Source organism: Pseudoxanthomonas mexicana (assembly GCF_001556105.1).
GTDB classification, from domain to species: Bacteria; Pseudomonadota; Gammaproteobacteria; order Xanthomonadales; family Xanthomonadaceae; genus Pseudoxanthomonas_A; species Pseudoxanthomonas_A mexicana_A.
This window is the reverse complement of sequence record NZ_LSIF01000025.1, coordinates 1-55,131: the sequence shown is the minus strand read 5'-3', so window position 1 is coordinate 55,131 and position 55,131 is coordinate 1. Positions and strand designations below refer to the sequence as shown.

General features: G+C 61.0%; 60 protein-coding genes and 2 pseudogenes (1 of these 62 only partly in view). 35 read left to right on the top strand and 27 right to left on the bottom strand.

Features of this window, described 5'->3' with window-relative positions:
- Positions 1-217, bottom strand: the 5' portion of a protein-coding gene (locus AX730_RS03225; RefSeq protein WP_062351849.1) for a hypothetical protein. 50 nt of this gene lie to the left of the window's left edge; only the first 217 of its 267 coding nucleotides appear in the window; it begins with the start codon at positions 215-217; its stop codon lies beyond the left edge, outside the window.
- A 46-nt stretch (positions 218-263) separates the two neighbouring features.
- Between AX730_RS03225 and AX730_RS03220 the strand changes: the two genes are divergently transcribed.
- The gene (locus tag AX730_RS03220) at positions 264-1,289 is read left to right on the top strand and encodes a magnesium transporter CorA family protein (protein WP_083537687.1); all 1,026 of its coding nucleotides are present in this window, start codon (positions 264-266) and stop codon (positions 1,287-1,289) included.
- On the opposite strand, the gene AX730_RS03215 is transcribed toward AX730_RS03220, so the two are convergent.
- Positions 1,290-1,466 (bottom strand): hypothetical protein, encoded by a 177-nt coding sequence (locus tag AX730_RS03215; RefSeq protein ID WP_232310167.1) that lies wholly within the window; start codon positions 1,464-1,466, stop codon positions 1,290-1,292.
- Between the two features lie 138 nt (positions 1,467-1,604).
- Between AX730_RS03215 and AX730_RS03210 the strand changes: the two genes are divergently transcribed.
- Together AX730_RS03210 and xth are read left to right on the top strand one after the other, a co-directional pair.
- Positions 1,605-2,498, top strand: a complete 894-nt coding sequence (locus AX730_RS03210; protein WP_062351840.1) for an SDR family oxidoreductase — start codon at positions 1,605-1,607, stop codon at positions 2,496-2,498.
- A gap of 23 nt (positions 2,499-2,521) precedes the next feature.
- Positions 2,522-3,307: pseudogene (gene xth / locus AX730_RS03205) on the top strand (exodeoxyribonuclease III); the annotation flags it as partial.
- Positions 3,308-3,324: 17 nt separating this feature from the next.
- Here xth and AX730_RS03200 read toward each other — a convergent pair.
- Both AX730_RS03200 and AX730_RS03195 read right to left on the bottom strand, forming a co-directional pair.
- Complete coding sequence (locus tag AX730_RS03200) at positions 3,325-3,879, bottom strand: cysteine hydrolase family protein (protein WP_062351834.1); 555 nt, start codon at positions 3,877-3,879, stop codon at positions 3,325-3,327.
- A gap of 10 nt (positions 3,880-3,889) precedes the next feature.
- Positions 3,890-4,549, bottom strand: coding sequence for a DUF6766 family protein (locus tag AX730_RS03195; protein ID WP_062351831.1), 660 nt, complete (start codon positions 4,547-4,549; stop codon positions 3,890-3,892).
- Between the two features lie 124 nt (positions 4,550-4,673).
- Between AX730_RS03195 and AX730_RS03190 the strand changes: the two genes are divergently transcribed.
- Positions 4,674-5,282: a DUF892 family protein gene (locus AX730_RS03190; protein ID WP_062351828.1), complete on the top strand. Its 609-nt coding sequence runs from the start codon at positions 4,674-4,676 to the stop codon at positions 5,280-5,282.
- 59 nt (positions 5,283-5,341) lie between these two features.
- Here the strand turns inward: AX730_RS03190 and AX730_RS19320 are convergent, their stop codons facing one another.
- Positions 5,342-5,794: a hypothetical protein gene (locus tag AX730_RS19320; RefSeq protein ID WP_232310172.1), complete on the bottom strand. Its 453-nt coding sequence runs from the start codon at positions 5,792-5,794 to the stop codon at positions 5,342-5,344.
- Between AX730_RS19320 and AX730_RS03185 the strand changes: the two genes are divergently transcribed.
- A complete protein-coding gene (locus AX730_RS03185; RefSeq protein ID WP_332307599.1) occupies positions 5,700-7,763 on the top strand; it encodes a catalase in 2,064 nt (687 codons plus the stop codon). The genes AX730_RS19320 and AX730_RS03185 overlap by 95 nt on opposite strands.
- A gap of 40 nt (positions 7,764-7,803) precedes the next feature.
- Here the strand turns inward: AX730_RS03185 and AX730_RS03180 are convergent, their stop codons facing one another.
- The 4 genes from AX730_RS03180 to AX730_RS03165 form a co-directional block, all read right to left on the bottom strand.
- Positions 7,804-8,604, bottom strand: a complete 801-nt coding sequence (locus AX730_RS03180; RefSeq protein WP_062351823.1) for a hypothetical protein — start codon at positions 8,602-8,604, stop codon at positions 7,804-7,806.
- A gap of 4 nt (positions 8,605-8,608) precedes the next feature.
- Positions 8,609-9,130, bottom strand: a complete 522-nt coding sequence (locus AX730_RS03175; protein WP_062351820.1) for a hemerythrin domain-containing protein — start codon at positions 9,128-9,130, stop codon at positions 8,609-8,611.
- Between the two features lie 240 nt (positions 9,131-9,370).
- Complete coding sequence (locus tag AX730_RS03170) at positions 9,371-10,120, bottom strand: hypothetical protein (protein WP_062351817.1); 750 nt, start codon at positions 10,118-10,120, stop codon at positions 9,371-9,373.
- Positions 10,121-10,257: 137 nt separating this feature from the next.
- Positions 10,258-10,542, bottom strand: coding sequence for a BON domain-containing protein (locus tag AX730_RS03165; protein ID WP_407071469.1), 285 nt, complete (start codon positions 10,540-10,542; stop codon positions 10,258-10,260).
- Positions 10,543-10,795: 253 nt separating this feature from the next.
- Between AX730_RS03165 and AX730_RS03160 the strand changes: the two genes are divergently transcribed.
- Positions 10,796-11,791: an SDR family oxidoreductase gene (locus AX730_RS03160; protein ID WP_062351811.1), complete on the top strand. Its 996-nt coding sequence runs from the start codon at positions 10,796-10,798 to the stop codon at positions 11,789-11,791.
- A gap of 822 nt (positions 11,792-12,613) precedes the next feature.
- Positions 12,614-12,979, top strand: a complete 366-nt coding sequence (locus AX730_RS03150) for a hypothetical protein (protein WP_062351805.1) — start codon at positions 12,614-12,616, stop codon at positions 12,977-12,979.
- Here AX730_RS03150 and AX730_RS03145 read toward each other — a convergent pair.
- Together AX730_RS03145 and AX730_RS03140 are read right to left on the bottom strand one after the other, a co-directional pair.
- Positions 12,967-14,076, bottom strand: a complete 1,110-nt coding sequence (locus AX730_RS03145) for a catalase family protein (protein WP_062351802.1) — start codon at positions 14,074-14,076, stop codon at positions 12,967-12,969. The genes AX730_RS03150 and AX730_RS03145 overlap by 13 nt on opposite strands.
- A 12-nt stretch (positions 14,077-14,088) precedes the next feature.
- Positions 14,089-14,346, bottom strand: coding sequence for a hypothetical protein (locus AX730_RS03140; RefSeq protein WP_062351799.1), 258 nt, complete (start codon positions 14,344-14,346; stop codon positions 14,089-14,091).
- Between the two features lie 208 nt (positions 14,347-14,554).
- Here AX730_RS03140 and ku point away from each other — a divergent pair, with 208 nt between their 5' ends.
- Positions 14,555-15,460, top strand: a complete 906-nt coding sequence (ku, locus tag AX730_RS03135) for a non-homologous end joining protein Ku (protein WP_062351796.1) — start codon at positions 14,555-14,557, stop codon at positions 15,458-15,460.
- Between the two features lie 316 nt (positions 15,461-15,776).
- Positions 15,777-17,114, top strand: a complete 1,338-nt coding sequence (locus tag AX730_RS03130; protein WP_062351793.1) for an ISL3 family transposase — start codon at positions 15,777-15,779, stop codon at positions 17,112-17,114.
- A 94-nt stretch (positions 17,115-17,208) separates the two neighbouring features.
- On the opposite strand, the pseudogene merA reads toward AX730_RS03130, so the two are convergent.
- The 3 genes and pseudogenes from merA to merT form a co-directional block, all read right to left on the bottom strand.
- Positions 17,209-18,869: pseudogene (gene merA / locus AX730_RS03125) on the bottom strand (mercury(II) reductase).
- 40 nt (positions 18,870-18,909) lie between these two features.
- The gene (gene merP, locus AX730_RS03120; protein ID WP_028839823.1) at positions 18,910-19,188 is read right to left on the bottom strand and encodes a mercury resistance system periplasmic binding protein MerP; all 279 of its coding nucleotides are present in this window, start codon (positions 19,186-19,188) and stop codon (positions 18,910-18,912) included.
- A gap of 11 nt (positions 19,189-19,199) precedes the next feature.
- The gene (gene merT, locus AX730_RS03115) at positions 19,200-19,550 is read right to left on the bottom strand and encodes a mercuric ion transporter MerT (RefSeq protein ID WP_046621378.1); all 351 of its coding nucleotides are present in this window, start codon (positions 19,548-19,550) and stop codon (positions 19,200-19,202) included.
- 71 nt (positions 19,551-19,621) lie between these two features.
- On the opposite strand from merT, the gene merR reads away from it, so the two are divergent.
- Positions 19,622-20,083 (top strand): Hg(II)-responsive transcriptional regulator, encoded by a 462-nt coding sequence (gene merR, locus AX730_RS03110; protein WP_062351790.1) that lies wholly within the window; start codon positions 19,622-19,624, stop codon positions 20,081-20,083.
- Between the two features lie 242 nt (positions 20,084-20,325).
- On the opposite strand, the gene AX730_RS03105 is transcribed toward merR, so the two are convergent.
- The 3 genes from AX730_RS03105 to AX730_RS03095 all read right to left on the bottom strand — a co-directional run bounded on the left by AX730_RS03105 (position 20,326) and on the right by AX730_RS03095 (position 22,785).
- Positions 20,326-21,069, bottom strand: coding sequence for a response regulator transcription factor (locus tag AX730_RS03105; protein ID WP_062351788.1), 744 nt, complete (start codon positions 21,067-21,069; stop codon positions 20,326-20,328).
- Between the two features lie 70 nt (positions 21,070-21,139).
- Positions 21,140-22,024, bottom strand: a complete 885-nt coding sequence (locus AX730_RS03100; protein ID WP_062351786.1) for an NAD(P)H-hydrate dehydratase — start codon at positions 22,022-22,024, stop codon at positions 21,140-21,142.
- Positions 22,021-22,785, bottom strand: a complete 765-nt coding sequence (locus AX730_RS03095; protein WP_062351785.1) for a histidine phosphatase family protein — start codon at positions 22,783-22,785, stop codon at positions 22,021-22,023. The genes AX730_RS03100 and AX730_RS03095 overlap by 4 nt, the downstream gene beginning before the upstream one ends.
- Positions 22,786-22,893: 108 nt before the next feature.
- On the opposite strand from AX730_RS03095, the gene AX730_RS03090 reads away from it, so the two are divergent.
- The 6 genes from AX730_RS03090 (at position 22,894) to AX730_RS19110 (ending at position 30,010) form a co-directional block, all read left to right on the top strand.
- Positions 22,894-23,226, top strand: coding sequence for a hypothetical protein (locus AX730_RS03090; protein ID WP_062351782.1), 333 nt, complete (start codon positions 22,894-22,896; stop codon positions 23,224-23,226).
- Between the two features lie 85 nt (positions 23,227-23,311).
- A complete protein-coding gene (locus AX730_RS18770; RefSeq protein ID WP_157074076.1) occupies positions 23,312-23,617 on the top strand; it encodes a hypothetical protein in 306 nt (101 codons plus the stop codon).
- 86 nt (positions 23,618-23,703) lie between these two features.
- Positions 23,704-25,350, top strand: coding sequence for a GMC oxidoreductase (locus AX730_RS18340; RefSeq protein ID WP_083537686.1), 1,647 nt, complete (start codon positions 23,704-23,706; stop codon positions 25,348-25,350).
- Positions 25,351-25,511: 161 nt separating this feature from the next.
- Positions 25,512-28,313, top strand: coding sequence for a PAS domain-containing hybrid sensor histidine kinase/response regulator (locus tag AX730_RS03080; protein ID WP_232310166.1), 2,802 nt, complete (start codon positions 25,512-25,514; stop codon positions 28,311-28,313).
- Positions 28,314-28,385: 72 nt separating this feature from the next.
- Positions 28,386-29,342, top strand: a complete 957-nt coding sequence (locus tag AX730_RS03075; protein WP_062351776.1) for a L,D-transpeptidase family protein — start codon at positions 28,386-28,388, stop codon at positions 29,340-29,342.
- A gap of 2 nt (positions 29,343-29,344) precedes the next feature.
- On the top strand, positions 29,345-30,010 hold the full coding sequence (locus tag AX730_RS19110) for a M23 family metallopeptidase (protein WP_083537685.1): 666 nt from the start codon (positions 29,345-29,347) through the stop codon (positions 30,008-30,010).
- Here AX730_RS19110 and AX730_RS18760 read toward each other — a convergent pair.
- Complete coding sequence (locus tag AX730_RS18760) at positions 29,970-30,230, bottom strand: hypothetical protein (protein WP_157074075.1); 261 nt, start codon at positions 30,228-30,230, stop codon at positions 29,970-29,972. The genes AX730_RS19110 and AX730_RS18760 overlap by 41 nt on opposite strands.
- A gap of 119 nt (positions 30,231-30,349) precedes the next feature.
- Between AX730_RS18760 and AX730_RS19460 the strand changes: the two genes are divergently transcribed.
- Both AX730_RS19460 and AX730_RS19535 read left to right on the top strand, forming a co-directional pair.
- Complete coding sequence (locus AX730_RS19460; RefSeq protein WP_269746979.1) at positions 30,350-30,679, top strand: NapC/NirT family cytochrome c; 330 nt, start codon at positions 30,350-30,352, stop codon at positions 30,677-30,679.
- Between the two features lie 16 nt (positions 30,680-30,695).
- Positions 30,696-30,884, top strand: coding sequence for a NapC/NirT family cytochrome c (locus tag AX730_RS19535; RefSeq protein WP_407071467.1), 189 nt, complete (start codon positions 30,696-30,698; stop codon positions 30,882-30,884).
- Between the two features lie 122 nt (positions 30,885-31,006).
- Here AX730_RS19535 and AX730_RS03060 read toward each other — a convergent pair whose 3' ends face one another.
- On the bottom strand, positions 31,007-31,405 hold the full coding sequence (locus AX730_RS03060; protein ID WP_062351773.1) for a SirB2 family protein: 399 nt from the start codon (positions 31,403-31,405) through the stop codon (positions 31,007-31,009).
- A 116-nt stretch (positions 31,406-31,521) separates the two neighbouring features.
- Between AX730_RS03060 and AX730_RS03055 the strand changes: the two genes are divergently transcribed.
- The 3 genes from AX730_RS03055 (at position 31,522) to AX730_RS19530 (ending at position 34,679) form a co-directional block, all read left to right on the top strand.
- Positions 31,522-33,846: a nitric-oxide reductase large subunit gene (locus AX730_RS03055; protein WP_062351770.1), complete on the top strand. Its 2,325-nt coding sequence runs from the start codon at positions 31,522-31,524 to the stop codon at positions 33,844-33,846.
- Positions 33,847-33,959: 113 nt separating this feature from the next.
- A complete protein-coding gene (locus AX730_RS03050; RefSeq protein WP_062352020.1) occupies positions 33,960-34,313 on the top strand; it encodes a hypothetical protein in 354 nt (117 codons plus the stop codon).
- Between the two features lie 12 nt (positions 34,314-34,325).
- Positions 34,326-34,679, top strand: coding sequence for a helix-turn-helix transcriptional regulator (locus tag AX730_RS19530; protein WP_083537683.1), 354 nt, complete (start codon positions 34,326-34,328; stop codon positions 34,677-34,679).
- 293 nt (positions 34,680-34,972) lie between these two features.
- On the opposite strand, the gene AX730_RS03045 is transcribed toward AX730_RS19530, so the two are convergent.
- From AX730_RS03045 to AX730_RS03035, 5 genes are all read right to left on the bottom strand, one after another.
- On the bottom strand, positions 34,973-35,656 hold the full coding sequence (locus AX730_RS03045) for a YoaK family protein (RefSeq protein ID WP_062351768.1): 684 nt from the start codon (positions 35,654-35,656) through the stop codon (positions 34,973-34,975).
- Between the two features lie 14 nt (positions 35,657-35,670).
- Positions 35,671-36,009 carry a hypothetical protein gene (locus tag AX730_RS18755; RefSeq protein ID WP_157074074.1) on the bottom strand — a complete coding sequence of 113 codons (339 nt, stop codon included), beginning with the start codon at positions 36,007-36,009 and terminating at the stop codon, positions 35,671-35,673.
- Between the two features lie 88 nt (positions 36,010-36,097).
- Complete coding sequence (locus AX730_RS18330) at positions 36,098-36,703, bottom strand: DNA-3-methyladenine glycosylase (RefSeq protein WP_083537682.1); 606 nt, start codon at positions 36,701-36,703, stop codon at positions 36,098-36,100.
- Positions 36,703-36,996: a hypothetical protein gene (locus tag AX730_RS18325; RefSeq protein ID WP_157074073.1), complete on the bottom strand. Its 294-nt coding sequence runs from the start codon at positions 36,994-36,996 to the stop codon at positions 36,703-36,705. Before AX730_RS18325 ends, AX730_RS18330 begins: the two co-directional genes overlap by 1 nt.
- A 223-nt stretch (positions 36,997-37,219) precedes the next feature.
- The gene (locus AX730_RS03035) at positions 37,220-37,753 is read right to left on the bottom strand and encodes a hypothetical protein (RefSeq protein WP_062351764.1); all 534 of its coding nucleotides are present in this window, start codon (positions 37,751-37,753) and stop codon (positions 37,220-37,222) included.
- Positions 37,754-38,540: 787 nt separating this feature from the next.
- Between AX730_RS03035 and AX730_RS18320 the strand changes: the two genes are divergently transcribed.
- From AX730_RS18320 to AX730_RS03020, 3 genes are all read left to right on the top strand, one after another.
- The gene (locus AX730_RS18320) at positions 38,541-39,236 is read left to right on the top strand and encodes a Crp/Fnr family transcriptional regulator (RefSeq protein ID WP_198147000.1); all 696 of its coding nucleotides are present in this window, start codon (positions 38,541-38,543) and stop codon (positions 39,234-39,236) included.
- 386 nt (positions 39,237-39,622) lie between these two features.
- A complete protein-coding gene (locus tag AX730_RS03025) occupies positions 39,623-40,018 on the top strand; it encodes an H-NS histone family protein (RefSeq protein ID WP_062351759.1) in 396 nt (131 codons plus the stop codon).
- Positions 40,019-40,089: 71 nt separating this feature from the next.
- Positions 40,090-40,314, top strand: a complete 225-nt coding sequence (locus AX730_RS03020) for a hypothetical protein (protein WP_062351756.1) — start codon at positions 40,090-40,092, stop codon at positions 40,312-40,314.
- Here the strand turns inward: AX730_RS03020 and AX730_RS03015 are convergent.
- Complete coding sequence (locus AX730_RS03015) at positions 40,311-41,111, bottom strand: hypothetical protein (protein WP_232310165.1); 801 nt, start codon at positions 41,109-41,111, stop codon at positions 40,311-40,313. The two genes, AX730_RS03020 and AX730_RS03015, sit on opposite strands and share 4 nt — an antisense overlap.
- A 135-nt stretch (positions 41,112-41,246) precedes the next feature.
- Between AX730_RS03015 and AX730_RS03010 the strand changes: the two genes are divergently transcribed.
- Positions 41,247-41,588: a helix-turn-helix domain-containing protein gene (locus AX730_RS03010; protein ID WP_062351751.1), complete on the top strand. Its 342-nt coding sequence runs from the start codon at positions 41,247-41,249 to the stop codon at positions 41,586-41,588.
- Positions 41,589-41,612: 24 nt separating this feature from the next.
- Here AX730_RS03010 and AX730_RS03005 read toward each other — a convergent pair whose 3' ends face one another.
- Positions 41,613-42,695: a site-specific integrase gene (locus AX730_RS03005; protein WP_062351748.1), complete on the bottom strand. Its 1,083-nt coding sequence runs from the start codon at positions 42,693-42,695 to the stop codon at positions 41,613-41,615.
- A 105-nt stretch (positions 42,696-42,800) separates the two neighbouring features.
- Between AX730_RS03005 and AX730_RS03000 the strand changes: the two genes are divergently transcribed.
- The 6 genes from AX730_RS03000 to AX730_RS02975 all read left to right on the top strand — a co-directional run bounded on the left by AX730_RS03000 (position 42,801) and on the right by AX730_RS02975 (position 48,552).
- A complete protein-coding gene (locus tag AX730_RS03000; RefSeq protein ID WP_062351746.1) occupies positions 42,801-43,757 on the top strand; it encodes a DNA-binding protein in 957 nt (318 codons plus the stop codon).
- Between the two features lie 80 nt (positions 43,758-43,837).
- Complete coding sequence (locus AX730_RS02995; protein ID WP_157074072.1) at positions 43,838-44,206, top strand: hypothetical protein; 369 nt, start codon at positions 43,838-43,840, stop codon at positions 44,204-44,206.
- A gap of 49 nt (positions 44,207-44,255) precedes the next feature.
- Positions 44,256-44,540 carry a hypothetical protein gene (locus tag AX730_RS02990; protein WP_062351743.1) on the top strand — a complete coding sequence of 95 codons (285 nt, stop codon included), beginning with the start codon at positions 44,256-44,258 and terminating at the stop codon, positions 44,538-44,540.
- Between the two features lie 100 nt (positions 44,541-44,640).
- A complete protein-coding gene (locus tag AX730_RS02985) occupies positions 44,641-45,201 on the top strand; it encodes a (2Fe-2S)-binding protein (RefSeq protein WP_062351740.1) in 561 nt (186 codons plus the stop codon).
- Positions 45,198-46,259: an FAD binding domain-containing protein gene (locus AX730_RS02980; RefSeq protein ID WP_062351738.1), complete on the top strand. Its 1,062-nt coding sequence runs from the start codon at positions 45,198-45,200 to the stop codon at positions 46,257-46,259. Before AX730_RS02985 ends, AX730_RS02980 begins: the two co-directional genes overlap by 4 nt.
- Entirely contained in the window at positions 46,252-48,552 is a 2,301-nt protein-coding gene (locus tag AX730_RS02975; protein WP_232310164.1) for a xanthine dehydrogenase family protein molybdopterin-binding subunit, read from the top strand. Before AX730_RS02980 ends, AX730_RS02975 begins: the two co-directional genes overlap by 8 nt.
- Before the next feature lie 248 nt (positions 48,553-48,800).
- On the opposite strand, the gene AX730_RS02970 is transcribed toward AX730_RS02975, so the two are convergent.
- Positions 48,801-49,133: a response regulator gene (locus AX730_RS02970; RefSeq protein ID WP_269746981.1), complete on the bottom strand. Its 333-nt coding sequence runs from the start codon at positions 49,131-49,133 to the stop codon at positions 48,801-48,803.
- A 187-nt stretch (positions 49,134-49,320) separates the two neighbouring features.
- On the opposite strand from AX730_RS02970, the gene AX730_RS02965 reads away from it, so the two are divergent.
- Genes AX730_RS02965 through AX730_RS02950 form a run of 4 tightly spaced genes read left to right on the top strand, consistent with a single transcriptional unit; the run spans position 49,321 to position 54,990 of the window.
- The gene (locus AX730_RS02965) at positions 49,321-52,437 is read left to right on the top strand and encodes a response regulator (RefSeq protein WP_062351732.1); all 3,117 of its coding nucleotides are present in this window, start codon (positions 49,321-49,323) and stop codon (positions 52,435-52,437) included.
- On the top strand, positions 52,434-53,258 hold the full coding sequence (locus AX730_RS02960) for a CheR family methyltransferase (protein ID WP_062352014.1): 825 nt from the start codon (positions 52,434-52,436) through the stop codon (positions 53,256-53,258). Before AX730_RS02965 ends, AX730_RS02960 begins: the two co-directional genes overlap by 4 nt.
- Positions 53,255-53,845: a chemotaxis protein CheB gene (locus AX730_RS02955; protein WP_062351730.1), complete on the top strand. Its 591-nt coding sequence runs from the start codon at positions 53,255-53,257 to the stop codon at positions 53,843-53,845. Before AX730_RS02960 ends, AX730_RS02955 begins: the two co-directional genes overlap by 4 nt.
- Positions 53,842-54,990, top strand: a complete 1,149-nt coding sequence (locus tag AX730_RS02950) for a hybrid sensor histidine kinase/response regulator (protein ID WP_062351728.1) — start codon at positions 53,842-53,844, stop codon at positions 54,988-54,990. Before AX730_RS02955 ends, AX730_RS02950 begins: the two co-directional genes overlap by 4 nt.
- Positions 54,991-55,131 lie beyond the last annotated feature (141 nt).

Below are 55,131 nucleotides of genomic sequence, written 5' to 3'. Positions count from 1 at the left end.
GAGCCGTCAGCAGAATGAGGGAGTTGGTGGTGATGAAGACCCAGTTGTCCACGAGCCAGCTATAGACGATGAAACCGATGGAGGCCGCACTCTGACCGAGAAACAGCCAGCGCGAGACACCTTCGGCATCCTCGTCCTGCGCTTGCTTGTGGATCTGCTTGATCAAGGTGGCCAACAAGATGGCCGAGGCCACCCATCCAATGACATCCGGCGACATTCCCGCTCCTCCCTTTTAGCCTCGCCAACACCGTAAGACACCGACGATGAAATCCACATCATCCGCCTCACCTTCCGCATCACCCGATCACGCCGCCCCTGAACCCGTACGCGCCCTGCTCTTTGATGCGGTCGCGGGCAATCGTGAGGTCGAACGACTGGACCAGGTACTGGGCTTGTCCCCCGCCCAGGAGCAACTGTTGTGGATCGATTTGCAGGATCCGGATGAGGCCGTGTTGCAGACCATTGCCCGGCAGTACTCATTACCTGAAGCGGCTATTGCCGGCTATCTGGGTACACAAACCAATCCGGCCCTGGAAAACTGCGGCCGGTGCTTCTGGCTGCGCGTGGTGGCCGTGGCCGATGGGCCCAACGATGAGTACAGCGGCACCGTGCTGACGATCATTGCTGGAGCCAACATGGTCCTGACCTTGCATCGCACGCCGGTGGAGTTTTTGGAGAGCTTCAAGGAAGGCAAGCGTTGCCGCGGCGGGATGGGCACACTCGGCTCAGGCAGCTTCGTGGCCGCCCTGTTGGACTGGCACTTGGGAACCTACTTTGAAGCGGTCTCCCGCTTTGAACTGGCGGTCGAGCGACTGGAGGTGGACATCCTGTCCACCAACCCGCGCGATTGCGTGCCTGAGTTGCGCACGCTGCGTAAGGGCGCTTCGCGCCTGCGCAGGATGCTGGCCCCGCATCGGATCGTTTTTACGGCGCTGCCACGTCCGGACTTTCGGCCTGAGGAAGACGAGCAGACCGATCGGCACTTCCGCGCCTTGGATGCTCACTACGAGCGGGCGATGGACATGGTGGAGAACGCGCGCGATCTGGTGGTCGGTAGCTTTGAGCTGTTTAGCAGCCAAACCGCGCTGGTCGCCAATGAGACGATGAAGATTCTGACCTTCGTGACGGTGGTCATCGGCGTGCTTGCGGTGATCGGCGGCATCTTGGGCATGAACTTCGAGGCCCCGTTCTTCAAGACGGGCGTGCTGGGCTTTACGGTGGCCGTTGTGTTGATGCTGGTCCTGGCCGCAGGGTCCATCCTGCTGGGCCGACGCCGCCGCTGGTTCTGATCAGTCCGGCGCTTTGGCCGGTACGAAGGGCGATACCGGATCGCTGGCCGGGAAGGTTTCCTCCAGTGCCTGATCGTGGTTCTGGCTCTCATGTTGCTTGCGCTGGCTGCGCTGGTCCTTGGACTTCTGGCAATCGACGTCTTCGCCCGGCACGGGCGTATCTTTACGGTCACGCATGGCAGCCTCCATTGGCTAGGTGAGCGTATTGAATGCCCGCCTGCGTGTGCGCCATGTCTATATGGCGGGACAGTGTGTTCACGACCGGATGACGAGGGCTCAGGTGCACTGGCACTTCCCCCTGATGCCGGAGCCGACATGTCCCATACCTTGAAGCCACTGAATGAGCAGGTCATGGTGATCACCGGCGCCAGCAGCGGTATTGGCTTGGCCACGGCGATCGCCGCCGCTGAGCAGTGTGCCAAGGTCGCCCTGATCGCCCGTAGCAAGGAAACGCTCAATGAGATCGTCATGAGCATCGAGGGCGAGGGCGGTCAAGCGCTGGCCTTGCCGCTGGATGTCGCCGATCAGGCGTCCGTGCTCAACGCAGCGGACGTGGTGGTGGCCCGCTTTGGTCGCATTGATACTTGGGTCAACAACGCCGGCGTGGCCATCTACGGCCGCATCGAGGACATCGCCGATGCCGATAACCGGCGCTTGTTCGAGACCAACTTCTGGGGCCTGGTGTACGGCAGTTTGGCGGCCCTGCCGTACCTGAAGCAAAGCGGCGGAGCGCTGATCAACGTGGGCAGCGAGGTCTCCGATGCCGTCGTGCCTCTGCAGGGTATGTACAGCACCAGCAAGCACGCCGTGAAAGGCTTCACCGATGCGCTGCGGGTGGAGACCGCGTTGGTTGAAGAAGCACCGGTGTCCATCACACTGATTCAGCCCACTGCGGTAAACACCCCGTATCCAGAGCACGCCCGCAACTACATGGACAAGGAACCCAAGTTGCCCTCGCCGCAGATCGATCCGCACCGCGTGGCCGAAGCCATTCTGGAGGCGGCCACCGACGGCGGGCGCGACGTCAAGGTCGGCGCGATGTCCAAGATGAATACGCTGATGGCCAACCTGATGCCACGCTTGGCCGATCGCATGAGTGCCATGCAGGCCAAGCGGCAGCAGAAGGACGAGCCGCCCCGCAATCCGGAAGGCACATTGTTCGAAGCCGGGCACTCGGGGCGAATTTACGGCACCCCGCCGAGCAAGTGAGCCGACGCGCTCGGGGTATTGCCATGGCTACCAAGAAATTGCTGAAGATCGCCACGTTCAACGTCAACGGTATTTCCAGTCGGTTGCCGCATCTGCTGGCGTGGCTGGACAAGGAAAAGCCCGACATTGTCGGCCTGCAGGAGCTCAAGGCCCTGGACGGTGCCTTCCCGGAGAGTGCGATTCGCGATGCCGGCTATGGCTGCATCTGGCAGGGTCAACGCTCCTGGAACGGGGTCGCGCTCTTGGCCCGCGGGCAGGACCCGGTGGAGAGCCGGCGGGGTTTGCCTTGGGACACGAAGGATGTGCAGAGCCGCTATATCGAGGCGGCCATTCACGGCATTGTCGTCGGCTGCCTGTATCTGCCCAACGGCAATCCGCAGCCGGGCTCGAAGTTCGACTACAAACTCAAGTGGATGGGGCGGCTCTATCGACATGCCAAGACGCTGGTGGATCTACCGCATCCGGTCGCGTTGATTGGCGATTTCAATGTCGTGCCGACCGATGAGGACATCTACGATCCCAAGGGATGGCGGCGCGATGCCTTGCTGCAGCCGGAGTCGCGTCAGGAGTATGCCCGCCTGTTAGGACAAGGCTGGACCGATAGCCTGCTGAAGATGCATGGACCGGGCAGCGGTATCTACACCTTCTGGGACTACTTTCGACGGCACGCCGAGCGCGATCGCGGTCTGCGCATTGACCACTTGCTACTTAACCCGGTCTTGGCCAAGCGCTTGAAAAAGGCAGGGGTGGACCGGTGGGTCCGATTGCAGGACAAGGCCAGCGACCACGCGCCGACTTGGATTCAAGTCTCCCGATAGGTGTGACTCTATTGGGCCAGCAGACTACGGATCAGCGTTTTGGTCGGCCGCGTATCGATCTGCATGGCATCTTCCATCAACGCCAGTGCCCGCGTTGATCGGGCGGTGCTCTTGGCAGCGACGCCATCCCGCGGCACGTGCAGGGTGTAGCCGCGCATGTGAGCGTCTTGCACGGTGGCTAGCACGCAGGAGTCGGTGGCTACGCCCGCGATCACCAGGGTCTTGGCGCCCAGATCGGCAAGAATGGCGGGAAGAACCGTACACAGGAACGCCGAGTGCCGGGGTTTGAGCACGTAGTAATCGCTCGAATGCGGCTCCAGCGCCGTGGCGATCTGGCCGGGCGCATCCGGAAGCTGACGACAACTGGCTACCAGATCGGAAAACTCGCAGTTCCAGTCCATGAAGTTGTCATTGACGAACAGCACCGGCCAATCGTGGGCGTGAAACGAGGCGCGCAGCGCCTGAATCGACGCGGTGGCCTTGAGGGCGTGGCGCGCCAGCGCCGCCCCACCATCGAAGTCGAACCGATTGATCATGTCGATGATCAGCAGGGCAGGGCGCATGGAAGCGTGCCTAGGTGCCGGTCTGACGGTGAGGCGCGCTAACCGGCTTGGACTGCGGGGAATCCTTCTGGCGCAGGAAAATGGTCAGCAGCACTAACGAGGCCACGGCCAAGAATTCGCTCTGCCAGTTCTGAAACGACTCGAACCAGAACTGTGCACTGGCCAGGTGATCCCACACCCTCAGCGGCAGTTCGCCCTCTAGCTGGCGCTGCACATTCTCATGGCGCCAGCTGCCCTCCAGATGCAGCACGAAGGACAGCAGGAATAACCCGCCAAACGCAATGGCGAGCGAGTGCTCGTACAGCTTGAGCCATAGTCCTCCCGCACGCACGGGCCATGGGAGTGCCCCCGACTCAATGCGTTCATTTTCCTGATTTGGATCGAGCGGGCGCGATTCAGCGGAGCCCTTTTGCCGAAGCGACACGCTTAGCAATACGTACATGCCCATCTGCAGGAATTCGCTCTCCCAGTTCTCGAAGGTCGCCGAGACAAAGTGACCACTGCCCAGATAGGCCAGCAACGAAATCTCGGCGCCGCCAGCTTGGGTGAGCTCCTGGTTGTAGACCACATGGCCGGTCAGGATCTGACCAAGCCAGGTGGCCAGCATGAAAAGCAGCACCAAGATCGATAGACCGTTCCTCTGAAAGAACGTGGTGTGTGTGGCGACCATAAGCCCTCCGGGGACCGGAGGTTGCTCTCGGGTCGGTCCACAAAAAGTGAAGGGAAACTTTTCACAATGTGTTGGCATCACTCGCGTAAATATTTCTGATCATCCCCAGCTAATGGAGTCAGCAATGGCAAGCAAGGGTTACGACAAAGCCGGTGTCAAAGAACTGCTTCTACAGGCATTAGAGACCGAACGCGGCGGTATCAAGATTTACACGGCCGCCATCCAGGCCGCCGTCAACGACGACCTGCGCAAGGAGTGGCAGGAGTACCTGGAAGAGACCCAGCATCACGAAGAAGTATTGACCAAGGTCTTCGCCGATCTGGGCATGGACACCGAAGAGATGAGCCCCGGTCGCGAAGTCTGCGCTCATAACGGCGCTGCCCTGGTGACTGCGATCGAAATGGCCCAAGCCAACGCGGATGCCGCAGCCGCCGAACTGGTGGCCTGCGAGTGCGTGGTGCTGGCTGAGACCAAGGATCACTCCAATTGGGAGTTGATCGGCAAGGTGGCCGAATCGGCCGATGACAAGGTGGCCCAAGTCCTCAAGGCGGCCTACGACGAGGTCGAGGAAGACGAAGACCACCACCTCTATCACACCAAAGGTTGGTGTCGTGAGCTGTGGATCCAGAGCCTAGGCATGCCGGCCGTGCTGCCGCCTCCGGAAGAGGTCAAGAAGGTCGAAACGGCCATTGGCGCAGTCCGGGCCGAGCAGGCGCGCGAAGACATGCTGTAACGCAAAGCCCGCCGATTGGCGGGCTTTTCTATTCCCACTTTGACCTGACCCCGCTGGGATCAGGTCGCATCATCAGGAAATGCACTCATGGCCACCTCACGCAAGCCTACGCCAAAATCCAAGAAAGACGTCGCCGGCGCCTCGGCTGCGCGCAACTCCGACAGTGCCGCCTCCCGCGCCCCGGCCTTGGGATCGCCCGACATGGCCGCTGAACAGGCGGCCGAGGTGGAAGCCACTGCGGCGGAAATGCCCTTCAACGAAAACAAGGCCGCAGAGCACGGCCGGGCAGGCGCGATCGATCCTCCCGAAGGCACACAGGTCATCCCGCCGTCTGCCTTGGCCACGGCCAGCACGCTGGCCGAAACCAATACCTCGGACAAGGTGGGCTCGCGCGCGGCCGAAGGTGCCAATCCCACGGTGGGGTCGCTGGATCGGGTGCGTGTGGACAGCAGCGGCCAACGCCTGACCACGAACCTGGGCGTACCGGTGGCGGACAACCAGAACTCGCTCAAGGCCGGCTTGCGTGGGCCTGCGCTGCTCAAGGATTTCATCCTGCGCGAGAAGATCACCCACTTCGACCACGAGCGCATTCCCGAACGCATCGTGCATGCGCGCGGATCGGCGGCACACGGGTTCTTCGAGTGCTACAAAAAGCAGACTAAGCTCACCCGTGCCGCCCCGTTCCAGGAAGCGGGCAAGATCACCCCGGTGTTCGTCCGCTTCTCCACCGTGGCCGGTGAGCGCGGAAGTAAGGACACCGCCCGCGACGTGCGCGGCTTTGCGGTCAAGTTCTACACCGATGAAGGCAATTGGGACCTGGTGGGCAACAACATGCCGGTGTTCTTCATCCAGGATGCGATGAAGTTCCCGGATCTGGTCCATGCGGTCAAACCCGAGCCGCATCACGCCATGCCGCAAGCTGCCTCGGCCCACGATACGTTCTGGGACTTCGTGTCCCTGATGCCTGAATCCACCCACATGCTGATGTGGCTGATGTCCGATAGGGCCATCCCGCGCAGCTATCGGATGATGCAGGGCTTTGGCGTTCATACCTTCCGCTTCGTCAACGAGCAGGGTCAGTCGTCCTTCGTCAAGTTCCATTGGACACCGCTGCAAGGCACGCACGCCCTGCTGTGGGACGAAGCGGTGAAGATTTCGGGTGCCGATCCGGATTTCCATCGGCGCGATCTGTGGGAAGCCATCGAGGCCGGTGCCTATCCGGAATGGGAACTGGGTGTGCAGGTGTTTTCCGAAGAACAAGCCGAGCGCTTCTCCTTCGACGTACTCGACTCGACCAAACTGATCCCCGAAGAACTGGTGCCGATCCAGCCCTTGGGCCGGATGGTGCTTAACCGCAATCCGGACAACTTCTTCGCCGAGACCGAGCAGGTCGCCTTCTGCACGGCGCACGTGATTCCCGGTATCGACTTCACCAACGATCCGCTGCTGGCCGGACGCATCCACTCGTACGTGGATACGCAGATCTCGCGCCTGGGCGGTCCGAACTTTCATGAGATCCCGATCAACGCGCCCATCGCCCCGGTTCACAACAACCAGCGTGACGGCATGCATCGCCAGGCCATCCACCGCGGCCGGGTGGCCTATGAGCCGAACTCCCTGGGCGGTGGATGTCCGTTCCAGGCCGGTGCGGCGGGCTTTGTGTCGTTCCCCGAGCCGGTGGAGCAGGACGAGGTGCGGGGCAAGCCGGAAAAATTCGCCGAGCACTTCAACCAGGCGGCCCTGTTCTTCAACAGCCAAAGCCCGGTGGAGCAGGCGCATATCGCCGCCGCCTTCCGCTTTGAGCTCTCCAAGCTGACGGTGCCGGCCATCCGGCAGCGTGTGGTCTCCATGCTGCGTAACGCGTCCGAAGAGCTCGCCGCACAGGTCGCCGAAGGCCTGGGCATGCCGCTGCCTGAGGCGATGCCACGGGCGCTGCCCAAGCCGCCGAAAGCCGAGGTCACCAGCTCACAGCCGCTGTCCATATTTGCCCGTCCGGGCAACGCCGGCGTGTCCACGCGCAAGGTTGCCATCTTTGTGGGCGATGGCGTGGATGGTGACCAAGTCGCTGCGGCGCAGCAGGCACTGCTGGCCGCCGGCGCCGTGGGCCGATTGGTCGGGCATCGGGTAGGTCTGTACACGGCCAAGGATGGCAGCGAGCTCGATGCTGACGCCTCCTTTGAGAACGAGCCCTCGGTCCTGTTTGACGGGGTGATCATTCCGGATGGGGAGGGCACGGCCAAAGCGTGGGCCCGGGACGGGCGGGCGGCCGAGTTCGTCAAGGATCAGTTCCGCCACCTGAAGACCATCGCGGCGTTAGGCGAAGCCGTGGCCTTTGTGGAAGGCGCTGGCATCCTCAACGATGAGCAGGATCCTGGCCTGTTGCTGCAGAGTGAGCCGAAGGACGATGTCATCGACCAGTTCCTGAAGGCGTTGGCCCAGCACAAGCATTTCGGCCGGGAAACCGATCCTCCGATGGTCTGATCCGAACGGTGGCTCATCCAACTGGGGTGAGCCACCGGTTTCAACGATCCGGTTCAAAGCCCAGTTCGGTAATGAAGACGCCTTGGGCGTGGGCCGGCTTTCGATGAAACGGCCCGCTGCAGGCAGAGCGGCATGCGCGCAACGCCTCCAGCATCGTGGCCGGATTACGCAACGCCGGTACCACCAACAACGTGGCGTGCACCGTGCCTTGGCGTGCATCATCGGCGCGCCAGCCGGCTAGGCGCGTGCGCCGGATGATCGGGGCCGGGCCCTGTGCCAGAGCGCGTAGCGTATAGGGCCAGATTGCCGTGTTCTCGTGGGGCGGGGTGCAATGGCCTTGGCGGGGATCGCGGCTCCAGTAGTGCAGTGCAAAGCGCTGGTGTAGCCAGGCCACGAAGATTGCCGAGGCTTGGAACAGGCGGTGGCCCGAGATCTGCACGGCCTCCCACTCTGCGCGCAGCGTCCAGCCCCTTGCCGGGCGTATCGCATTCAAGACTTCAAGCAGGCGGGCGCGTTGCCGAAACTCGGCTGCGCGGCAACAGGCATGCACTCCGGCCATGTCGTGGAAGGCGGCCGAAGTGGCCAGTTCGCTACTCACCAAGGTCTGGTGCATGGTGACCAGCTCATTGACGTGGAACTGTTCAATCCTGCGCAGCACCTCCGCCTCGTCGGCCTGCAGCAGTTCGGGCGAGGGCGAGTGGGCGACCAGATGAACCAACAGGGCCAGGCATTCGAGCAGGCCCAGAAAATCCCCGGTTTCCAGATAGTAAGACGCCCCCAGAAGCGGGGGCGTTAGATCGTCCTCGGGAGGATCTCCGTCAAGAACGTACAGCTGTTCCACGGAACTAGGGGATGATCTTCTTGATCACCGCTTTCAGGCCGGTCTTGACCTCGGCATGGGTCATGACGGCCTTTGAGGCAGGCGAGGCCTTCCACTGTTCGTACTGCACATCCAGCTCGGCGCGTTCCTTGGCAGAGAACAGCTTGCGCGCCATCTTGAACATGGTCGTCTCTTCCTCGGTCGCGTGGTGGTCGACCATCTCGCCCAGCACCTTAGCCGCACCGGCAAAGCGCGGTGTTTCCACATCACTGGCCTTGACCTCGGGCAGCACGGTCAACTCCACAGCCTGGTGTTCGATGACGGCTTCGGCATGGGTTTTCAGGCCATCGCGATCGGCACGTTCCTTGAAAGCCGGATAGAAGTGCAGCTCTTCCCACTTGGCATGGGGAATGAGCGCGGCCTCGATGTCCTTGAGCAGCTCGGTGCGCTTCTTCTTCGCCCGATCGGTGGTGGAATTGATTTCCTGAAACAGCCCGCGAAGGGCGTCATGTTCTGCTTGCAGGGTGACCAGAATATCGCGTTGCATGGCTCTGTCCGTTGGGAGTGGCTAGGGACAGTTCCGCACGTTGGCCGTCAATGCAAAGTGATGGGCTAGCGGCCCACTCATTCGCCCACCACAATGGCTTCACTGGCAGTGCAAGAAGGGTATATCCAGCATTCGCTGGTGTGCTCACCCTGGCGCCAGCTGGTACAGAGGCGCAGACACCCAGCAGGCTTGAATGCTCCGCCGCCTCCTTACCAAGACGGCGAAGCAATCCCCGAAGGGTCAGGTGTTGCGCTGACGGTCCAAGTTGAAGGCGTCCGCGACCGCGGCCTTGGCACGCTCCCAAGTCAGGCGCGAGGAGCCCTTGAATCGATCCCATCCCCGTTCAAGGTCTGAAGCCAACTCATCATCCCAATCACGGTCAGCGTACTGGTTGCGGGCGTAGGTACCGTAGCGATAAGCCGGACGGAAATCGTCGAACTCATCGCCGGCCTGGCGATAGTCCGAACTCTCAAAGCGCTTGGCGTGCACGTCATCGCTGCGGCCATAGGCGCTGTAGGTGCGATCAGCGCGCTCCCAGGCATCTTTGGCCGCCGGTCGAGCACGTTCCCAATCCAGACTGGAGTCGCCGCGTTGGTTGTCCCAGTCCGACTGCAGGCGACGCTCGGTGTCTTCCCAGGTATCGTTGGGATGGTCACCACGGGCGACGGCACCGGCCTGATAGACGCCGGCGTAATCGCGCTGGAAATCGTGCTCGGCGGAATAGTAAGGGCGCAGCGGCGCCTCTTTGCTCCAGTATTCCACCTCGGCTGTGGGGTCCAGTCGTTCTGCCACGCTCTTGCCGGCGGCAGCGCCGGCTACCGTGCCCGCAGCGGCACCGATCAAGGTGCCAATCGGGCCAAACACCGTACCGGCCAGTGCACCAGCAGCCATGCCGCCGGCCACACCGCCGACCCCTACCCCTACAGGATGGGCGCCCGGAGCACCGGTAATGGGATCTCGATTTGCATCTGGGGAAGTATCACGTGTCATCGGAACGTCCTCGGTTCATCGCGGGCACGCATATCGTGCCTGCTGGGGGAAAAGATTCTTTGCGGCCCTAAAGCACTTTCCGCATTGTTCGCTACAGGTTGGTTGGCCGAGCAAAGCGGACAAAGCGAGCAGGGGGATTACCGGGTGGTGACTTTCAAGCCTGCAGCATCGACGTTCTTCACGCCTTTGATGCCACGGGCCACCTTGATGGCTTTGTCCTTCTCGGCTTGTGTGGCCACGGTGCCGGACAAGCTCACCACACCGTTGACGGTATCGACCTTGACTTCGGTGCCGGGGACATTCGAGCTGGCCAGCAGGTCAGCTTTGACTTTGGTGGTAATCCAGGTGTCATCCACAGGCTGGTGAGACTCATGCTGCGCCGCCTGCGTTTTCGGCTTGTTGTCCTTTTGCTCACCTGCCATACCCAAGGCAGGCAGGGACAGCATGAGTGCGCTGAGGGCCGCGAGTGTCATCGAGCGTTTCATCGGCAGTTCTCCTAAAAAAGATCATACGAACGAGGTGGTAAACAGCGATCTGAACCTCACGTCCCGACCGTGTGAGCTCATGCTGACCTTGCGAACGTCGAATGGCCGTGAAGCTTGGTGGCGTGATTCGTTGCCGGTTTCGTAACGATTTCCGACATAGCCTGTGTGCAGGTTTTCAGAAGGAACCGCTATGTCACCCATCAAGTCCTCGACTCGAGCACGCAAAGGGGCCAAAGCCACGGTTGAACGGCAGCGCGCCATCCAAGCCGAGGCGTTAGCCAAAGCCGCCAAAGCCCCCAAGGCGAAAAAGAAGGCGGTTCAGGCTGGCACCCGTAAGCAGCCCAAGCCGCCAATGACCCGGCAGCATCTGGACAAGCCGGGCATGGAGTCTGACCTGCAGCTGCAGCCTAAATTCCTGGCCCCTGACTACATTGGCAGTGGCAAGCTCCAAGGATTGTCGGCATTGATCACGGGAGGTGACTCAGGCATCGGGCGGGCTGTGGCGATCTTGTTCGCGCGCGAGGGAGCCGACGTAGCGATTGTCTACCTGAGCGAACACGAAGATGCCGAAGTCACGGCCGAGCACGTGCAAGCCCAGGGGCAGCGCTGCGTGCTTGTTCCCGGCGATGTAAGAGATCCGAAATTCTGCGAGGAGGCCGTCGCAGCGATGGTCAAATCCTTTGGCAGGCTCGACATACTGGTGAACAACGCGGCATTCCAGCAGCACGCGTTACGGCTGGAGGATATTTCGCCGGGACAACTTGCCGAAACACTGGAGACCAACATCGGCGGGTACTTCAACATGGCACGCGCTGCATTGCCGCACATGAAGCAGGGCGGCAGCATCATCAACTCGGGATCCGAAACCGGACTGCTGGGCAGTAAGCACCTGTTGGACTATTCGGCTACCAAAGGCGCTATCCACGCCTTCACCAAGTCCCTGGCTAGCAATCTTCTGCCGCGCGGTATCCGCGTCAACGCGGTGGCGCCTGGTCCAGTATGGACGCCGCTCAATCCTGCCGATAAAACGGCAAAAGATGTCGCCACCTTTGGGCAGGACAGTGACATGGGTCGCCCCGCCCAGCCGGAAGAAGTGTCCCCGGCTTACGTGTTCCTGGCATCATCCATCACCGCCTCCTACATCAATGGCATCATCTTGCCCGTGATGGGCGGCCCCGGCGGATAGTCGGGTAACCGGCAGCAAGTCTGGGTTTTATCTGTCTTTGCGCGTAAGTGAATCCAGGCATCAACGCTGCGACGATGATAGAACCTGCACGCGCCTTAAAGAGCGGGAGAACCTTGCGGTATGTGGTCTAAGCCTCACGGCCAATTACGTCGGCATTTGGCTTGAGCTAAGACGCCCTCGAAGCGTTCCAACTCCCGCTCATCCGAACTTGCGCGCGAATACCGCTCTGGGTCATCCAGGACATCCAGCACCACCGCCTGCGCGCTGCCGTCCTCGGACACGCTCAGGACAGACTCATAGACGCAAGCGCCCGAGTCCGTGCGCCAGCAACGCAGCACGCTGCCCTCCAGCCAAACGGCCCAACGCTCATTCATCTCCGAGGGCCAGATGGCGCCGTCTCTCAAACGAGAGAGCTCAACCGGGTCAAACACATGCCCGCAGCGAATAGGCCACCGGGCGCCCGTCAATGGTGCCAAGTCCTTCCTCCATCCCATAGTCTCTTCCTCTTCCCCACATCGAAGTGCGTCCATCGCCGTCCCACTGCCGACGATTCCCCTAACCCGCAGACGATAGTCGGCGTATCTGCAACCACACCCATAGTCGCGTAAAGGCGCTTTGCACCCATTCACTAGAGCGTACCGCGCTAGGCGCGTAGGTGCCATCATGCAAAGCGGTGACCTCGCATAATCAACACGTTGTATCGCGCCGTCTCTCACGCCGATGGTGCGAGAGATTGCGTTGGCGCGGTCTCTCACATTACATTTTGACGCGGTCTTGACCGCCCAGCGTTTCCACTGATCGCAGTCGACGAGGATGCCAGGAATGGGACGCTTCGATACCGAGCGCTATACCGAGTTTCTCTCGGTGCTCTTGCCCAAGTCAGGCGTCGCCCAGTGCATGCATTACCCGGGCATGACGCCGATCCCGGAGGGCTATGACAATTTTGCCCACGCGCATGCAGGGCAACTCGAGCTCCTATGGCAAGATGTTTGTCCTGCATATGCGTTGGCGTTAGTGGCACTCGGTAGCTACACGCTTCCACGCGATGATGCGGAGATGGAAGTCCTGTGGGATGAGTTGGGCGGAGATTCGACCTTGCTTTGGCCGCAGGTGCGTCCCATCATCGAGCGTGCGTGGATCTGGCTACAAGCCCATGCAATGCAGGCAAGAAGTCATCAGCTCTCCTGAGGTCGCGTTCCAGCCTGCAGTGAGGTAGGCTCGGAGATCGGGCAGCGGTTGAAGGTACTGCGAAATTCACGCGAACTGGCCATCACCTCGCGCCTTGCCCGGTTCACGCCACCGAGCGGTCGATGCTCCGTTACCGCATTCCAGGGACTGAAGGCCAAACGACGTTCCTGTTCCTCCGCCTCGGGCGACCAGGCAGGCTGCGGCGGAACGATCAGGCTGGCCACCGTCTGCCAAGGACTGTCTTGCTCAGACCAAACCGCGGCCGCATCCTCAATCGGCATGCGGTCCACATCCCGGCATAGCTGTACCCGGAAATCCCACAGCAGATCGTATATCCCGGCGCTGACCACCTCGTCGATCGCGGTGCGCTGTGCATCGTTGGTGCCCTCAATGGGTGAATCGCGCAGCTGCTGCAAGGCTGCCGCTCGCGGAGCCAGCGAGAACTTCGCGATGTATCGGCCATAGAGGAAAGGAACCTGTGAGAAATAGGTCTCCCCCAATGGATGATGCTGGGGCTCACCCCCCAGTCCTTTGAGCTTGCCGCTTTCCACGCCCAGCCATTCCAGGGCTGCTTCTGTTCCGCGAAGGGTCGTAGAGATGACTTCTTTGGTACGCGGCATCTTCTCGGTGGTGGACGCCAACAGCTTCACCGCCCCGAGAAATTTGGCCGGGCTAGGGGCGGAAAAAGTCGGTCCATTGACCATCAGAAAATCCTGGGAACTCCCTGGCAGGCTTTCTGGCAGGCGCTGGCCCGCCACGTCAAGCACCTTGATAGCCAACGCGCGCGGCGTGGACACCGTATCGGGCAGCTGTTCGGCCGGGGGCGAGGAAAACCGTACGATGGCCTGGTACAGACCGGGATGAGCAAAGATGCCTTGCGCCAGTTCCTCAGGCAGATCTGCGTGGACTCGAAAGGCAGCCCTGAGCAACGCTTGGCCTTTGGCATGCACAGCACGGTGCGCGGTGCCTTCCTGTTGGGCGACCGTCTGGGCCATGCCCAAGAACGTCTCCTTCAACGCGGCAATGGCCTGCGCCTCATCTTCTGGGCGCTGTTCCATGGCGGGTTGATAGGCGATCGGCGGTCCAAGAGCGGCCATGTGCGTACCTGATCAGTTTGTGGCAGGGGTAATGCGATCTTGGTTGGCAACGTGCATGCGGGCGATGATGCGCGCTATCAGCGCCAAGCGTTGACGCACCCAGCTATCGGCCCAGCGTTTTGCTTCATCGAGGGAGGAGTAGATGGTGTGCTGCGGAACGACATACGCGGCTGGAAGCGCAATGCGCGCCTCCCATTGCGTGCCCGAGGCCTCGATCTGGACAATGGGCACCGACGCGAAGAGCAGTGTGCTCTTACCGGGGTTATCCACCCACCAGAAGTCGGCCGGAAGTCCAGACGGGGCAGAAGGTCGGCTTGCAGTAGACGAGGAGGGCATGGCAGTCGGACAGTGCCTTGATTTCCCCACCTTAATCCTTGCTTGTGTAAACGCAGTGAACCGGCGCACGTGTGGGTGCTGACGCTACCTTCACAGCCACACTTCTTAGATGCACCGGACTCCCAAATTTTGCGGTGCGCTCATGGCACGTCCCATCTGGACAGGCTCCCTCTCCTTTGGCCTGCTCAACGTTCCGGTATCGCTGATGTCCGGCGAGCGACGCACCGACCTGAGCTTTCGCATGCTCGACTCGCGGGACAAGAAGCCGATTCGCTTTGAGCGGGTCAATGCCGACACCGGTGAGGAAGTGCCGTGGAAGGACATCATCAAGGCCTTCGAATACGACAAGGGTAGCTATGTGGTCATCGACAAGGAAGATATTGCCGCGGCCGCACCGGAGACCCACGAATCGGTGGACGTTGAAGCCTTCGTCGATGCCTCAAGCATCAACCTGCGGTTCTTTGAGAAGCCTTACATTCTGGTGCCGGGCAAGAAGGCGGAGAAAGGGTATGTACTCTTGCGGGAAACGCTGAAGAACACCGGCAAGGTGGGTATCGCTCGCGTGGTCATTCGGACCCGGGAGTACATCTGCGCGGTGATGCCCGATGCCGAAGCACTGGTGCTGATCCTGCTGCGTTACCCACAGGAACTTGTCGATTTTGATGAGTACAAGCTACCTACCGGCTCGCCTGCCGATTTTCGTGTGGCGCCAAAAGAACTGGAAATGGCCGAACAGTTGATCAACTCCATGACCGCTCAGTGGACCCCGGGTGACTATCACGACGAGTTCCGGGAGCGCCTATCGGCCATCATCAAAAAGCGGATCAAATCGGCAGGGGCGACAACGAAGTTTGAAGAGCCCGAGCATCGCGAGGATGCGGCGACCAATGTGGTGGACTTCATGTCCTTGCTGCAGCAGAGCCTGGATACCAAAAAACGTACGCCTGCGAAGGCGGTGGGCAAGACGCCGGCGGCCAAGGAAAAGAAGACTCGCAAACCCACCAAGGCGGCAAAGAAAGCGCCTGCGCGCAAGAAGTCCAGCGGCTAATGCACCGGTGCGAATGATCCGCTTTCATGCTGGTGCCCATTGGCGATCCGATCCACAATTCCGGCCCCTCCTTCATACCGGCCACGACAAGACCGATATGCGTATCGGAGGCACTTGCCTGGAGGACGTGACAGGATCAGCGCCGCTAATCAGCGGCGTTCTGCTGTAAAAAAAAGGGTATCCGGAATCTGGTGTGGGTTTCAGGGTTTATGGCTGTTGTAGCTCTCATTTCAAAAGACGGATTCTAGTGTTGGAACCGAGAACGAGCATGCTAAGCTAGAAACCGGATTTCAGTGTGGGCTCGCCCAGGTGTTGAGTGACCGATTTTCTGCAGTTGCGTAGCCTCAATACACTTGAAGTCGTAGGCGATGACGAGCGCTATGTCGTCAAGGCTGAAGGCGTTGCGCCAGTGGCAACCTGCCCGCTGTGCAAGGTCGGACGTTTGCACGGTCACGGCTCACAAGAGCAGTCGTTTCAGGATACGCCGACGCACGGCAAGCCGGTCGTGGTGTTCATCCAGCGCAGGCGATATCGCTGCATCTCGTGCAATAAGACGCTCTTCGAGCCTGTCGCCGATCTCGACAGCAAGCGTCAAGCCACGGCCCGCCTGGTGCGTTATATCCGTAAAGAGAGCTTCACCAAGACCTTCGCGGCGCTGGCGCGCGAAGTGGACTTGGACGAGAAGACGGTCCGCCACGTCTTTGACGACTTCATCGAGGAGTTCGAGGCCAAGGTCCGGTTCCGGACGCCCCGCATCCTGGGGATCGACGAGCTCAAGATCATCGGCCAGTACCGGGCGATGATCACCAACATCGAACGCAAGACGGTATTCGACCTCCGGCCGAGCCGGGCCAAGGCCGACCTGTTGCCCTATTTCCGCAACCTGCGGGACAAGGACACCATCGAGTGGGTGGCGATGGACATGTACCACGTTTACAAGCAGGTGGTGCGTGCCACGCTGCCGCAGGCGCGGATTGTGGTCGATCGTTTCCATATCCAGCGGATGGCCAATGACGCGCTGGAGAAGCTGCGCAAGCGCATTCGCAAGGATCTGCCGGCTCGGCAGCGCCTCAAGCTCAAGGATGAGCGCTTCCTGTTGCTCAAGCGGCAGCACGATCTGAAGGGCGCAGACATGACACGGGCCCTGGAATGGTTCCGCCAGTTTCCCCAGCTCGGGGAGGCGCACGCCCTCAAGGAAGGCTTCTTGTCGATCTGGGATCACAAGAGCCGTCCGGAGGCTGAAGCGGCATGCGCGACGTGGTTAGGCAACATTCCACCGGAGCTGGCGGCCACGTTCAAGGATCTGACCACCGCCGTGCACAACTGGCACGACGAAATCTTCTCTTACTTCGAACAACCCATTACCAATGCCTATACTGAATCCGTCAACCGACTGGCCAAAGACATGAACCGCATGGGCAGGGGCTACAGCTTCGAGGTGATTCGGGCGCGGATGCTCTACAACGAGAAGGCGCGCAAGGACGGGGCCGTAGTCGAGACCGTAGATGTCGATGATGACCAGGTATCAACGAACTTCGAGTTCCAGCGAATGACGATGGCATCGATCCGCAAGAAGCAGGTCAGACGCGTGGTCGAATATGGACCTTACATTCCGACGTTGGTGCGGCTGCTCGAAGAGGGGTATTTCGAGTAAACCTTGACCCATCGCACAAGCCCCGAAGCTTCAACCTGGGTGTTTGGCTCAACGGATGAAGCTGAGCATTTGGGCCTGAACGCTCAGCACAGCACTACCCCGCGCAGCAGGACAGTTGCTTCACATCCTTGGTGAAAGTCTGCGCTGCGAGCTTCAGTCCCTCGACCATGGTCAGGTAAGGGAACAACTGGTCGGCCAGCTCCTGCACCGTCATCCGTGCCCGGATGGCGAGCGCGGCCGTCTGAATCAGTTCGCCCGCCTCGGGGGTCACCGCCTGCACACCGAGCAACCGGCCAGTGCCGGCTTCCGCGACCAGCTTGATGAAGCCACGTGTGTCGAAGTTGACGAGCGCCCGGGGCACGTTGTCGAGTGTCAGCGTGCGGCTGTCGGTCTCGATGCCGGCATGGTGTGCTTCGGCTTCGCTATAGCCCACGGTGGCGACCTGGGGATCGGTGAACACGACCGCCGGCATCGCCGTCAGGTCCAGCGCCGTGTCGCCGCCGGTCATGTTGACCGCGGCGCGGGTACCGGCCGCCGCTGCGACGTAGACGAACTGCGGCTGGTCGGTGCAGTCGCCCGCGGCGTAGATGTGCGGTGTGCCGGTGCGCATCCCATTGTCGATGATGATGGCGCCCTGCGCGTTGACCGCGACACCTGCCGCGTCGAGATCCAAGGCGCGGGTGTTCGGTGTGCGGCCGGTGGCGACCAGCAGTCGGTCAGCGCGCAGTTCGCCGCGCCCGGTCGTGAGCACGAATGCTCCGCTTGCAAAGGCCACCTCACTGGCCTGCGTGTGCTCCAGCACTTCGATGCCTTCGTTGCGGAACGCGGCCGTGACGGCTTCACCTATAGTGGGATCTTCGCGGAAGAACAGCGTGTTGCGCGCCAGGAGAGTCACCTTGCTGCCGAGTCGGGCAAAGGCCTGCGCGAGTTCGACCGCCACCACCGACGAACCGATCACCGCCAGCCGCTCGGGAATACGGTCGCTGACCAGCGCCTCGGTGGAGGTCCAGTAGGGGTGCCCTGCAAGCCGGGGATCGGCGGAATCGCCGGGCTGGCGCCGGTGGCGATCAGGCAGCGGTCGAAGGCGACTGCGCATTCGCCGCCTTCTGCCAGTTGCACGTTCAGATGGCGGTCGTCCAGGAAGCGGGCGTCGCCGCGTAGCACGGTGATGGCGGGAGTGCTGGCCAGAATACCTTCGTACTTGGCGTGACGCAGTTCGTCGACGCGCTCCTGCTGCTGCGCCAGCAAACGCTCGCGCAGGATCGCCGGCGAAGCGGCCGCAATGCCGTCGTCGAACGGACTCTCGCGCCGTACATGGGCGATATGCGCGGCACGGATCATGATCTTGGACGGTACGCAGCCGACATTGACGCAGGTACCGCCGAGGGTGCCTCGCTCGATCAAGGTGACGCGCGCTCCTTGCTCGACGGCTTTCAGCGCCGCCGCCATCGCCGCGCCGCCACTGCCAATCACAGCGACGTGCAATGCCGGCTCTGCATCTCCGCGCTTCGGCTCGCCGTTTAACCCGCCCAGCGTCTTGTTCAACAGGTCCGCAGGCTTGCTCGGCATGTCGGCAGCCTGCGCCCGGTAACCGAGTGCAGACACGGCGGCGACCAGCGGTGCCATCTCCAAATCGGCGCCCGCATCAGCCGTGATTTCAGCCCGCCGTTGCGGATAGGACACCGCTGCCGAACGCACACCGGGCACCTTCTCCAAAGCTTGCCGGACGTGCTCGGAGCACGCCCCGCAGGTCATGCCATCGACGTGCAGTGTGATCGCCTCGGTCATGGGACGATCACTTCTTGACCGTGGAAGGGTAGCCTGCGTTCTCGGTGGCTTTGGTCAAGGCGGCTGGCGTCGTCTTGGTGTCGTCGTAAGTCACCACCGCTTCCTTGGGCTCCCAGGTCACCTTGGCTTCAACGACGCCTTCGACCTTGGACAACGCCTTCTTGACCGTGATCGGACAGGTGGCGCAGGTCATGCCCGGTACCGACAGCGTGACGGTTTTGGTGGCGGCCCAAGCTGGAGCGCTCAGGGCTACAGTCAAAGCGAACAGTGCGACAAATTTCTTCATGACAGTCTCCTTCAGTAGAACAGGGGCATGACGTAGGGGAACGCGAGGGCGATCAGTACCAGGGCGGACACGATCCAGAAAATCACCTTGTAGGCTGTTCGCACCTGGGGCACGGCACACACGTCGTCCGGTGCACAGGCGCGGGCGGGCCGGAAGATGCGGCGCCAGGCGAAGAACAGCGCGACGAGCGCGGCGCCGATGAAGATCGGCCGATACGGTTCGAGCGCGGTTAGGTTGCCGATCCAGGCGCCAGAGAAGCCTAGCGTGATCAGCACCAGCGGGCCGAGGCAGCAGGTCGAGGCAAGGATGGCGGCCAAGCCGCCGGCAGCCAGTGCACCGCGGCCGTTGCTAGGTTTTGCCATGAGGGTCTCCTTCCGGGACTTTGCGTGATGCGCTAACGTTACTTCCGTAGCCAAGTACGGAGTCAAGCGCCATGATGAACATCCCGGAAACCCTGACCATCGGGGCCTTCGCCAAAGCAGCCGGGGTCAACGTGGAGACCATCCGGTTCTATCAGCGCAAGGGCTTGCTGCTGGAGCCGGATCGGCCCATCGGCGGCATCCGCCGCTATGGGCCGACGGACGTGGACCGGGTGAAGTTCGTGAAGTCCGCTCAGCGCTTGGGCTTCAATCTGGACGAGGTTGCGCAATTGCTCAAGCTGGAGGACGGCACCCATTGCCACGAGTCCGCCGACCTCGCGGCAGCGCGGCTGGCGGATGTGCGCCTGCGGCTGGCCGATCTCCAGCGCATGGAGTTGGCGCTATCCCAATTGGTCAAGGCATGCAGGTCGAGCCAAGGCAAGGTGACCTGCCCACTGATTGCTTCCTTGCACCGACATGCGCCAGCAGGAAAAACCCACACTGAAGGCTTGAAACGGACGAGCCTGCGAAACTAGAAACCTACAAGCAAGAACAGTCAGACAAGCAAGTGCTTTAGCTGTCGTCCCACACTAAAATCCGGATACCCAAAAAAAAAGGGAGCCCCTGTCTGGTGTCATCGGGGCACGAGGCGCTGGCGTCGCTTCTGCGATGCAAGATTTGTTCCGCGAGCCCAGGCCCGAATATCGGGGGGTCAACTTAAGGGGCGACCGGCGTACTGAGGCCGCCTGGCGGAAGCGAGTGGGAGAATGGAGCCCGACTATGCGCTGGTGGCAGTCCTGGCTTCAGATACCTCGTCATTGTCTTGATCAGGACCGTCCAGATCCGCCAGTCGGTAGCCAGCCTGCTTGACCGTTTGCAACAGCGCCGGACTGAAGTCCCGGTCGATGGCACGGCGCAGGTTGTAGAGATGGCTGCGAAGCACATCCGAATCGGGCAGCTCATCCCCCCAGATCTCGCGTTCGATTTCTCGCCGGCTGACCACACGCGGTGATTCGCGCATCAGGATCTGCAACAGCTTCATGCCTACAGACGCGATGGCGATCGGTTTGCCCGCGCGGCGCACCTGTTGACTCATCGGATCCAGGGTCAGGTCCGCCACCTGCAGCACCTGGCCGCACAGTTCCTTGCGGTTGCGCCGGATCACGGCCTTTAATCGCGCCTCCAACTCCTGGGCGGAGAATGGCTTGGTCAGGTAGTCGTCGACCCCTTGTTCCAGCCCTGCAATCTTGTCTTCCAACGTGTCCCGAGCGGTCACCATGATGATGGGGGTGCCCATGCGATCGATTTCTCGCAGGCGTTTGACCACTTCCAGGCCATCCATCCGCGGCAAGTTACCGTCCAGCACGATGGCGTCGTACCGGTTCTCACTGGCCAGGCGGTAACCCTCCAATCCGTCCATGGCGTAATCCACGTCAAAGGACCGCGACTCGAGGTAGCCGCCCACGGTTTGGACCAGTGCGCGATTGTCTTCCACCAACAAAACGACCCCGGAACTTGGCATAGCTCACCTTCACTATTCAGTTTGGTGAAAATGCCGAAGGGGCTGTCAACACATCGTGAAGACAGCGGGCTCAATGAGCGTCGGCACCTGCGACTTCGTCCAACAGCTTGGGAACCCATGCGGCCAATTCACGCGCCAGGAACCCCACGCTACCGATTTCAGAACTCAGGAGCTCACCAGCTCGTCCATGAAGCCACACGCCCCAGGCACTGGCTTGTTCGACCGAGGCACCTCGAGCAATCAATCCAACGATCAGGCCGGCCAGTACATCCCCCGAGCCCGAGGTTCCCAGCCCCGTGCAACCTCCCCGGTGCACCCACAAGCGACCGTCAGCGGCCGCAATCCACGTGACGGGCCCCTTGAGCACTACCAGCACATTGAGGTTTGCAGCGACTTGGAGTGCGATCTCGGCGCCGCGAGTATGGACCTGCTCAATGTCGACATCGAGCAAGGAAGCCATCTCCCCGGCATGCGGGGTCAGGATAGGACAGTGGCGCAGGGCATGCGGCTGATGGAAGCCGGCGATTGCGCCGGCATCAGCGACCAACGGGCAGTCCAGGATCGGGCTCAGTCGCTTCACCATCGAGCGCAGTGACTGCGTGTCCTCCATGCCGGGACCCAGCAGGACCCCATCGGCTCGCGCCGCCGTGTGCTCCAGCGCGCTGCTGCTGGTGCTGGAGCCAGCCGCCGTTTTAGGAAGCGGCAGTACTTTTGCTTCTGGCAGCGCCAGCCCTACCGGCAATGCGATGTCTTGGGGCACGCCAACGGCCAACTTGCCGGCGCCGGCACGCAAGGCGGCCTCACCCGACAGCAACGCAGCGCCGGGCACGTGCAGGGATCCGGCAATAACCAGCACGCGACCGCGGTCCTCTTTGCTTTGACTGCCTTCAGGAGAGGGTAGGGGCCACGTCTGGAGCAACGCCTGATCGGTCTCAGTGGCGATGCCTGCGCTCATTTGGGTCCTGCCGGTGTGTCGGCAGCCACGGTGACCTCAGCGGTGGCCGCCAACTGATCCGGAACGTAGTTGGCCCGAATCAGCCCGAAACGTTGCTCATCGTCAGAGCCAAACCCGTACTCGGTGACAGAGCAGTTCGGTACGTCCGCCAGTTTGTCGATGTCCAGAATGGCTTTCTCATCCAGGCACTCAAGCAGATAGCGAAAGCAATTCACGATCACTTGGTGAGCGACGATCACCACCCGCTCGCCCACGTGATCCCGGCGCAACACCTCCACCACGCTACGCAGGCGCAGGATGACATCGCACCAACTTTCGCCACCCGGGGGCCGAAAATAGAACTTGCCCACCAAGGCACGTTGTTCAGCCAAGGCTGGGAACTGCTGCCGGATGCCTTGGACCGTATATCGATCCAAGATCCCGAACTCTTTTTCCCGCAGTCGCTCATCGACATGGATATCGTCCACGTCTGCCTTCAGCGCTTGAGCTACCGCCTCGCACGTCTGACGCGCCCGAACGAAGGGCGAGCTCATGAAGTGGGTGGGGCGTTGGCTAAGATTGAGCGTGTTAAACCAATCGGCAAGCGCTTGTGCCTGGCGTTCACCCAGCGCAGATAACGGCGTGTCGGCATCACGATGCTCAAGATCGATGAGGCTGGCACCGCTGAGCTCGGCCGCATCGCGTGCCACGTTGCCCGCGCTTTGTCCATGACGGACGATCCATAGCCGCTCAGGCCAATCGGTATGTTGAAGTCGCGGCATCCGGCTCCTCCTGCAGTAGCCAGAACCTTAGCGAGCGGCTTGTTAACGAGCTGCGCATGGGGCGCCGAGATAGGCTGTGGCAGTCGATATGTTCTGGAAATCGCGACGGTGAATCATCCAGCCCCATCCCATCCACTTCACACCCCTGACGGGCGATACATCATCATTGGCCAGCGACTCTGGCGCGCAACGAAACCGGTGCTGGCAATGCCAGTGCGACAGCGACTGACCGATGCATTGATGCAGGCGCGCCGCGCTGTCAAGGCCGCTCAGCGCAGCGGTGATTCCTCCGCATTGGCGAGCGCTCGGGCCGGCGTGCAAGCGGCCAAGGTGGCGCTGGGGGAGCGGGGGCCCGTCTGGTGGACCGACGTGGCCAAGGACTACAACCGCTATCTCGTCAAGAATACGCCTTACGCTTTTTGGTTTGAGCAGTTGCCTTGATGCAGCAGCTGTGACGGACTCACCTGGGGGTGCTACGCGGCGCCCATACAACGCATTCACGTCTGCGGGCATAGCGTGCGCAGCCATGATGAGTGCCCAGCAAATCGAAGACCGCTTGGCAGATGCGGAAAATCTGGTTCGCGGAGGCGCCGATATCGGCGATCCGACTGCGTTCGTTTCCGCGTTATGGCAATCGGTCTATGCCAAGGCGCCCATGGGAGCACGATCGGGCATCGTCAGGCGGTTAGCCGCACTGGCGCGAAGATTGGATGTGGACTTCACTTACGGTGCGTCCACGCGCCCTGCTGCGGTGGGGGCAAAAACGGCCTACCTGAGTACGGCGGGCACTGCTGGCCGTTCAGGTCTGTCGCACACGTCAGTGAAGAAATAGGTGACCTTTCCTGAGGGCGCTATGGCGGGGATCCCTGCTTCTACGTGCTACTGCGTTGCCGGCTCACTGCGATCGGAACGATACGCATGATCTTGGATGCCCGGACGGGGACGGTGCCCACGAACATCGAGGCCGACGTGTGCATCGTAGGGGCCGGACCTGCTGGGATCAGCATGGCGCGTCGATGGCTCGGTACTCATGTTCGTGTATGCCTGGTCGAAGCCGGTGGGTCTCGTCCTGAGTTCACCGGCCAGGCCGAGCGCGAGGACATATCGATAGGCCAAGCCGGTGTGGACCTGCTGCGAAGCCGCGTGAGCGCCTTGGGGGGCACCAGCCATGTGTGGGGCGGGGGTTGTATACCGATGGGCGGAGCAGATTTCGCAACCCGGGACTGGGTGCCGCATAGCGGCTGGCCATTAAGTTTTGATCAGCTACGTCCGCATTATTTGCAAGCGTGCGAAGTCTTTGGCATCGATCCCCACCACTTGCGCGAGGGCTCCTTCGCCTCGGGCGAGGATTTGGCCTGCGCCAGCTTGGGTAATGGAGATCTGCAGCACCTTCATTTTGTACGCAGTCCGACGTACTTCGGTGAAGTGTTTGGTGGCCAACTAGCGCGGGCCTCCAATCTCCAGATGCTGCTGCATACCCACGCGCTGTGTTTGGATGCCAGCTCCGCCGCGGATCACGTAGATACGCTCACGGTGCGCGTGCCCTCGGGCCAGACGTGCACAGTGGCCGCCAAGTATTTCGTGTTGGCTGGGGGAGGAGTTGAAAACGCGCGCTTGCTGCTGTTGTCCAACACGGTGGCACCCCACGGCTTAGGTAATGAGAGGGATCTGGTCGGCCGCTACTTCATGGAGCATCCCTCGTGCCGGTGGGGCGTTTTGCACACACCAAGTCCCGAGTCGATAACGCGGCCCTATGATCGAACGGGCGGCAAGGGTGCAAGGCCGTGCTTTCCCGAACTCTGCTTGTCAGAACGCGCCTTGAGGTCGTATCGCCTACTCAATGCGCGCGTACGGCCGTTTGCCGTGGAAGGGCCGGTGCCTGCGGGTTTGCAGGCGTTGCGCAACTTCCGGCGTGCCTTGCGCGCACCCTCCCACGATGAATCGATGGCCATCCACGGACCATTAGCATCGGCGCAGCCAACCGTGTCTGACACACGTCCCTCCCTGTCGCTGCGTGCGCAAGTCAACGCGCTTGCCACTGTGGCACGGCATCCCACCCATGTGATGCGCGCGTGGCAACGCAAGCGTCATGGCCGCTATCCGGTGGCGACCGAGCGCGTGGATGTCGTCGGATACTTCGAGCAAGCGCCCAACCCGGATAGCCGCGTGCGCTTAAGCCAGGAGCTGGATGCGATGGGGCAGCGGCGCGTGGAGCTGGACTGGCGCCTGACGCCGCTGGATTGGCACACGTATCGCTGCGCAGCCACCCTCTTTGGCGATGCACTCGCTAAGGCCAGTGAAGGCCAGTTCCAGATCGCGCCGTGGCTGTCGGAAGCAAGGAGCGAACCGGCCGCCCTTTACGGGACCGCGCATCATATGGGGACCACCCGCATGGCCCGCTCCCCCAACGAAGGGGTAGTCGACGTGCAGGCACGCGTCTACGGATTAGACAACGTGCATATCGCCGGCAGCTCGGTGTTTCCCACAGGTGGCTGGGCCTTTCCTACCTTCACGCTGGTGGCCATGGCATTGCGGTTGTCTGACCATCTTCATGCTTTGCTCTAGGCTCCGTGGACCACTCTCAGGATGCTAGGCCCGGGCGCCGCCTGTGGCCGATCGTCTGCGGTCGTCCTCGGATAGACTAGGTCCGTCAACGCGATATCGGTCTCCAGGCTTACAGCCTCGGAAGAACGCGTGTGAACGTAACTTTCGTGGATCAAACTTAGATGATGACCTCAGCCTCTGCGATGGATGCGGCCGCAGACCGCATGGAAAACGAGCGCGGCAAAATGGCCTTGGCGGCTGGCGCGGTGTTAGGGACGTGGCAATGGGACGTCAAGACCGATCAAGTGACAGTCGATGCGGCCTTGGCACTAGCTTTCGGTCTACCCCACGAACCGCCGCAGGGGACAGTGAACTTAAGCGATCTGATTGCGGCGGTACATCCGGATGACCAGGACGCGTTGAAATCGGCCATTGCACTGGCAATGCAAGTCGGTGGTCGCTACAGCCACCAGTACCGCATCAAAACCGCCAATGGCCATTGGCGTTGGGTGGAAGCGGTGGGTTGGATCAATCTTGATAGCCAAGGCAAAGCCAGCAGCTTTCCCGGGATCTTGATCGATATCGATGAAAAGCGGCGGTTTCAGCAGGAGCGCGATCACGCCGAGAGTCTACTGAACACCTTCGTCGAAGCGGTACCCGGCGTGGTGTATGCCAAGGATCGACAAGGGCGCTTGCTTATAGGTAATCGCGGCACCACCGAACTGATTGGCAAACCACCTGGCGAGTACATCGGAAAAACCGATGCCGAGTTATTGGAAGATCCCGAGCAAGCCGCTGCCGTCATGGGAGCCGATGAGCGGATCATGTCCACCGGCCTGGCCGAGCAATTGGAGGAAGAAGTTAGCTTCCCCGATGGTCGTCGTGCGTTCTGGCTTTCGACCAAAGCACCGCTGCTGGATGCTCAAGGTCAGGTCGTTGGTCTGATCGGGGCTTCGCTGGATATCACGGATCGGAAAACTGCCGAGGCTCAGCACCGGGAAACTCAAGAGCGTTATCGACTGGCAGCTCGTGCGACCAACGATGCCATCTGGGATTGGCAGATGGCTGATGGCCATGTGATCTGGAACGAGGCCATTACCACGCTCTTTGGCCACCCGATCAACGAGAGTTCGGCTCAATGGTGGCTAGAGCACATCCATCCCCAGGATCGCCAGCGCATCGATGACAGCATCCATGCGGTGATCGAGCAGGGGGGCGAAGCGTGGTCGGCTGAATATCGCTTCGCCCGCGCCGACGGTACCTACGCTGACATCTTGGATCGGGGCACCGTATTACGCGGTCCCGGCGGCACGGCCTTGCGCATGATCGGCGCCATGCTCGATCTAAGCGAGCGCCGCGCGACAAAGAGTGCTTTGGCCGAAAGTGAAGAGCGTCTGCGCTTGGCGACCGAAGCCTCTGGAATCGGCTTCTGGGACGTGGATCTGGTCCATGATGTGCTCATCTGGCCGGCACGTACCAAGGCGATGTTCGGCATCTCCGCCGACGCTCCGGTTTCTCTGGCTGACTTTTATGCCGGCCTGCACCCTGAAGACAGCGAAAAGATCGAGGAAGCATTTGCCAACGCTGCCGATCCGGACGAGCGCGCCCTCTACGATGTGGAGTACCGCACCGTAGGTAAGGAAGACCGCGTTATCCGCTGGGTGGCGGCCAAAGGCCGAGGCGTCTTTGAAGGCGATCGGTGTGTGCGGGTGGTGGGTGTCGCGATCGACATAACGGCGAAGAAGGATATTGAGACCCAGCTGCTCCAGCTCAACAACCAGCTTGAATCGCGCGTCCAAGAGGAAGTGGCCGAGCGGGCGAAGATGGAAGATGCCCTTCGTCAGAGCCAGAAGATGGAGGCGGTGGGGCAACTGACCGGGGGCATCGCGCATGATTTCAATAATATGCTGGCCGCGATCATTGGACCGCTGGATCTACTGAGTGATCGCATCAATCCTGACGATGCACGGGCGAAACGCTATGTAGACATGGCAATGGAGGCTTCCCGACGCGCAGCCCAGCTCACCCAGCGTCTGCTCGCCTTCTCCCGTCAGCAGCCCCTGCGTCCTGAGTCGCTGGATGCCAACAAGTTGGTGGCCGGCATGTCCGACCTGATCAGTCATGCGCTGGGCAGTAGTGTGCAGTTGGAAACCGTTCTCTCCGGCGGATTGTGGCGCACCAAAGCCGATCCCAATCAGTTGGAGAACGTGATTCTCAATCTGGCCGTCAACGCCCGTGACGCCATGCCCGAGGGTGGGCGCCTGACGGTCGAAACCGCCAACTGCTATCTCGACCATACCTACGCGGCAGATCACGCGGGCATTAACGCAGGCCAGTACGTGCTGATATGTGTTTCGGATACCGGAAGTGGCATGCCGGCCGAGGTTATTGAGAAAGCCTTCGATCCCTTCTTCACCACCAAGGAGGTGGGGCAGGGAACTGGGCTTGGATTGTCGCAGGTGTACGGCTTCGTCAAGCAGAGCGGTGGGCACGTCAAGATCTATTCCGAGTTGGGCAGCGGCACGACGATCAAGGTGTATCTGCCGCGACTGCAAGGTGCAGGTACTGATGCCGGCACGTCGGTGGTTTCCAATCCGCTGCCGCGTGGCGAAAGTCAGGAAGTTGTCTTGGTGGTCGAGGATGAGCCGGCGGTCAGGCAGTTTTCCGTGGACGCGCTCACTGCGCTTGGCTACCACGTCCTGGAGGCGGACAGTGCAGCGGCCGCACTGCAAATTCTGGAGACCGAACCGGGGGTCAGCCTACTGTTCACCGACGTGGTCATGCCTGTCACGAATGGACGCAAGCTGGCTGATGAGGCTTGCCGAAGGTGGCCGCATCTGAAGGTGTTGTTTACCACCGGCTATAGCCGAAATGCCGTCGTGCATAATGGGGTGCTGGACCCGGGCGTTCACCTGATCGTCAAACCCTTTACCGTGCAAGAGTTGGCCACGCGGGTGCGGGACGTGCTGGAAGGGAGGAGTTAACCCCTCGAAGGGCTCTCGACATGGCTTAGACACCGGCTACCGGACGATGTCCAAAACCAGCCGGAGTGAAGCATGGTCCTTCTACGAATATCAGCCGCATGCCTGATCGGCATGTCCTTTTCTGCAATGGCCGCCGAGCCCAGCCGTCCTATGGCGGACATGGCAAACAACAGCGCCACCAGCACGGGCGTGGCAGGGCTTCTGCGCGCCCAAGTGCTGTTGGATCGCGCTAACTTTTCGCCAGGGGAAATCGACGGTCAAGCCGGATCCAATCAAGCACGTGCGCTTCGAGGGTATCAGCAGGCCCAAGGTCTACCTGTCACCGGCGAACTGGACCAAGCGACCTGGACCGCGCTCAACGAAGGCGCGCCCGCTGCGGTGGTCAGTTACACGGTGACAGCAGACGACGTGGGCGGCCCTTATGGCAAAGTCCCCCAAGACATGATGGCTCAATCCAAGCTGCTGGCCTTGGGATACGAGTCCATCGAAGAAGCCTTGGGTGAGCGGTTTCATGTCGCGCCCGCGCTGCTCAAGCAGCTAAATCCTGGGGCGGATTTTTCCAAGGCAGGTACCAATCTATGGGTTCCCAATGTCGGTGACGTCGCCCCCTTGCCAAAGGCGGCCAAAGTGGTGGTCGACAAGTCCGATTCCACGCTGGCCTTAGTCGATGCCGGAGGCAAAGTGTTAGCCCAGTTTCCCGTCTCCTCGGGCAGCGAAAAGGATCCGTTGCCGCTGGGGGAATGGAAGATCGTCGGCACCGCGGTGAATCCGACATTCCACTACAACCCGGAGTTGTTCTGGGACGCCGATCCTTCCCATGCCAAGGCCAAGATTGCCGCGGGCCCTAACAATCCCGTGGGCACGCATTGGATTGACCTCTCCAAACCGCATTACGGTCTGCATGGTACTCCGGTGCCCGCTAGCATAGGTAAAGTCCAGTCCCACGGCTGCGTGCGTTTGACCAACTGGGACGTTAAGCGGGTGGCTGCGGCTGTTGCACCTTCCACCCCTGTCCGTATGCAGGACTAGCCGTGAAGTACGTGCTTGGCCTGGTGGTGTTGATCATCCTCGCGGTCCTTGTGTGGCCGGGCGTGAGCATCAGGCCAACGCCGCACGGACGGCCCGTTGAAGCGGCCCAATCGGGACGGGAAGCCATCTCACCCACGCTACCTGCTGCGCCAAAGTCACCTGCCCTCGTGCCGGATCGATCGCTACTGGCGGCTCGCGAATCTGAAACGCAATCCTCCGAGGGGGACGTCAACTCCCTTCAGATGCCAGTGCAGGGTGTCGTAGCAGAAGGGCTGACTGATACGTTCACCGATGCCCGGAGTGAGGGTCGATCGCACGATGCCATCGACATCATGGCCCCTGCGGGCACACCTGTGGTGGCTGTGGCGGCCGGCCATATCGAAAAGTTGTTCACCAGCGAGCGGGGCGGGTTGACGATCTATCAGTTCGAGCCTTCCGGGCGTGTGGCGTACTACTACGCCCACTTGCAGTCTTATGCCCCAAACCTGGTGGAGCAGCAGCAGATCAAGCGAGGGCAGGTGATCGGCTATGTAGGCTCGACGGGAAACGCCAGCCCCCAAGCTCCGCACCTGCATTTTGCCGTGTTCCTGCTTGGCCCCGAAAAGCGATGGTGGGAGGGGCAGGCGATCAATCCCTATCCACTGCTGACGAATCCTCGACCTTATTGAGGCGCGTGCTTTGGCCCGGATCTTGAGCTTTGAACAGGAAATCCTTGATGCTCGGGCCAAGTTGGTTCATGACGCAAAATGGCAGGAAATAATCAGCAGACTTGATTCTGCCATCGGAGCCGTCGGCCTCGTGGACCACAATGCGTAGAAACGCCACGCCACTCCCTAGGTCAAACCCGCGCACGTGTAGGCCTTGGTAGAGATAGCGTGCCTTTTCCATGCCGGCTTGGGGACCTGGCATCCCACGTCGTAACGGCAAGGTGGGGAGAGAATGTATCCGTAGCAGCCCTTGCTGCTTCCGGACAACGATTTCACCTACGGCTGATGTCGGGGCGCGTAATGGAGCACGCTGCGACTGCCGAGCCGCAATTCGGCCTCGGCTTCGTGGCGGGCGTAATCTTCTGGGGCGGCTTCAATACGGCGTTGGAGGCGACCAATACGGAAGCGTTCTGCACTAGCTGCCACGAGGTGCAGGACCAGGCATTCGAGGAACTTAAGACCGCCATCCAGTACGCCAATCGCTCGGGCGTGCGCGGCACCTGTCCCGACTGCCAAGTGCCGCACAACTGGACCGGCAAGTTTGCGCAAGATGCAAGCCTCAAAAGAGGTCTGGGGGCAGGATCTTCGGCACCATTAACACACGCGAGAAGTTCCTCGACAAGCGTCTGATCGTGGCCCCGCACGAGTGGAACCGGCGGAGGCCAACGATTCACTCGAGTGCCGTAACTGCCACGACCACGATTCGATGGACCTGACCCGCCAGGGATCACGTGCCGCCCAGCACGAGCTATGGCTCGGCGCCGGCAAGAAGCCTGCATCGACTGCCCGCAAGAGCGTTGCGCTTCAATTGCGAAACATGACAGGTGTACCGTAGGGCTAAGGCGGCATAGTGGGAGGACTCAACCGCGCACGCGGCACATAACCAAAATCATCTTTTGCGCATGAGCTGCGAAAGCGTTAGCTCTTGCTGCAGAGCGGCAATAGCAATCATACCCATTACTTTAGATCCGAAAAAAAGCCGAGGGGATGATGGGCGCGAGCAACGCTGTATGCATACCCAAGCACGATCGCGCCCAGTAGGAACCAGCCCCATCGCGGTAAGCCCGGTGGCTGATCACTGATCATGAATTGCCGACATGCAACAAAGAAGGCCAAAGCCACCATCTTTACGATGAGCCAGCCATTTGAATACATTGCAGCTGGCAAGATGGTAAGTAGCATCAGTGCTGCCGTCAGCAAAGTGAGATCGACCGTCCAACTGAGATACTTCATGAGTGCACGCACGTTTGCCAGAGAGGGTCTAGAAGCGGCTACAAATGAAGCCAAGAAAAAAGCACCGACCATTACCCCTAAGAAGATGTGGGCGGCTTTGATCTGCAAGTAGTAGTGGACCATTGAGCGAATCCTCGTACGCAAATGAGGGGAAACCATGTGCGCGTGCAGCATGAATTCACAATGATTTTACGAACTTTGCGCAGGATAGTGAGAGCCATCATCACCAAGGAGTGAACATGGACGCCACCAAGAAGCTTTGGCTGGGACTAGGCACGCTGCTGGTCGTGTCCTTTGCCGTACTGCTGTGGGCAGGAACCGAGATCTTCAGAACAGCGCCCCCTATCCCCGAGCGGGTGGTGGCGGAGGATGGCCGAGAGCTTTATACACGCGCAGACATCGAGCGGGGCCGCCAGGTCTGGCAGTCCATGGGCGGCATGCAACTGGGCTCCATTTGGGGGCATGGGGGCTATGTAGCACCCGATTGGAGCGCTGACTGGCTGCACAGGGAAGCGGTCGCGATTCTCGATGCTTGGGCCCCTGCAGCAGGTGCGGCCACTTACCGGGAATTACCTCCAGAGCAGCAGGGCATGCTAAGAGCCCGCCTGGAGCCATTGATTAGATCAAACACCTTTGATCCCAAAACGCGTGTCATCACGGTCCCCGACGTCAGGGCTGATGCGATGGCGAAGGTCGCCGCCCATTACGTGAGCTTGTTCGGCAACGATCCCGAGACGGTGGCGCTTCGGGAAGCGTATGCGATGAAGAACGATACGGTGCCCAATGAAACCCACCGTAAAGCCATGACAGCATTCTTCTGGTGGACCGCATGGGGGGCTGGTACGGAGCGCCCCGGTCCTGCTGGGGAATCGATTGCGCCGGTGCAGGCGGGGGTGTCGCCCCAACGTGTAACGTATACAAACAACTGGCCCAGCGAACCGCTGATCGGCAACCGCCCGCCACCCTCCCTGTGGGTCTGGTCCGCCTTTAGTGTGCTGTTTCTGATTGCTGGTATCGCGTTGCTGGGTTGGCATCACGCGCGTACTCGGGACGAGGACGAGCCGGCGCTACCGGCTGTAGATCCGTTAGCGACGCTGCGGATCACGCCGTCCATGCGCGCAACGGCTAAATATTTCTGGGTAGTGCTGGCCCTGTTCCTACTGCAAATCTTGTTGGGTGCCATCACAGCGCATTATCAAGTAGAAGGGCAGGTGGCGTACGGCTACGCGCTATCCGATGTCTTGCCCTATTCCATTACACGTACATGGCACACCCAGTTAGCAGTGCTATGGATCGCGGTGGCATGGCTGGCAACAGGCCTATATATCTCACCAGCATTGTCCGGGCACGAACCGAAGTTCCAGCGATTGGGCGTGAACTTCCTCTTTTTCTCGCTTTTGATCATTGTCGTGGGCTCCTTCACTGGGCAGTGGCTGGCAGTAATGCAAAAGCTCGGGCTGGAACACAACTTCTGGTTTGGCCACCAAGGTTGGGAATACGCCGACATGGGGCGGTTCTGGCAGTGGTATCTGTTTATCGGTCTGCTGCTTTGGCTAGTGCTAGTAGGTCGGGCGCTATGGCCGGTGTTGCGTGGCCCCAAAACCGAGACACGCACCGTAGTGGGCCTCCTGTTTTTGTCTACCGTGTGTATCGGCCTGTTCTTCGCTTCGGCACTGATGTGGAACGAACACACCCACATCTCCGAAGTGGAGTATTGGCGGTGGTGGCTGGTCCATCTGTGGGTAGAGGGCTTCTTCGAAGTCTTTGCGGCCGCAGTGATGGCGCTGATCTTCGTCAAGCTGGGTCTGGTCGGTCCGAAGTCCGCCACAACGGCGGTGATGTTCGCCACCATCATCTTCATGTCTGGTGGCGTCTTGGGCACCTTGCATCACCTGTACTTCGTCGGTACGCCCACCGCTGTGGTGGCCCTCGGCGCAAGCTTCAGCGCGTTGGAGGTCGTCCCCTTGGCCTATTTGGGTTTTGAGGCCTACCACACCTATCGTATGGGTAAGGCGACGCCATGGATGGATCGCTATCGCTGGCCTATCCTTTTTTTCATCGCGGTATCGTTCTGGAACTTGGTCGGCGCGGGCTTGTTCGGGTTCTTGATTAACCCGCCGCTCTCGCTTTACTACATGCAGGGTCTGAATTTGACTCCGTTGCATGGTCATACCGCCCTGTTTGGCGTATACGGCATGCTGGGTATCGCGCTAGTGTTGTTCTGCTTGCGCGGTTTGCGAGGTCAAATGCGATGGAACACAGGCGCATTAAAAGCCGCCTTCTGGTGCTTGAATATTGGGTTGGCACTGATGGCTGTGCTTACCCTGTTGCCCCTGGGGACGCTGCAGCTACTTGCCGCTATAGAACATGGTTATTCCTACGCTCGATCAGCCGAGTTTATGCAAAAGCCGATCGTGGAGATGCTGGTTTGGATGCGGGTGCCGGGCGATGTCATTTTCAGCGTGGGAGCCGTAGCGCTGGCGTGGTTCGTCTTGAGGCTCTGGGTATCCCCGGAGCCGCTGGACGTCCCCGGCGTAACAGAAAGGACTGATGGAAGGCCTTGACGAACAGAACGAACGGCGCAGACCGGCCGCTCGGCAGACAACTACAATCTGTCGTGCGGTCAGTGGTTCAAGAAGGATCTTTTCAAGCAATCATTACGTTGCTGGAGCAGTCGATGAGCAAGTACCTTGCTATCTACATCGGATCTTTGTCAGGGCACCAGAAGAACGAGCGCGGCGAGGTAGACAATGATGAAACGAGAAATCGCCGCGGCATGGAAGCTTGGGGGGCTTGGGTAGTGGAGCATGCGTCTGCTATCGTTGATCATGGCTCTCCTGTCGGCAGAACAATTTGCGCCTCGGTGGGCGGCATCTCCAATACCGAAAACAGGATTACGGCGTATACGATTGTTGAGGCAGAGTCGCACGAGGCGGCGGCCAAAATGTTCGAGAATCATCCGCACTTTTCCATTTTTTCAGGCAACAGTGTTGAGATCATGGAGTGCTTGCCGATGCCCAAGGGACCATAAGTGAAAACGTGTATGGCTGCTCGGATCCAGAGCGCCCGATCAGAGGCATCACTGACCCAGTCCCAATTGGCAGAGCATTTGGGTATTAATCGCAGTGCAGTAGCGCAGTGGGAGCGTTTGGATGGTGGCACTCATCCAAGAATTGAGCACCTGAGCGAAATTGCCGAACTCACTGGCGTGCGATTTGAATGGCTGGCTACGGGCCGAGGCACACAGCATGCACGTCGGCGGGGGCAGCGGCCCACTCTGCTATCCGAGCAAGCCAAGAGTGAATTTGAGGCAAGATGTCTGACGTTGCTCAGGCGGCTGCCAGAGCGCCAGCAAGCCTTGGCCACTCAGCTATTAACCGAGTTAGCCCGCGGCTGAAATGAGGGTGCTTTGCCGGCAGTCCGTCAAGAACTCTGACTAGAATGTTAAGGGAGCTAGGACTACTGTTTGACTAGGTCATCCCTACCGTCAAGTTCTCGTATGGCCAGTATAAGTTCCACTACGAGGTCGGGTTGTTGAGTCCGCTGCCCACCTGCCAGAGAAGTACTTTTCCTGCGCCGCGGTCTATCAAGAGTCGGACGGCGATTTATTGACACCATCGTTTGCTACGTGGCACGGAATACCCGCCGACGAGGGAAAGCAAGCGGGCGCCAGCGTTAAAGGCTCGAATCCTAGGGCAGCCTTGTTTTGAACTCGGCGACCAAGCAGGGCGCCGCCAAGCAAGCTGCTATCCCCGCGGGTATCCACAGTGCCCGGTATTCCAGGCTATCGATCACCAAGGCACAGACAACGCCACCCAAAAGAAAGCCTGAGATCACGGTGCAACTCATGACCAGTCGTCTGCGGTTAGCGGGTATGCCCCTCAAGGAACGGCCGAGGAAGATGCCCAGGTCCGTGAACATGCCGGACACATGCGTGGTTCGAACCACTGAGCCGCTGTAACCGGTGACGATGGAGTTCTGCAGTCCACAGGCGCCTGAAGCCAAGTAGAGGCCGCTGAAGTTGTCCCCCTCAAGCAGCAACGGAGCAAAGGAGAGCAAGGCGGCCGACAGACCTAGGGCTGCCCCCTCCTGCCAGCCAAGCTTGAGCTCGTTGTCACGCATGATCAGTCCTGTGACGGCGCAACCGGTAACGAACGAGACCAACATCATCGAATAGTGGATGGCTGCGGCCGGGCTACCGTGAGCCAGTGAGATGCCTAGCAACGAGGTGTTGCCCGTGAGATGAGTCAGGCCCTCGTGCTGGAAGCTGATCAGTCCGACGGCGTTAGTGGCTCCAGCCGCGAAGGCTAGTAGCCAGATGCCCGGCCATATCCCCCTCTCATCCGTAACGAAATTGCGGTCGATGGTGGACATGCCAGATCGCGTGCTCAACCGGCGGCGCGAGCCCAGCTGGGTGCTTGCCAAGCGTAAGTGCGGCGAGGTGGGGCGGGCACGACGGGCGGGATCAGATCTTCACGACCGCAGGCGGCGGCGATAGCTCTCTGCCGCTGGAGCACCCAACGAGCGGCCCAGCTCCTACCGTATTCCGCCCGTCGCACCGCCACTTGATGCAGGCCTATGCCGGGTGCTTCCAGCAAGGTATCCACTCGCCAGCCCGACCCGACCGGAGCCACCTTCACTAGCGGGTGTGAATCAAGGAAGAGCGTAAACTCATCCCGATCTTCCTGCCAGCGGAAATCCGGTGGCAGCTTGTTGCTGACGGTCATGACAGTCTCCGTGAGGTAGGCTGTAAGAACGTGGAGCATTGCCCGTGGATGTGGCGTCAACGTCAGGCGCGGCGGTGGTTGAGAGACATCACGTGCGACGCTGATAAGCGGCGCGCACCTTGGAGACATGCAAGTTGCCCGGCACATGCCAGCGCCATGGATGCTCCACGCCTTTGGATATGCCAATGCGCGGCGTCGCGGCCGGGGTAACCGGCGGCGGAACGCCATCATCCATTAACCAGATACCGTGATCGCGAGCAACAAGATCCGCACCATTGAGTTCGCCTGTGATACCTAGCGCCTGCGCCAGGCGCCCTGGGCCGCTTCCCAATTCTCGATCGCCTCGCAGGTGGCCACGAGCCTGGCGAATCGCATCCACGCACTGAACCGGCTCAATGGCACGCAACAGTACGCCCACCCCCTCTCCGACACCTCCGCACACCGTATTGGCGCACCAGTGGATCCCATAGCTGAAGTACACGTACAGATGGCCCGCCGGCCCGAACATGGTGGCGTTGCGTTGCGTTTTCCCCCGGTAGGTGTGCGCAGCGGGGTCAGCGGCCCCACAGTAAGCCTCCACTTCCACGATACGGCCTGCGCGGCCGTCAGCGACCACGACCAGTTTATTAAGCAGGGCAGGGGCGACCACGCGAGGATCACGTTGATAGAAATCCCGGGGCAACGGCACGCCCATTACGACCCCGAGAACGACGCTGTCGCGGGATGGGCCGCGATCACTGCGGCGATCTCCTGCTGATGACACCGCGCCCAGCGCGTGAGCCAGGCCTTTCCGCGCTGCAGGGAGGGGACGGCAATACGCGAAGGAGGATCGCCCATGGGCGCGAGCTGATGCGTCAGGGTTCGCACCACCCATGCGTGACCCGCCGGCTCAACCTGTGCCAAAGGCACGTGGTCCATCGTGAGCACCACGCGGGCGCCCTCGTCGCGCCAGGTGAATTTGGCGGGCAGTGGAGTGTCGCCTGTCACCGATGAGTTTCCTAAGCGAGATTCACGGCCACGCTAGGGATGCACGCGTGGACACGTCGTCAACTGACCATGTCCCTGAAATGCGACCTTCTGAGGTAGCACCGTTTAAGCCTCCGCAAGTTATCTGCGTCGACGTTGTCTTCACTTCGATCAAAGACCAGAAGCATTGCCAAACGAACACAAACCGCTTGTAGATAACCCAAATACTGCTTGCTACATCATTTTATAGCGTCTTGATAGTTTCGCCGCCGGCGTTGGTCAGGGCATCACTGGCGCGGTCGCGTTGGTCGGTATCCATGGCATGTACGATGACCGCTGAGCGGCCGTCACGCAGCGCGCTCTTGACCGCGTTCACGTAGGGCGAGTGATCCGGGCGCAATGTGACGAGCCCCCCGAGCATGGCACCGAAGACGCCGAAGAAGGCGACGATCACCACGGCCGAGAGGACCGGGGAGTTGACTACCGCGGCAATACCAGCGCCGCGTAACAGGCCGTAAGCCAAAATCCCGACCACCAGCCCAGCGAAGGCCATCTTGTAGTGTGCAATCAACATGGTTCGGAAAATGCCGTGGCTTTCTGGCTCCAATTGCCTACCGAGGTGCGCATCGCCTGGCGTGACGACCCGCACTCGACCAGGTGTGAGATGTAAGTCACCCGTCAGTCGCGCGGCCGCATTGCGCGCGCCCGTCGCATCGCGAAAAATTGCCGCGACTTTGCTGTCGGAAACTTCGCCGGTCAGCGGGGAGAAAATACTCATGGCCTGCTCCGTTTCGGTAAACCGACGCTAGGCGGTAGGACGTCAATTCGATGTGAATCCGGCAATGGTCTCAACTTGGGGGCTGGGCATCGGCAGAACACGCGCGGGAGCCGCACGCGATGCGCCGACCGCGGTATCCGCGTCGCGAATTGCCTCCGGCGGCGGCGACACAGCATGATCAGGCGCCGGATCCACAACGCTCGCCCCAGTCCATGGGGTGGTAGAGGTGGTGGCCTTCGTTCTGCGCCACAGCATCGAAGACGGCTTTGAGCCTTGCCGCTCGGGTCGCCGGCGTCTGCGATCTTGCACGGTTCTCAATTCTGGCAGCACTTAGTTTCCGCGAGCCCCATGCGTTCGGCCGTCCCCGTTACGCGGCCGCAGGATGCGCATTCGCAATGGCCTCTCGATGGCGGCCATCTGCGACACGCCATGGTGGATGACCACCTCCCGTTCCGTGCGGGTCGCCTCGATGTCCATCCCTATGACCTCAAACACGCGCGTGAGCACATATTTGTGGGTGCCGCTCTCCTCGCATACACCTTGAAGCCGACGCGCTCGGTTTCCACGGCTTGCAGCAGCAGTTCCTGCACTTAGGTGTTGTTGGGCAAGTTTGCCATTGTAGGTGACGTCCGCAGGGGGGGCTCTTTATCGACATAGGCCTGTTATGGTCGTGCAGCTTGGCTCCCGATCACGAGATCTTGATGAGTGTCGGGCCAGCGTCTAGCATCCGGCACGCGCAGGAAATTGCACACGCAGATTAATCGTCTAGTACAAAATGGAGGGCAGGATGGGACATCCGTTGCTGCGTCATAGCCCACATGGCACATCGTGGCATTGGGCTGAGCAGCTTGCGTCATTGCCATCGAGGGAGGAGCTGCAGATACCAAAAGGCGCGTCTCTCCTGCAATCGCGTGAACTCTCCCTTCGCAGCCATATCGTGGTTCAGGGCGCCCTGAAATCCTCGGTCCTAAGCGCAGGTGGCGACGAAACAACACTTGCGTTCCATTTTCCCAGCGAATTGGTTGCACTTCCCAATTCAAGTGCGGGATCGGGCTGCCTGGAGATCGTTGCGCTGGCGGATACACGCGTCTGCGCATTCTCGCTGGACGATCTGATGGCGGACCCACGCATTCTGCGTACGGTCAGGTCGAGGGTGATGCACGCCCTCCTGCAGCGCGTGCACGACGATTCGGACCACATCGCCTCGATGACGCGTCCACGGGCAGTGGATCGCGTCGGCATGTTCCTGGTAAGCCTGCACGATCGCACGGCGCGCTCCGAGCGGGTGCCAGATTGGCTTATGTTGCCCATGAGTCGCATGGACATCGCCAACTATCTAGGTCTGGTAATCGAGACGGTGAGTCGAAGTTTCACGAAATTGGCGGCATCCGGCATGATCGCCGTCGAGGGCCGAGGGGTACGCTACCTAGACCTTCCTCGTCTTCGACGCATGTGCGAGGGTGGTGCACGAGACATGGCGTGAGCATGCAAACGCCTCACCACGTGATGATCATGACGATACCGTGGGCTACTCTTGATGGCAAAGCCCCGCCGAAGCAATTCGTCTTTGACGACGTGGTAGACCTTTTCGAGCGTCTCAATGGAGAAGCTGATCGGAGTCTGTTCCCTCCCCAGTTCTGAGGCTGAATCGGCTTCATGTGGATCGCTGGCACTATTGCGGAAGTGCCGCCAACTTGCCTGGCGCAAGGAAGATCACCTTGACCGAGCCGGAGTTTGATCTATATAACTATTTCATCCTGGCCAAGCGCCTGCTGGCAGGCCTGCTTAGGGTGCGCCCTCTCTAAGGCTATTTTGCTTATGCCCTACACTAGACGATGAGCGCGCCTGGCGTTCGTACAAGAGATTTTAATGAGCAAGCCGACCTTGGACTCCATCGCCTCTGCCAAAGCCCAGCTTGAGGAAGAACTGCGAAAGCTGGAAGAGCAAGAAGTGCAGCTGCGCCAGCAGCAATCCAGCGATGCCTACGCCGAGGTGATGAGTCTGCTGGCCCAGTACGGAGCGTTGTTCACGGCCAAGCAAAAAGTCGACATCGTTACCGCGGCTGGATCCGCCAGCCCCGGCCGCGCGAAAAAGGCGGCGCCGAGCAAGGACATTGCGCCCAAGTACTGGTTGCCACATTCCGGCGAAACCTGGACCGGTCGCGGTCGCCCCCCGCGGGCCTTTACGGCTTGGGAGGGCACGGCCGCCTACAAGGAATGGAAGGCACGCCATCCCAACGAGAAATTTCCCAAGTTCCCCGGCTAAAGCAGGGGGCTTGAAACTGATCGGCCGCTGTTTTTAGAATTTGCGGGGGAGGCGGTTCTGGCCAGTGAATCATGAAAACGATCGTCGATAACGGGGCGGCGCTGGAGCTCAGCTCCGAGCAAAAGCGAACCAACTTTGACATCGCCTACTGGCAGGCGCGCTACAGCTTTGCCACTGGAGCCGGGTCCGCCCGGTTCCATGGGATCACGGTGGGATTCCACCCTTCCGAAGAGGCCGCCGAACGCGCTGCGTTGAGCGAGGCGCGCGAACAGGGATGGGGCCGGCGCCCTGATTAGCGGGTGGCTCGCCCTTGTTGCACACCCTCCATTATCGACTCTAGCGTAGGCGGTGCTATCCAGTATTGGTCCCCTAGCGCCGTGGCAATGGTGGTGAACACGCGCGTCAGGGCGCTATCGGGTAACGAGTGTGAGGGCGAGAAGCACAGCTTGCCCTCGTAGGAGCCTTGCGCCAGTTTCAATCGCCGCGGCAGCTCGCTGGCCAGGGTGTATTTGAGTATCTCAGCATTGCCGGGGTACTGCAGGCAGACCGAGGCCATGCTGCGGACCGTCGCCCAGCACGCATAGCGCCAGTGGCCCAAGCCGTAGCGGGCATCGTTGGGCTCCAGTAGCGCGCTCAGGCCTGCCAGATAAACGTCGCTAAAGTGATGGATGCGCAGTTGGTGTTGCAGGTAGGCATGGATTTCCTGGGGCAGCAGTTCCTGCCACACCCGCAGCCAGGTGGTAGCCAAGGCGCTTTCGTGCGCTTGGGTGGCCAAGTACGTCCGCAGCTGCTCCTCTACCTCTTCCAGCGGCGCATACGACCAGGTATAGGTCCAGGTCTGCTTTTCCCCACCGACCACGGGGAAACCATCGCACTGTCCGGGCAGATCCACCCGGATCAGTCCGAGCGTTCCCAGCACCGTGAGCACGGACTGCGTGCCCTCGACCGTGGGTGCCAACCGCATAGGGGAGTGGTGAGCTTGGATTAAGGCAAGCAGGTAGAGCGCGCCCCGGCCGCCGAGGTGGATGACGTCTGGAATGAGCGGCGCATCCGGACGCGGCGGGACGGCACGAACCGGCTTTGTTCTTTTCATGGGTCCAACACACCGGCCGGAAGGGGCGCAGCCCGATGCAGGAGGCCTTCATCGCGTTGCCTACCATCTAAGAATATCTTAGTATCCAAGCGTCCGTCACTTCGCCATCCTTATGCCTTCCTTGAGGGGGCGAAAGTGACCAGGCGGACGGCAGAACTTCCGGTTTTCGCGCGGCGTTTGGCGCTGGCGCGGGAAAGAGCCGGGTTATCCCAACGACAGCTCGGCATCCTGGCCGGCTTGGACCCCGCCGTGGCCTCACCGCGTATCAACCAGTACGAACGGGGCAAGCATGAGCCCCAGCTCAAGACCGCCAAGCAGCTGGCCGAGGTCTTGGGCGTGCCGGCGGCGTTGCTTTACACCGAAGACGAGCTCTTGGCCCAGCTGCTGCTGCAGTGGAACGGGCTTTCCGTGCGCAAGAAGAAGGCATTACTCAAAAGCATCGAGCTGGCCGGCGGCAGTCGGAAAACGCCACGCTGACCTAGCAGCACGCGTCCCAGGCCCTCAGGCATCGGGCTCCATCAGCGAGGCGGCCGGATTGTGGGCTACATCACCGGCCTGGAAATAGCCGATCGCCTGAGCCACGGAGCGGTGTTCGCTCAGCGCCATGAGGGCGGGCAGGGCGATGCCCCGGCGAGCGCCTTCGGTAATGAACCCCGAGCGCAGGCTATGCCCGCCAAAGTCCCCTTCCAGCCCGGCCTGCACGGCACGCCGCTGCACGATGGCCGCCACGGACTTGGGCGACAGCGCCGGTCCCACACGCTCGCCCCAGAGGCGGCGGAACAGGGCGCCCTCGGTGATGCCAGCGGCACTTAGCCACGCTTCCATCGCAGCGCCGGCACGACCGAGCACCGGCTTATCTGGCGTGGCGCTAGCGCCGGGGCCGCTTTGCTGGGTCTTGCTGTGCTCCAGGCGGTAGATGAATGCTGCAGGCCCGACACGGCGCAGGTCTTGCCAGTCGGCGGCGGCGATCTCGCTGCGCCGACGCCCGCCGCTGGCAAAGCCAAACAGCAGCAGCGCCGCATCGCGCCGTCCCTCGAGCGAGTCGTCACAGGTGGCCAGTAGGGCCTCAAGTTCGGCACGGGTGATGGCGCTCTTCTTGTGGGGCCGCTCACCGCGTTTGACCGACGCCCGCCGGCCACGTTTGAGCAACTGACGCACGGCCGGTGCCTCGCACGGGTTGGCCGCCTTGCGGGCCTGGTGGGCTGCCGAGAGCACCGCCACGCGATGCACGACGGTGCTGAGCTTGAAGGCACCGGTCTTCTGCTTCAGGCCCGCGGCCACGAGCTGGGCGTCCAACGTGGGCGGCAACTCCCATACCAATCCTGTCTTGCCGCGGCGGGCCAGATGGTCGACGACGAACTGGACCACGGCGGGCTCCGGGACGGTCAGGGCAATGGGCTGGCCAAAGCGGCCTTGGAACCAGGCAGCCCAGTAGCGCAGGGCGCTGGCGTAGCTGCGCGTGGTGTTGAGCGCGGCCGCTTCGGCCAGCAGCTCCTGCACCGCCTGGCGGGCCTGATGGGCGAGCCGATCAGGGGCCAGTAAGGGGGCATCGGCAGGAACGGGGGCGAGTATGCTAGATTTCATATGTAGTATGTATCTTTCAATACGAAACAGTGATGTTACTTCCGATAACTATCCCTTATCGGAAGTAAAGCACGAACACCCCTTTACTGGTAGTCGGAGAGCGTCATGGCCCGGGGCATTACCGAAAACGACGTCCACTCAGCAGCTGATGCCATCCTGCAGACCGGGGAGCGACCCACGGTGGAGCGCATCCGCGCCCACCTGGGAACCGGTTCGCCCAACACCGTGACACGCTGGCTAGAGACGTGGTGGCAGGCGCTAGGCCCGCGAGTGGCCCGTCACACCACGGCCATCGCGATACCCGCCGCGCCCGATGCGGTAGGACAGCTCGCCCAGCAGCTGTGGGAGCAGGCATTGGCGGCGGCCGACAGCCACGCGCAGGCAGGTGTGGCCGATGCTCACCGGCAGGTGGAGCAGCTTCGCCAAGAGTTGATGACGCAAGACCATGCCCGGGAAACACGGGTGGGTGAGTTCGTCGAGCAGGCGGGCCGGGCCACCCAGCGGGCCGAGCTTGCCGAGCAGCGGCTGGTGGATCTGCAGCACGCCTTTGAGGCACAGCACGCACAGATCGCCGAGCTCACCGGACAACGCCTAGCTCAGCAGGAGCGCGCGGACCGCCTGCAACACGAACTGGACTTGGCGCATCGAACCGCCACCGAGCGCGAGATTTCATGGACCGCCGAGCGCGACGCCATGGCCGAGCACGTGCGGTCGGTGGAGGATCGCGCCCACGCCGAGATCGATCGAGCGCGACAGGAGAGCAAGGACCTGCGGGTGCAAGGGTCAACAGGCCAGCGCGCTGCCCAAGAGCGCGAGCATCTGCTGCGGCAGCAGCGCGAAGAGGCCCGCGCCGCCAGCGCGGCGGCGGAGCAGCAGGCCAGCGAACTACGCGGCCGGGCGCAGGCATTGGAGCAGCAATTGGCACGTTTGGCCGAACTACCGGCCGCGCTTGAAGCGCGTCTGTCGCAAGCACGCAGTCGCCCCATCAAGCGCCCCGGCGCTAAAGCAGCGGTGTCTGGACCCACCAAGCGCGCCAGCAAGACTCCGGCGCGTGCACGCTAACCGGAATCACGCCGGTGCCTACGACACCGTCCCGCTAAGCTTCACCTGATTTATGCGGCAGCGCAGGTTCAATGCGGTGCATGAGCACCGCTATCGCCAAGCTTGATAACGTCCGCGACAACCAAGGGCATCAGTGGGTAACGACTCTGGGGAATGGGGGACGCCCCAAGCTTGAGGTGGGCACCGTCGTGCAGATTGAAGCCGTGGCCTCGGGGGATGTGCTGTATGGCTTTGCCGTTGGGGATGACACCGTAGCGGTCTCCGAATGGAGCGATCACGGCACCTTCGAGTTTCATGTGCTCGAGCGCTACGCAGGAAAGACGGTGGTACTCCACGTGGCCGTACGCCGTCACGGCACCGTGGGGAAAAGGCATTCGGACTGGTTGGCAGAAGTGGATGATTTCTGGGTCATCCAATACGAGGTTGCGGCCGAGGATGCACGCGCGTGAATGGGCAGAGGTGTTGCTGGCCACCCATGAAACCGCCAGGCGGTAGCGCATGAAGCAACGTTACCGACACCATATCGAGCGCTTCTGCCAAGCCCGGGGCGTCGAGATTCCCACATCGTTCTATCGGGTGCCGACGAGCCGGTATGCGGCCATTGACGAATCCAAAGTGCCCTCCAGCCTCGTGGCCAAGACCTGGTTCAACAAGGAAAGTCTGTCCTATTACCTGAGCCGCGTGGCATCGCCCGGCACGGTGCGTGCGTTCGATTTCCATGAGGGGTACGAGATGGTCTTCGATGGTCAGGAAGTAAAGCGCGGCCCGCCCATCCCGTTGTGAGCTAGCGCTAGCGGCCACGAGGACACCGCCTCCGAGAACAAGGTAGTTCGCCCCGTCTTCACTCCGGCGGGGCCACTGTGCAGGGCATCAGGAGGCCCCCATGACCATCGCAGGCACGCCCCAGGATCAGTTCGCCCCCGGCGCCCCCAGCCGCCACCCGATCACTCTCCACGTCAACGACCATGCCTACCCCTTGGACGTTCAAGCCTGGTCGACCCTGCTGGATGTACTGCGCGAGCAGGTGGGTCTGACAGGGACCAAGAAGGGCTGCGACCACGGGCAATGTGGCGCCTGCACCGTGCTGATCGATGGCAGACGGCTCAATAGCTGCCTGCTGCTGGCCGCTTTGCAAGACGGTAAGGCCATCACCACGGTTGAAGGCTTGGCCAAAGGTGAGGTGTTACACCCCCTACAGGAGGCGTTTCTCCAACACGATGCCTTTCAGTGCGGCTATTGCACGCCGGGCCAGCTGTGTTCGGCCGTCGGTCTGATCAATGAGGGGCGTGCGCGTACGCGGGATGATGTCCGAGAGTTGATGAGTGGCAACATTTGCCGATGCGGGGCCTACACGCAGATCACGACGGCCGTATGCGAGGTGGCAGGCATCGACCAGAGTCGTGATCCCAATCAACCCATTGTGGTGGGGAGCGTGCCGGCATGAATCCCTTCGACCTGGTTGGCGCAACAGACACGGCAGCGGCTCGACGCGCGCTCGGATCCATCAACCCGAACCAGCCACGCATTACGCGTCCGCAGTTCCTGGCCGGGGGGACCAACGTGCTGGACCTGATGAAGGCAGGCGTTACCCAACCGCCGCGCCTGGTCAGCATTGCCGATGTTGGCCTGAAGGGCATCACCTGGTCTGAGGAGGAGGGTTTGCGCTTGGGGGCCACGGCGCATAACGCCGACACGGCATACCACCCGCTGGTCAGCCAACATGCCCCGTTGCTGGCGTCGGCGATCCTGGCCGGCGCATCACCCCAAATCCGCAACGCAGCTACCAACGGCGGAAATCTGCTCCAGCGCACGCGCTGCATCTATTTCTACGATGTGGCATTGCCTTGCAACAAGCGCGCCCCCGGCAGCGGTTGCAGCGCCATCGGGGGAGTGACACGGCAGCACGCGATATTGGGCGCCAGCACGGCCTGTATCGCCACCCATCCTTCTGACATGTGTGTGGCGCTGGGAGCATTGGGTGCGCTGGTTGAAGTGGAGGAAGAGGCAGGCAAGCGGCTCATTCCGTTTTCTCGGTTCCATCGCTTGCCGGGCGAGCACCCAGAGCATGACACCGAGTTGCCTGCCGATGCCCTGATCACCGCCATTGTGATTCCGCCCAACGACTACGCTGCCCATTCGGTCTACCTGAAGATTCGGGACCGGGCCTCCTATGCCTTTGCACTGGTCTCCGTTGCGGTGGGTTTGGATCTGTTCGACGACGGCACCGTGCGATCGGCACGCATTGCCCTGGGCGGGGTTGCCCACAAGCCCTGGCGCATTGAGGAAGCGGAGGCACTGCTGGCCGGTGAGCGTCCCAGTGGAGCGGTACTGGACCGCGTGGCCGATCGCATCTTGGACGGCGCTGTGGGGCAGGGGGGGAATGACTTTAAGATTGAACTGGCCCGCCGGTTGATTGCGCGTGGTATCACCGTCGCCGCACGAGGCACGGTGACCAACGACACCGCGCACACGAATGAAGGTAAGGAGCGCCCACATGGTTAAGGCGCTGGACGATCTCCCTACGCCCGTCGCGGCGCCCGGTACAGGGCATGTCCGCAAAGGACAGCCACTCACCCGCATCGATGGACCTGCCAAAGTCCGCGGTCAGGCACGGTATGCGGCAGAGTTTCCTGCACAAGATTTGGCGTATGGCGTGGTGGTCAATACGGCCGTGGCCAAAGGCCGGATCACTGCCATCCATCTCGACGCCGCGCTGGCGGTCGAAGGTGTCTTGGACGTGCTGACGCACGAGCGTCGCCCGTCCATGCGCTCAGCGCGGCTGTTTCACAAGGATATGGTTGCCCCGGGCGGCAAACCGTTTCGTCCTCTCTACGATGATCGTGTGCTCTACAGCGGGCAGCCGGTCGCGTTGGTCGTGGCGACGACCTTCGAAGCCGCCCGTCGCGCGGCCATGCTGGTTCGTGTGGACGTGGAAACCGAGCCCCACGAAACGTCACTTCGCGCCCATCTGGACAAAGGCCATGCACCCAAGGGGTTGAAGTTTGGCTTCAAGCCCCCGCCGAAGGAGAAAGGGGATGCCTCGGCAGCCTGGCACAACGCGCCGTTCCACATCCAGGCAACCGCCTACGCGGAGGCCCAACATCACAATCCCATGGAGCTCTTTGCTACGACCGTGGTGAGAGACGCCAAAGGGCGCATGGTGGCTCATGACAAGACGCAGGGATCTCAGAATTGCCGCTGGTATGCCTCGCACGCGCTAGGCATTCCCAAGTCTCGTCTCACGGTGCGTAATGCCTTTGTCGGCGGGGCTTTTGGCTCGGGCCTTCGACCCAACTATGCATTGCTGCTGGCCGTCATGGCCTCCGAACACCTGGACCGCTCCGTGCGCGTGGTGTTGTCACGCCAGCAGATGTTTACCTTCGGGCACCGACCCGAAACCTGGCAACAGATTCGGCTCTCGGCTGATGGCCAAGGGCGATTGCAATCCATCGAGCACGACGCGCTGACCGAAACCTCCCGGGTAGAGGACTACTCCGAAGTAGTAGTGAACTGGTCAGGGCAGTTGTACGCCTGTGACAACATTCGGCTGTCGCACAAGTTGGTGGATCTGGACCGCTTTACGCCGATGGACATGCGCGCTCCCGGCGCGGCGCACGGCGTACATGCTTTGGAGGTCGCCATTGATGCCATGGCCTATGAGGTCGGCATGGACCCGCTTGATTTTCGGCTGGTCAACTACGCCGATGTCCACCCGACCGAAGACAAGCCCTTTTCCTCCAAAGCCCTTCGGGAATGTTTTGCGCTAGGGGCTGAGCGATTCGGATGGGCGGACCGGCCGCTGGAAACCCGAGCCCGGAAGATAGGGACCGAGTACGTGGGGTGGGGCATGGCAACCGGCACGTGGGATGCCTTGCAGATGTTCGCCCGCGGCAAGGCGGTCTTGGATCGTGAGGGCCGGCTGGTGGTCAGCAGCGCGGCCACTGACATTGGGACGGGCACCTATACGGTGATGGCACAGATCGCCGCCGATGCTATGGGACTGCCTCTTGAGCAGGTCACCTTCCGACTAGGCGACTCGACTTTGCCTGTTGCACCTGTGGAGGGCGGATCCGCCCATGTGGCGACCGTGGGCTCGGCGATCGAAGGCGTCTGCGACAAGCTGCGAGCCGAGCTGTTGAAACTGGCCAAGCGGGATCGGGAAGGGGATTTCCGGGGCTGTAAGGGCGAGGACGTCGAGTGCTCGGAAGGCATGCTGCGGCGTAAGGATGGCGGCGCAGCGATCTCTATCATTCAGCTGATGGCCTTAGCCAAGGACGACACGATCGAGGCCAGTTACCTGCTTTTGCCCAACCAGCGCGAACAGTCCAAGTACGCGCGGGCCACGCATTCGGCGGTGTTTTGCGAAGTGCGCGTAGACGAGGCCTTGGGCACGGTACGTGTTACCCGCGTGGTGAGTGCCATCGCAGCGGGACGCATCATCAATCCAATGGCGGCTCGCAGCCAAATCCTCGGCGGAGTTGTTTGGGGTATCAGTCATGCACTTCATGAAGCCAGCCACGATGACCCACGGCTAGGTCGCTTCATGAACCATGATTTTGCCGAGTACCACGTGACCGTCAACGCGGACGTACATGACATCGAGGTCCTGTTCGCGGAAGAGGATGATCGCGTCGTTAGCCGATTGGGTGCCAAAGGTGTGGGCGAGATCGGGCTGGTAGGCGTTTCAGCGGCCATCGCCAACGCCATTTACCACGCCGTAGGCGTGCGGCTCTATGACACCCCCATTACCCCAGACAAGGTGATGGAAGCACTGATATGCGACGAACTTCAATGAGCCACGCCGCTAGCCATCGATTTGGCTCACCTCCGGTGCAGGCGCCCAGCGGTGCCCGGATGGGACTTTCGGCGACCATCGCCAATGTGATCCATCATGCAACGGAAGTGCAATCTTCGGCCACGCCCATTACATCGGACAAGGTCATAGGCGGACTTCAGTAAACCGGGCCTAGCTAAGCAAAGTCTTCTTCGGGGCCTCAGTAGCGCTCGTAGAATCGACATCCGCCCTCTGCTTCCCGCCTTGGCTCATGCGGCAAGCAACTGCATCAGCTGACTCAGCCGAAACGGCTTCTGCAGAAAATGGGCGTACTCAGGCAGGCTGGGAAGCTGTTGTGGCGGATGGCCTGAGGCTAGGATCACGCGCGCTTGAGGACGGGAGCGCTTCAACTGTTCGGCCAGATCAATTCCATTCTCCTGACCAGGCATGTGCACATCGCTGACGAGGACGTCGCAGGCGAAGTCTTCCAAGATCATCTTGGCGGTGTGTGCATCTTCGGCAACGCGAACCTCCATACCGGCGTCCTGCAGGACATCGGACAACAGAGCGCGCAACTCGACTTGGTCCTCGACTAGTAGCACTCGTATCGAGCGCCCTGTAAGCGCTATGTCCGAAGGAGGAGCGTCCTGAGCTCCCGCTTGCCTGGTATGTGCGTCATCCATTGCCATGCTCGCCCCTAGAAAAGTCGGACAAGAATTGAGAGGAGAGTGTGAAGAAGTTGTAAACGTAAATGAAGGTAGCATGGCGTTTTGCAGTCGGGGGCAGGGGATGAGCCAAAAGGTAACGGGGCAGCGGCATCGGGATGTCAGCATTTCCCTCATTGCGTTAGGGGTGGCCGTCACGACCATCGGGCTTGAGGTCGTCATCCCGCTGGGCTACGCCGTGTGGCTGCTGTACTTCCTTGCTATTGGCGTGACGGTGTACCAGCGGCGGCCCTGGGTGCCGGTGGCCATTGCCGTGCTGGCGTGTGCGTTGTTGGTCTTCGGCTTCCACTTAGCTCCCCCCAGCCACAATTCAGCCTTCTCGGTCGTAAATCGAACGGTGGGGGGCATGTGCTTCTTGACCACCGCTCTGATCGTCATGCAGGCGATTAAGGCGCGCCTCCAGGCCGAGCGAGCGCTCTGGCTGCAGGAGGTGGAAAACGAAGTCTCCGGGGTACTTCAGGGCGAACAGAGTCCGCAGGCCTTGGCAGAGGGAGCATTGCGTGTTCTTTGCGACCATGTTGGGGCCCACACAGGCGTGCTGTACCGCTTGGCTGGTCAGGAATTGGTGCTGGTAGGTGGCGTTGCCCTCGCGCGCGAGGTCCCCAACCGGATTGAAGCCGGTTCTGGTCAACTCTGGGAGGCAATCGCCAAGCGCAGCACACGAGTGGTTCGGGGCATTGAGGCATCCCATGTTGGCGTGGAGTCCGCATTAGGCCGAAGCGCAGCCATGAAGTTGCTCGTGGCGCCGCTGACCGTGGATGGTGCCGCCTCCGGTGCTCTGGAGTTGGGTTTGATTGAATCGGCTGTCGATGAATCGACGGCCGTGGAGCTGCTCCAGCGCTGTGCAGATACGATTGGCATCGCCCTCAGGACGGCCATGCTGCGCACCGAGCTGCTCGAGTTGCTGGAGGAAACCCAGCGCCAAGGGGAGGAACTGCAGGCGCAGCAGGAAGAGTTGCGGGTTGCCAATGAGGAGCTGGAAGAGCAAAGCCGAACCCTGCAGCATTCACAGGTCAATCTGGAGCAGCAGCAGGCTGAGCTGGAGCAAACCAATGTCCAGTTGGAAGAACGAACGCATGAGTTGGAGGGACAGCGGCAGCAGCTCCTGTCGGCTCAAGACAACTTGATGCGCAGCCGTGAGGAACTCTTAGCCGCATCACGCTACAAGTCAGAATTCTTGGCCAACATGTCGCATGAGCTTCGCACGCCGCTGAACAGCTCGCTGATCTTGGCCAAACTGCTTGCCGATAACAAGGAAAGCACGCTCACCGCTGACCAGGTCAAGTACGCCCAAGCGATCCATTCTTCCAACAACGATCTGCTGGCGCTGATCAATGACATCCTAGACCTATCAAAAATCGAGGCAGGGCACGTCGAGCTACAAGATGACACCCTGAGCACTGACAGCGTGCTGGAGCGGCTTCGCGAGACGTTTGATCCATTGGCACGCCAGAAGGGGCTGGACCTATCACTGGTGATTGAGGCCGGGGCCCCAGCCCAGTTCGTGGCAGACGGACAGCGCCTGCAACAGATCCTGAAAAACCTGCTGGCCAATGCCATCAAATTCACTGAGCGCGGTTCGGTCAGCCTCCATGTCAAAGAGGCGCAGGCACGTATCGGGTTCGTGGTGTGCGACACGGGTATCGGCATCGCACGCGAGCAAACCGAGGTGATCTTCGAGGCATTTCGCCAGGCAGACGGGAGTACCAGCCGCCGTTTCGGAGGTACCGGGCTGGGGTTGGCCATTTCCCGTGACCTGGCCGCCCGAATGGGCGGGTCGCTCAGCGTGGAGAGCGAACCTGGCCGCGGCAGTTGCTTCACGTTGATCATTCCTACCGACGGGGCGCCGGCCGCCGATCAGGTACCGGCCGCTGCGCCCTTACCGGAAGGTGGCTACCCTGCGGCTGCTCAGACCACCCGTCTGGTAGCGTTACCCACCACCACCTCTGCACCCGCGGCTCCGGCCGCCGTACTGGTGACTGCCAGTCCGATCACTCGACGATTTCAAGACCGTCTGATCCTGGCGATTGAAGATGACGTCGAGTTTGGTCAGGCCCTGATCGGCCTGGCTCAAGACCTCAGCTTTGACTGTGTGGTCGCCTCGACGGCCGAGGAAGGGCTGCGGTTGGCCGCTGAGCTGCGCCCCAATGGCATCCTGTTGGATATCGGCTTGCCGGATGTGTCCGGGCTGAGCGTGCTGGAGCGCCTGAAGCGCGATCCGGCCACCCGCCACGTGCCCGTGCATGTGGTGTCGGCTCTGGAGCGCACCCAGGTTGCCATGGAGCTTGGTGCGGTGGGCTATCTGATAAAGCCGGCCACCCGGGAGCGATTGGTCAGCGCCATTGAACAGTTGGAACAGACTCATGCGCGCGACGTGCGTCGCCTGTTGATCGTGGAGGATGATCAGGAACTGCGGCAGAGCCTGCAGCTGTTGCTCGCCCGCGAACAACTGGAGATTGTCGCCGTCGGTACGATCGCCGAAGCCATCGAAAAACTCGATGGCACTACATTCGACTGCATGATTACCGATCTGGCCTTGCCCGATGGCAGCGGCTATGACCTGCTGGAGAGAATGTCGGCCAGTGCCACCGGCGCTTTCCCACCGGTGATCGTGTACACCGGTCGTGCACTGACGCGCCACGAAGAGCAGCGCCTGCGTCGCTATTCCAAGAGCATCATCATCAAGGGGGCGCGCTCGCCGGAACGCTTGCTGGATGAGGTCACGCTCTTCCTACATAGCGTGGAAGCCAACCTGCCGGGTGACCAGCAGCGCATGCTGCGGGAGGTCCGCCGGCGTGATGCCGTACTGGACGGACGCAATGTCCTGCTGGTCGAGGACGACGTGCGCAACATCTTCGCCTTGTCCAGTGTATTGGAACCGCTGGGTGTGCGCCTTCAGATCGCCCGCAACGGACGCGAGGCGCTCGACACGCTCGTCAATCACGACTTCGACTTGGTGCTTATGGACATCATGATGCCGGAGATGGATGGACTGACGGCCATGCGGGAGATACGTCGCAATCCACAATGGCAGGATTTGCCAATCATTGCCCTGACTGCAAAGGCAATGCCCGACGATCGAGAGCACTGCCTGGAGGCCGGGGCCAACGACTACATCGCAAAGCCGGTCGATGTGGAGAAGCTGGTGTCCTTGTGCCGGGTATGGTGCGCACGTCAATGACGCCCAGTGAGCTGTTCGATCTGGAACTGGCGGTGTTGTTGGAAGCGCTGTACCGACGCTATCACTATGACTTTCGCGAGTACGCGATCTCTTCCCTGCGTAGGCGCGTGCGCCAGGCCATGGATCGCTTCCAGTGTGATTCGGTAGCTGCATTGCAACATCGACTGTTGCACGAGCCGGCTCTGTTTGCCCAAGCCATGCAGTACTTCACCGTCCAGGTCTCGGAGATGTTCCGGGATCCGGAATACTTCAAGGTCCTCCGGGAGCAGGTGGTGCCGGTGCTAAAGACCTACCCCTCATGCAAAGTGTGGGTGGCTGGCTGCAGCACCGGGGAGGAGGTGTGGTCTCTGGCTATCATGCTTGATGAAGAAGGTCTTCTGGAACGTACGGTCGTGTACGCCACCGACATTAATCCGGAAGCGCTGGCCAGCGCGGAAGCCGGGGTCTTTGCTCTGGATCGCATGGCACAGTTCAGTCGCAGCTACCTTGACGCTGGCGGACGGGGCTCGCTGTCGGATTACTACACCACCGCCTATAACGGCGCGCTGTTTGATCGGCGCCTTAAGCGAAACATCGTCTTCACAGACCACAGCTTAGCCACCGACGCGGTATTTTCCGAGGTCCACTTCGTGTCGTGCCGCAATGTGTTGATCTACTTCAAGCGCAGCCTGCAGGACCGAGCAGTGGGGTTGTTCCATGAAGCCTTGGTGCACCGCGGCTTTCTGGGGTTGGGCAGCAAGGAATCTCTGCAGTTCGGTGAGCATGCGGCCGACTTTGAAGTGAGCTCGCGCGCTCAGCGGCTTTACCGGAAGATCGCATGACAGCGCCGTTGACACGTCTTGGCGAAGCCTTTGACCTGATCGTCGTTGGCGCATCTGCTGGCGGAGTAGCAGCCGTAAGGACCCTGCTGGAGGCGTTTCCCGCGGGCTGTTCAGCGGTGGTCCTGATTGTGTTGCACCTCCCGCGCGACCGGCCTAGCCAAGTAGCCGAGCTTTTCGCACAGTACTGTGCACTGCCTGTAGCGGAGGCGGAGGATAAGGCACCGCTCACGCCAGGCAGGGTATGGATAGCGCCGCCGGACTACCACCTGCTGGTGGAAGATCGAGATACGATGTCGCTCAGCTTGGACGAGCCTGTCCTGTTTTCCCGGCCAGCAATCGACCCTTTGTTCGAGAGCGCGGCAGCTGTCTTCGCTGATCGCGTGCTGGCGATCCTGCTTACCGGCGCCTCCAACGATGGCAGTGAGGGCGTAGCGGCTATTCGAGCCAGTGGCGGCCAAGCATGGATACAACAGCCCGAAGAGGCCACGTCGCCCATGATGCCCGCCTCCGCGTTGGCCTATGCAGGGGCCGATGCGGTGCTTACCCTGGATCAGATCAGTGCACGCTTAAGGAGTTTTCAGCCTTGAACATCAGCTTGTCCAATCCCGAGCCGGCGAGTAACGCGCCGATCAATATCCTGGTCGTCGACGATGTGCACGAGAACCTGGTGGCCATGCGCGCGCTCTTGCAGGTCGAAGGGGTACGGGTGCTGTGCGCTGCCTCTGGCGCGCAGGCCCTGGAACTTCTGCTTGTCCATGAAGTAGCGGTGGCTCTGCTAGACGTGCAAATGCCGGAGATGGACGGCTTTTCGTTGGCCGAGTTGATGCGCGGTGCGGCGCGCAGCCGAGAAGTACCGATTATCTTCCTGACGGCTTCACCGAACGACCCCAAGCGGGCCTTTAAAGGGTATGAAGCCGGTGCCGTGGACTTCCTGCACAAGCCCATTGAGTCCCATGTCATCCTCAGCAAGACCAATGTGTTTGTTCAGTTGTTCCAGCAACGTCAGCTCTTGAAGGAACGGGCTGAATCTCTGGAAAGAGCCCTCAAGCTCAATGAAACCATGATGGCGGTACTGACGCACGATCTGCGGACCCCGCTCTCGGCTATGCTGTTGTGCGCAGAAAAGCTGGCTCTGCAGCTTCCGGCGGATGAGCGCGTACAACGGACCCTGTCGCAGTTGGAGACAAGCGGCTGGAGGATGGCCCGAATGGTGGAGCAGCTGCTGGATTTCTCGCGCATCCGCTTGGGCGGCTTTCGGATTGAGCCTCGGACGATCGACCTGACGCAGGTATTGCAAGGAGCGATCGATGAAGTAAAACGAGTCCATACCCATGCAGACATTGAATATGAGGCCCAGCAGCCGTTGGAGGTCAAGGCAGATCCGGATCGACTGACTCAGGTGATAATTAACCTCGTGGGGAATGCGGTGATCCACGGCAAAGAGGGACCTGTTCGTATTGTCGTGGAGACCTCGACGCAGAGCCACATTGTTCTGCGAGTTTCAAACCAGGGTCATATCAATGAAGAACTGCTTCCTCGTCTGTTCGAGCCATTTAAGGGGGCATTTCATGCCAGTCAGGGACTTGGCCTCGGGCTGTTCATTGCCGATCAATTCGTCAGGGCCCATGGCGGCACTCTCTCGGCGACGAATGACAACGGCGAGGTCCATTTGGTGGCTCGTTTCGAAAGACTGCGCGAGCCTACTGCGAGTGAATCGCCCCGGGTTTCATAGACAACTACAAGCCTGATAGTCCCGCCTGCCGTTCGAACTCTACCGGAGAGACGCCTCCATTGGAGCCGTGCCGGCGTTTGGGGTTGCGACGTCCCCCCGCTTTCAGTAGCGGAACCATTTGGAGTCCGGGGTTACTGTAGC

Coding starts and splice junctions, on each gene's coding strand:
- AX730_RS03220 (WP_083537687.1), top strand. CDS start 264: ATGAAATCCACATCATCCGCCTCACCTTCCGCATCACCCGATCACGCC.
- AX730_RS03215 (WP_232310167.1), bottom strand. CDS start 1,466: ATGCGTGACCGTAAAGATACGCCCGTGCCGGGCGAAGACGTCGATTGC.
- AX730_RS03210 (WP_062351840.1), top strand. CDS start 1,605: ATGTCCCATACCTTGAAGCCACTGAATGAGCAGGTCATGGTGATCACC.
- AX730_RS03200 (WP_062351834.1), bottom strand. CDS start 3,879: ATGCGCCCTGCCCTGCTGATCATCGACATGATCAATCGGTTCGACTTC.
- AX730_RS03195 (WP_062351831.1), bottom strand. CDS start 4,549: ATGGTCGCCACACACACCACGTTCTTTCAGAGGAACGGTCTATCGATC.
- AX730_RS03190 (WP_062351828.1), top strand. CDS start 4,674: ATGGCAAGCAAGGGTTACGACAAAGCCGGTGTCAAAGAACTGCTTCTA.
- AX730_RS03175 (WP_062351820.1), bottom strand. CDS start 9,130: ATGCAACGCGATATTCTGGTCACCCTGCAAGCAGAACATGACGCCCTT.
- AX730_RS03170 (WP_062351817.1), bottom strand. CDS start 10,120: ATGACACGTGATACTTCCCCAGATGCAAATCGAGATCCCATTACCGGT.
- AX730_RS03165 (WP_407071469.1), bottom strand. CDS start 10,542: ATGGCAGGTGAGCAAAAGGACAACAAGCCGAAAACGCAGGCGGCGCAG.
- AX730_RS03160 (WP_062351811.1), top strand. CDS start 10,796: ATGTCACCCATCAAGTCCTCGACTCGAGCACGCAAAGGGGCCAAAGCC.
- AX730_RS03150 (WP_062351805.1), top strand. CDS start 12,614: ATGGGACGCTTCGATACCGAGCGCTATACCGAGTTTCTCTCGGTGCTC.
- AX730_RS03145 (WP_062351802.1), bottom strand. CDS start 14,076: ATGGCCGCTCTTGGACCGCCGATCGCCTATCAACCCGCCATGGAACAG.
- ku (WP_062351796.1), top strand. CDS start 14,555: ATGGCACGTCCCATCTGGACAGGCTCCCTCTCCTTTGGCCTGCTCAAC.
- merP (WP_028839823.1), bottom strand. CDS start 19,188: ATGAAGAAATTTGTCGCACTGTTCGCTTTGACTGTAGCCCTGAGCGCT.
- merT (WP_046621378.1), bottom strand. CDS start 19,550: ATGGCAAAACCTAGCAACGGCCGCGGTGCACTGGCTGCCGGCGGCTTG.
- merR (WP_062351790.1), top strand. CDS start 19,622: ATGATGAACATCCCGGAAACCCTGACCATCGGGGCCTTCGCCAAAGCA.
- AX730_RS03105 (WP_062351788.1), bottom strand. CDS start 21,069: ATGCCAAGTTCCGGGGTCGTTTTGTTGGTGGAAGACAATCGCGCACTG.
- AX730_RS03100 (WP_062351786.1), bottom strand. CDS start 22,024: ATGAGCGCAGGCATCGCCACTGAGACCGATCAGGCGTTGCTCCAGACG.
- AX730_RS03095 (WP_062351785.1), bottom strand. CDS start 22,785: ATGCCGCGACTTCAACATACCGATTGGCCTGAGCGGCTATGGATCGTC.
- AX730_RS18770 (WP_157074076.1), top strand. CDS start 23,312: ATGATGAGTGCCCAGCAAATCGAAGACCGCTTGGCAGATGCGGAAAAT.
- AX730_RS18340 (WP_083537686.1), top strand. CDS start 23,704: ATGATCTTGGATGCCCGGACGGGGACGGTGCCCACGAACATCGAGGCC.
- AX730_RS03080 (WP_232310166.1), top strand. CDS start 25,512: ATGATGACCTCAGCCTCTGCGATGGATGCGGCCGCAGACCGCATGGAA.
- AX730_RS03075 (WP_062351776.1), top strand. CDS start 28,386: ATGGTCCTTCTACGAATATCAGCCGCATGCCTGATCGGCATGTCCTTT.
- AX730_RS18760 (WP_157074075.1), bottom strand. CDS start 30,230: ATGGAAAAGGCACGCTATCTCTACCAAGGCCTACACGTGCGCGGGTTT.
- AX730_RS19460 (WP_269746979.1), top strand. CDS start 30,350: ATGGAGCACGCTGCGACTGCCGAGCCGCAATTCGGCCTCGGCTTCGTG.
- AX730_RS03060 (WP_062351773.1), bottom strand. CDS start 31,405: ATGGTCCACTACTACTTGCAGATCAAAGCCGCCCACATCTTCTTAGGG.
- AX730_RS03055 (WP_062351770.1), top strand. CDS start 31,522: ATGGACGCCACCAAGAAGCTTTGGCTGGGACTAGGCACGCTGCTGGTC.
- AX730_RS03050 (WP_062352020.1), top strand. CDS start 33,960: ATGAGCAAGTACCTTGCTATCTACATCGGATCTTTGTCAGGGCACCAG.
- AX730_RS19530 (WP_083537683.1), top strand. CDS start 34,326: ATGGCTGCTCGGATCCAGAGCGCCCGATCAGAGGCATCACTGACCCAG.
- AX730_RS03045 (WP_062351768.1), bottom strand. CDS start 35,656: ATGTCCACCATCGACCGCAATTTCGTTACGGATGAGAGGGGGATATGG.
- AX730_RS18755 (WP_157074074.1), bottom strand. CDS start 36,009: ATGACCGTCAGCAACAAGCTGCCACCGGATTTCCGCTGGCAGGAAGAT.
- AX730_RS18330 (WP_083537682.1), bottom strand. CDS start 36,703: ATGGGCGTGCCGTTGCCCCGGGATTTCTATCAACGTGATCCTCGCGTG.
- AX730_RS03035 (WP_062351764.1), bottom strand. CDS start 37,753: ATGAGTATTTTCTCCCCGCTGACCGGCGAAGTTTCCGACAGCAAAGTC.
- AX730_RS18320 (WP_198147000.1), top strand. CDS start 38,541: ATGGGACATCCGTTGCTGCGTCATAGCCCACATGGCACATCGTGGCAT.
- AX730_RS03025 (WP_062351759.1), top strand. CDS start 39,623: ATGAGCAAGCCGACCTTGGACTCCATCGCCTCTGCCAAAGCCCAGCTT.
- AX730_RS03020 (WP_062351756.1), top strand. CDS start 40,090: ATGAAAACGATCGTCGATAACGGGGCGGCGCTGGAGCTCAGCTCCGAG.
- AX730_RS03015 (WP_232310165.1), bottom strand. CDS start 41,111: ATGAAAAGAACAAAGCCGGTTCGTGCCGTCCCGCCGCGTCCGGATGCG.
- AX730_RS03005 (WP_062351748.1), bottom strand. CDS start 42,695: ATGAAATCTAGCATACTCGCCCCCGTTCCTGCCGATGCCCCCTTACTG.
- AX730_RS03000 (WP_062351746.1), top strand. CDS start 42,801: ATGGCCCGGGGCATTACCGAAAACGACGTCCACTCAGCAGCTGATGCC.
- AX730_RS02995 (WP_157074072.1), top strand. CDS start 43,838: ATGAGCACCGCTATCGCCAAGCTTGATAACGTCCGCGACAACCAAGGG.
- AX730_RS02990 (WP_062351743.1), top strand. CDS start 44,256: ATGAAGCAACGTTACCGACACCATATCGAGCGCTTCTGCCAAGCCCGG.
- AX730_RS02985 (WP_062351740.1), top strand. CDS start 44,641: ATGACCATCGCAGGCACGCCCCAGGATCAGTTCGCCCCCGGCGCCCCC.
- AX730_RS02980 (WP_062351738.1), top strand. CDS start 45,198: ATGAATCCCTTCGACCTGGTTGGCGCAACAGACACGGCAGCGGCTCGA.
- AX730_RS02975 (WP_232310164.1), top strand. CDS start 46,252: ATGGTTAAGGCGCTGGACGATCTCCCTACGCCCGTCGCGGCGCCCGGT.
- AX730_RS02965 (WP_062351732.1), top strand. CDS start 49,321: ATGAGCCAAAAGGTAACGGGGCAGCGGCATCGGGATGTCAGCATTTCC.
- AX730_RS02960 (WP_062352014.1), top strand. CDS start 52,434: ATGACGCCCAGTGAGCTGTTCGATCTGGAACTGGCGGTGTTGTTGGAA.
- AX730_RS02955 (WP_062351730.1), top strand. CDS start 53,255: ATGACAGCGCCGTTGACACGTCTTGGCGAAGCCTTTGACCTGATCGTC.